The sequence below is a fragment of the Xanthomonas sp. 10-10 genome, assembly GCF_040182365.1.
Lineage (GTDB): Bacteria > Pseudomonadota > Gammaproteobacteria > Xanthomonadales > Xanthomonadaceae > Xanthomonas > Xanthomonas arboricola_F.
Genome location: NZ_CP144460.1, coordinates 3,049,506 through 3,106,801, shown reverse-complemented (window position 1 = coordinate 3,106,801; position 57,296 = coordinate 3,049,506). Strand labels below are relative to the sequence as shown.

At 64.8% G+C, this 57,296-nt stretch carries 50 protein-coding genes, 2 tRNA genes and 1 other RNA gene (2 of these 53 cut by a window edge); 36 read left to right on the top strand and 17 right to left on the bottom strand.

The window, feature by feature from the left end; translation table 11 throughout:
• Together VZ068_RS13060 and VZ068_RS13055 are read right to left on the bottom strand one after the other, a co-directional pair.
• Positions 1-1,201, bottom strand: the start of a protein-coding gene (locus VZ068_RS13060) for a TonB-dependent receptor (RefSeq protein WP_349655548.1). It extends 1,574 nt beyond the left edge of the window; 1,201 of the gene's 2,775 nt are visible here — the first part of the coding sequence; it begins with the start codon at positions 1,199-1,201; the stop codon falls past the left edge of the window.
• Between the two features lie 308 nt (positions 1,202-1,509).
• The gene (locus VZ068_RS13055; protein WP_349655547.1) at positions 1,510-3,591 is read right to left on the bottom strand and encodes a glycoside hydrolase family 97 protein; all 2,082 of its coding nucleotides are present in this window, start codon (positions 3,589-3,591) and stop codon (positions 1,510-1,512) included.
• A gap of 241 nt (positions 3,592-3,832) precedes the next feature.
• Here VZ068_RS13055 and VZ068_RS13050 point away from each other — a divergent pair, with 241 nt between their 5' ends.
• The 3 genes from VZ068_RS13050 to VZ068_RS13040 are packed head-to-tail and all read left to right on the top strand — an operon-like array spanning position 3,833 to position 9,167.
• Positions 3,833-6,019: a Six-hairpin glycosidase-like protein gene (locus VZ068_RS13050; RefSeq protein WP_349655546.1), complete on the top strand. Its 2,187-nt coding sequence runs from the start codon at positions 3,833-3,835 to the stop codon at positions 6,017-6,019.
• Entirely contained in the window at positions 6,016-7,494 is a 1,479-nt protein-coding gene (locus VZ068_RS13045) for an MFS transporter (RefSeq protein ID WP_349655545.1), read from the top strand. The genes VZ068_RS13050 and VZ068_RS13045 overlap by 4 nt, the downstream gene beginning before the upstream one ends.
• Positions 7,494-9,167: an alpha-amylase family glycosyl hydrolase gene (locus tag VZ068_RS13040; RefSeq protein ID WP_349655544.1), complete on the top strand. Its 1,674-nt coding sequence runs from the start codon at positions 7,494-7,496 to the stop codon at positions 9,165-9,167. Before VZ068_RS13045 ends, VZ068_RS13040 begins: the two co-directional genes overlap by 1 nt.
• Before the next feature lie 261 nt (positions 9,168-9,428).
• Here the strand turns inward: VZ068_RS13040 and VZ068_RS13035 are convergent, their stop codons facing one another.
• Positions 9,429-10,553, bottom strand: coding sequence for a LacI family DNA-binding transcriptional regulator (locus tag VZ068_RS13035; protein ID WP_349655543.1), 1,125 nt, complete (start codon positions 10,551-10,553; stop codon positions 9,429-9,431).
• A gap of 326 nt (positions 10,554-10,879) precedes the next feature.
• Between VZ068_RS13035 and thrS the strand changes: the two genes are divergently transcribed.
• The 29 genes from thrS (at position 10,880) to VZ068_RS12890 (ending at position 40,926) form a co-directional block, all read left to right on the top strand.
• The gene (gene thrS / locus VZ068_RS13030; RefSeq protein ID WP_349657710.1) at positions 10,880-12,784 is read left to right on the top strand and encodes a threonine--tRNA ligase; all 1,905 of its coding nucleotides are present in this window, start codon (positions 10,880-10,882) and stop codon (positions 12,782-12,784) included.
• 63 nt (positions 12,785-12,847) lie between these two features.
• Positions 12,848-13,375, top strand: a complete 528-nt coding sequence (infC, locus tag VZ068_RS13025) for a translation initiation factor IF-3 (protein WP_074052463.1) — start codon at positions 12,848-12,850, stop codon at positions 13,373-13,375.
• A 238-nt stretch (positions 13,376-13,613) separates the two neighbouring features.
• The gene (gene rpmI, locus VZ068_RS13020) at positions 13,614-13,811 is read left to right on the top strand and encodes a 50S ribosomal protein L35 (RefSeq protein WP_002811096.1); all 198 of its coding nucleotides are present in this window, start codon (positions 13,614-13,616) and stop codon (positions 13,809-13,811) included.
• A 10-nt stretch (positions 13,812-13,821) separates the two neighbouring features.
• The gene (rplT, locus tag VZ068_RS13015) at positions 13,822-14,181 is read left to right on the top strand and encodes a 50S ribosomal protein L20 (RefSeq protein ID WP_003484828.1); all 360 of its coding nucleotides are present in this window, start codon (positions 13,822-13,824) and stop codon (positions 14,179-14,181) included.
• A 262-nt stretch (positions 14,182-14,443) separates the two neighbouring features.
• The gene (gene pheS, locus VZ068_RS13010) at positions 14,444-15,439 is read left to right on the top strand and encodes a phenylalanine--tRNA ligase subunit alpha (protein WP_349655542.1); all 996 of its coding nucleotides are present in this window, start codon (positions 14,444-14,446) and stop codon (positions 15,437-15,439) included.
• 126 nt (positions 15,440-15,565) lie between these two features.
• Positions 15,566-17,944 carry a phenylalanine--tRNA ligase subunit beta gene (gene pheT, locus VZ068_RS13005; protein ID WP_349655541.1) on the top strand — a complete coding sequence of 793 codons (2,379 nt, stop codon included), beginning with the start codon at positions 15,566-15,568 and terminating at the stop codon, positions 17,942-17,944.
• Positions 17,945-17,965: 21 nt separating this feature from the next.
• Positions 17,966-18,265: an integration host factor subunit alpha gene (locus tag VZ068_RS13000; RefSeq protein ID WP_002811076.1), complete on the top strand. Its 300-nt coding sequence runs from the start codon at positions 17,966-17,968 to the stop codon at positions 18,263-18,265.
• A complete protein-coding gene (locus VZ068_RS12995; protein WP_005995911.1) occupies positions 18,246-18,602 on the top strand; it encodes a MerR family transcriptional regulator in 357 nt (118 codons plus the stop codon). The genes VZ068_RS13000 and VZ068_RS12995 overlap by 20 nt, the downstream gene beginning before the upstream one ends.
• 61 nt (positions 18,603-18,663) lie before the next feature.
• Positions 18,664-18,740, top strand: a tRNA-Pro gene (locus tag VZ068_RS12990).
• A 470-nt stretch (positions 18,741-19,210) separates the two neighbouring features.
• On the top strand, positions 19,211-19,909 hold the full coding sequence (locus VZ068_RS12985; protein WP_259150916.1) for a polysaccharide biosynthesis/export family protein: 699 nt from the start codon (positions 19,211-19,213) through the stop codon (positions 19,907-19,909).
• Positions 19,891-21,330 carry a GumC family protein gene (locus tag VZ068_RS12980; protein ID WP_349655540.1) on the top strand — a complete coding sequence of 480 codons (1,440 nt, stop codon included), beginning with the start codon at positions 19,891-19,893 and terminating at the stop codon, positions 21,328-21,330. The genes VZ068_RS12985 and VZ068_RS12980 overlap by 19 nt, the downstream gene beginning before the upstream one ends.
• 244 nt (positions 21,331-21,574) lie before the next feature.
• On the top strand, positions 21,575-23,029 hold the full coding sequence (locus tag VZ068_RS12975) for an undecaprenyl-phosphate glucose phosphotransferase (protein WP_259150914.1): 1,455 nt from the start codon (positions 21,575-21,577) through the stop codon (positions 23,027-23,029).
• 94 nt (positions 23,030-23,123) lie between these two features.
• Complete coding sequence (locus VZ068_RS12970; RefSeq protein WP_259160946.1) at positions 23,124-24,413, top strand: polysaccharide biosynthesis protein GumE; 1,290 nt, start codon at positions 23,124-23,126, stop codon at positions 24,411-24,413.
• Positions 24,410-25,498, top strand: coding sequence for an acyltransferase family protein (locus VZ068_RS12965; RefSeq protein WP_259160945.1), 1,089 nt, complete (start codon positions 24,410-24,412; stop codon positions 25,496-25,498). Before VZ068_RS12970 ends, VZ068_RS12965 begins: the two co-directional genes overlap by 4 nt.
• Entirely contained in the window at positions 25,476-26,600 is a 1,125-nt protein-coding gene (locus VZ068_RS12960) for an acyltransferase family protein (RefSeq protein ID WP_349655539.1), read from the top strand. The genes VZ068_RS12965 and VZ068_RS12960 overlap by 23 nt, the downstream gene beginning before the upstream one ends.
• A gap of 67 nt (positions 26,601-26,667) precedes the next feature.
• Positions 26,668-27,810: a glycosyltransferase family 4 protein gene (locus VZ068_RS12955; RefSeq protein ID WP_259150906.1), complete on the top strand. Its 1,143-nt coding sequence runs from the start codon at positions 26,668-26,670 to the stop codon at positions 27,808-27,810.
• The gene (locus tag VZ068_RS12950; RefSeq protein WP_349655538.1) at positions 27,807-28,856 is read left to right on the top strand and encodes a glycosyltransferase; all 1,050 of its coding nucleotides are present in this window, start codon (positions 27,807-27,809) and stop codon (positions 28,854-28,856) included. Before VZ068_RS12955 ends, VZ068_RS12950 begins: the two co-directional genes overlap by 4 nt.
• A complete protein-coding gene (locus VZ068_RS12945; protein ID WP_259150903.1) occupies positions 28,853-30,358 on the top strand; it encodes a lipopolysaccharide biosynthesis protein in 1,506 nt (501 codons plus the stop codon). The genes VZ068_RS12950 and VZ068_RS12945 overlap by 4 nt, the downstream gene beginning before the upstream one ends.
• A 64-nt stretch (positions 30,359-30,422) precedes the next feature.
• Complete coding sequence (locus VZ068_RS12940; RefSeq protein WP_259160938.1) at positions 30,423-31,628, top strand: glycosyltransferase family 1 protein; 1,206 nt, start codon at positions 30,423-30,425, stop codon at positions 31,626-31,628.
• Positions 31,629-31,669: 41 nt separating this feature from the next.
• A complete protein-coding gene (locus VZ068_RS12935; protein ID WP_259150900.1) occupies positions 31,670-32,464 on the top strand; it encodes a polysaccharide pyruvyl transferase family protein in 795 nt (264 codons plus the stop codon).
• 4 nt (positions 32,465-32,468) lie between these two features.
• Entirely contained in the window at positions 32,469-33,263 is a 795-nt protein-coding gene (locus tag VZ068_RS12930; protein ID WP_349655537.1) for a WecB/TagA/CpsF family glycosyltransferase, read from the top strand.
• Positions 33,264-33,299: 36 nt separating this feature from the next.
• The gene (locus VZ068_RS12925; protein ID WP_349655536.1) at positions 33,300-33,761 is read left to right on the top strand and encodes a cupin domain-containing protein; all 462 of its coding nucleotides are present in this window, start codon (positions 33,300-33,302) and stop codon (positions 33,759-33,761) included.
• Between the two features lie 95 nt (positions 33,762-33,856).
• Positions 33,857-34,873 (top strand): TraB/GumN family protein, encoded by a 1,017-nt coding sequence (locus VZ068_RS12920; RefSeq protein ID WP_349655535.1) that lies wholly within the window; start codon positions 33,857-33,859, stop codon positions 34,871-34,873.
• Between the two features lie 219 nt (positions 34,874-35,092).
• On the top strand, positions 35,093-36,124 hold the full coding sequence (locus tag VZ068_RS12915; protein WP_349657709.1) for a 3-oxoacyl-[acyl-carrier-protein] synthase III C-terminal domain-containing protein: 1,032 nt from the start codon (positions 35,093-35,095) through the stop codon (positions 36,122-36,124).
• Positions 36,124-36,972, top strand: a complete 849-nt coding sequence (locus VZ068_RS12910; protein WP_349655534.1) for an MBL fold metallo-hydrolase — start codon at positions 36,124-36,126, stop codon at positions 36,970-36,972. Before VZ068_RS12915 ends, VZ068_RS12910 begins: the two co-directional genes overlap by 1 nt.
• Complete coding sequence (locus VZ068_RS12905; RefSeq protein ID WP_349655533.1) at positions 36,969-37,928, top strand: NAD(P)-dependent oxidoreductase; 960 nt, start codon at positions 36,969-36,971, stop codon at positions 37,926-37,928. Before VZ068_RS12910 ends, VZ068_RS12905 begins: the two co-directional genes overlap by 4 nt.
• Positions 37,919-39,073, top strand: coding sequence for a glycosyltransferase (locus tag VZ068_RS12900; RefSeq protein ID WP_349655532.1), 1,155 nt, complete (start codon positions 37,919-37,921; stop codon positions 39,071-39,073). The genes VZ068_RS12905 and VZ068_RS12900 overlap by 10 nt, the downstream gene beginning before the upstream one ends.
• Positions 39,051-39,662 (top strand): hypothetical protein, encoded by a 612-nt coding sequence (locus VZ068_RS12895; RefSeq protein ID WP_349655531.1) that lies wholly within the window; start codon positions 39,051-39,053, stop codon positions 39,660-39,662. Before VZ068_RS12900 ends, VZ068_RS12895 begins: the two co-directional genes overlap by 23 nt.
• Entirely contained in the window at positions 39,652-40,926 is a 1,275-nt protein-coding gene (locus VZ068_RS12890; RefSeq protein ID WP_349655530.1) for a glycosyltransferase, read from the top strand. The genes VZ068_RS12895 and VZ068_RS12890 overlap by 11 nt, the downstream gene beginning before the upstream one ends.
• Before the next feature lie 375 nt (positions 40,927-41,301).
• Here the strand turns inward: VZ068_RS12890 and dxs are convergent, their stop codons facing one another.
• The 5 genes from dxs to VZ068_RS12865 all read right to left on the bottom strand — a co-directional run bounded on the left by dxs (position 41,302) and on the right by VZ068_RS12865 (position 47,862).
• Positions 41,302-43,218 carry a 1-deoxy-D-xylulose-5-phosphate synthase gene (dxs, locus tag VZ068_RS12885; protein WP_349657708.1) on the bottom strand — a complete coding sequence of 639 codons (1,917 nt, stop codon included), beginning with the start codon at positions 43,216-43,218 and terminating at the stop codon, positions 41,302-41,304.
• Positions 43,219-43,698: 480 nt separating this feature from the next.
• The gene (locus VZ068_RS12880) at positions 43,699-44,355 is read right to left on the bottom strand and encodes an HNH endonuclease (RefSeq protein WP_349655529.1); all 657 of its coding nucleotides are present in this window, start codon (positions 44,353-44,355) and stop codon (positions 43,699-43,701) included.
• A gap of 556 nt (positions 44,356-44,911) precedes the next feature.
• Positions 44,912-46,705, bottom strand: a complete 1,794-nt coding sequence (locus VZ068_RS12875; protein WP_349655528.1) for an acyl-CoA dehydrogenase C-terminal domain-containing protein — start codon at positions 46,703-46,705, stop codon at positions 44,912-44,914.
• 38 nt (positions 46,706-46,743) lie between these two features.
• Positions 46,744-47,217 carry an LEA type 2 family protein gene (locus tag VZ068_RS12870; RefSeq protein ID WP_259150874.1) on the bottom strand — a complete coding sequence of 158 codons (474 nt, stop codon included), beginning with the start codon at positions 47,215-47,217 and terminating at the stop codon, positions 46,744-46,746.
• 108 nt (positions 47,218-47,325) lie between these two features.
• Entirely contained in the window at positions 47,326-47,862 is a 537-nt protein-coding gene (locus VZ068_RS12865; protein WP_259150872.1) for a lipocalin family protein, read from the bottom strand.
• 180 nt (positions 47,863-48,042) lie between these two features.
• On the opposite strand from VZ068_RS12865, the gene VZ068_RS12860 reads away from it, so the two are divergent.
• Both VZ068_RS12860 and VZ068_RS12855 read left to right on the top strand, forming a co-directional pair.
• Positions 48,043-48,118, top strand: a tRNA-Phe gene (locus VZ068_RS12860).
• A gap of 270 nt (positions 48,119-48,388) precedes the next feature.
• Positions 48,389-48,664, top strand: a complete 276-nt coding sequence (locus VZ068_RS12855; RefSeq protein ID WP_259150871.1) for a hypothetical protein — start codon at positions 48,389-48,391, stop codon at positions 48,662-48,664.
• 611 nt (positions 48,665-49,275) lie between these two features.
• On the opposite strand, the gene VZ068_RS12850 is transcribed toward VZ068_RS12855, so the two are convergent.
• Positions 49,276-50,739: a S41 family peptidase gene (locus tag VZ068_RS12850; RefSeq protein WP_349655527.1), complete on the bottom strand. Its 1,464-nt coding sequence runs from the start codon at positions 50,737-50,739 to the stop codon at positions 49,276-49,278.
• 378 nt (positions 50,740-51,117) lie between these two features.
• Here VZ068_RS12850 and VZ068_RS12845 point away from each other — a divergent pair, with 378 nt between their 5' ends.
• Entirely contained in the window at positions 51,118-51,711 is a 594-nt protein-coding gene (locus VZ068_RS12845; RefSeq protein WP_349657707.1) for a hypothetical protein, read from the top strand.
• Between the two features lie 27 nt (positions 51,712-51,738).
• Here the strand turns inward: VZ068_RS12845 and VZ068_RS12840 are convergent, their stop codons facing one another.
• Positions 51,739-52,398 carry a methyltransferase domain-containing protein gene (locus VZ068_RS12840; protein ID WP_259160921.1) on the bottom strand — a complete coding sequence of 220 codons (660 nt, stop codon included), beginning with the start codon at positions 52,396-52,398 and terminating at the stop codon, positions 51,739-51,741.
• 325 nt (positions 52,399-52,723) lie between these two features.
• Between VZ068_RS12840 and VZ068_RS12835 the strand changes: the two genes are divergently transcribed.
• Positions 52,724-54,349, top strand: coding sequence for a hybrid sensor histidine kinase/response regulator (locus tag VZ068_RS12835; RefSeq protein WP_259150861.1), 1,626 nt, complete (start codon positions 52,724-52,726; stop codon positions 54,347-54,349).
• 237 nt (positions 54,350-54,586) lie between these two features.
• Here VZ068_RS12835 and VZ068_RS12830 read toward each other — a convergent pair whose 3' ends face one another.
• The 7 genes from VZ068_RS12830 to mutY all read right to left on the bottom strand — a co-directional run.
• Positions 54,587-55,009: a DUF6691 family protein gene (locus tag VZ068_RS12830; protein WP_349655526.1), complete on the bottom strand. Its 423-nt coding sequence runs from the start codon at positions 55,007-55,009 to the stop codon at positions 54,587-54,589.
• Positions 55,006-55,446: a YeeE/YedE thiosulfate transporter family protein gene (locus tag VZ068_RS12825; RefSeq protein WP_349655525.1), complete on the bottom strand. Its 441-nt coding sequence runs from the start codon at positions 55,444-55,446 to the stop codon at positions 55,006-55,008. The genes VZ068_RS12830 and VZ068_RS12825 overlap by 4 nt, the downstream gene beginning before the upstream one ends.
• A gap of 1 nt (position 55,447) precedes the next feature.
• A complete protein-coding gene (locus VZ068_RS12820; RefSeq protein ID WP_349655524.1) occupies positions 55,448-55,804 on the bottom strand; it encodes a metalloregulator ArsR/SmtB family transcription factor in 357 nt (118 codons plus the stop codon).
• A gap of 207 nt (positions 55,805-56,011) precedes the next feature.
• A non-coding RNA gene (locus VZ068_RS12815) (sX9 sRNA) lies at positions 56,012-56,085 on the bottom strand.
• A 102-nt stretch (positions 56,086-56,187) separates the two neighbouring features.
• The gene (locus tag VZ068_RS12810) at positions 56,188-56,463 is read right to left on the bottom strand and encodes a DUF3658 domain-containing protein (protein WP_259150856.1); all 276 of its coding nucleotides are present in this window, start codon (positions 56,461-56,463) and stop codon (positions 56,188-56,190) included.
• 120 nt (positions 56,464-56,583) lie between these two features.
• Positions 56,584-56,862 (bottom strand): oxidative damage protection protein, encoded by a 279-nt coding sequence (locus tag VZ068_RS12805; RefSeq protein ID WP_046962459.1) that lies wholly within the window; start codon positions 56,860-56,862, stop codon positions 56,584-56,586.
• A 21-nt stretch (positions 56,863-56,883) separates the two neighbouring features.
• Positions 56,884-57,296, bottom strand: partial view of an A/G-specific adenine glycosylase gene (gene mutY, locus VZ068_RS12800; protein WP_349655523.1) — the final stretch only. 661 nt of this gene lie beyond the right edge of the window; only the last 413 of its 1,074 coding nucleotides appear in the window; its start codon lies beyond the right edge, outside the window; it ends in the stop codon at positions 56,884-56,886.

Here is a 57,296-nt window from a genome sequence, read left to right as displayed (position 1 = left end):
GGTTCAGTTCGTCGCGCGTGGCCTTGGAGTAGTTCAGGTCGCCAACGATCTTGACCGCACCGGCAGTGATTTCGTTGTTCCAGCCAAATGCTTCGATCTTGTCTTCGCGCTTGTTGTACATGCCGCGCACCAGCGGATAGACGCCGCTGGCGGTGCCGCCGATGAAGCTGCCGTTGTCGTTGACGCGCACATCGGTGATGTTCAGGCCCGGCGTATAGCCGCCGTTGTAGTTGCTCAGGTTGAGCTCGAACTGGTTGGCCGTGTCGATCTGCTCGGCCTCGGTATGGAAGGCATCGAGCGTGCTGGTCCAGGCATTGGACGGGCGATACTGCAGCGTGGCCATGACGCCATCGCGCTTCTGGTTGCCGGTGCGTCGCAGCGCCTTGATACCGTCGGAGAAATACACGCCATCGGCGACGCCGGGGCGCTGGCGCTGTGCGTTGACCGGCTGCCAGGGTTCGTACAAACCCACCTGGTTCTCCTGGATCGGCATGTCGGTGTGGGCGTAGCCGATGGTCAGGCCGATGGTGCGGTCGGCGAACTGGTCGATGTAGCTGACATTGAAGCGGTTGCCGTAGGGGTCGACATTGGCGGCCTTGCCCAGCGAATTGCGCTGGTAACGGCCGCCGATGGCGATCACCCGCTCGTTGTAGCTGAGCGGGCGTGCGGTCTGCATGTCGACGGTGCCGGACAGGCCCTGGCCGACCAGGCCGGCGTCCGGGGTCTTGTAGACGGTGACGCCGCTGACCAGCTCGGACGGATACTGGTCGAATTCCACGCTGCGGTTATCGCCGGTGCTGACCACTTCGCGGCCATTGAGCAGGGTGGTGGAAAAGTCCGGCGACAGGCCGCGTACGCTGATCACCTGCGCGCGACCGGCCACCCGCTGCGCGGCCAGGCCAGGCAGGCGCGCAAGCGATTCGGCGATGCTGACGTCGGGCAGGCGGCCGATGTCTTCGGCCGAAATGGCTTCCACGATCGAGGTGGAATCACGCTTGACCGAGATGGCGCCTTCGATCGCGCGGCGCAGGCCGGTGACCTGGACCTTGTCCAACTCGGTGACTCCGCCGGCTGCTTGCTCGGACGCGGGTTGTTCGGTGCCGGTGGCTTGTGCAGGCGTTGCCGATTGCGCGGCAGCCAGCGTCGGTGCCATGGCAACGGCCAGGGCGATACTCAGCGCGGAGCGCTTGTGCTTCAACATTTTCCCCTCCCAGGTACATGTTGTTCTTTGATTTTTTGATCCGGCAGACGCCTGGATGTCATGCGGCGCACGCCCGGACGGACGTCACGACTGCAACGTATGGTAGACACCGCACCCGCATGCAAACGGCTGCTGCATACGTATTCAACCCGCACAACGGCAATGAAATCGATTCCACATGGCATATCCCGCGCACGAAACGGTCGCTGCCGGGGGCCCATCGTGCGATACGGGATCTACAGCAGTCGGGCGCCGCAGCGACGTGCAATCAATGGCGATGGATGCGGGGCAACGTTGCGAGGCATCACTCAACGGTTGCCATCCATCGGTACGAAGCGGATCGCTTGGCCTCCACCGGGGGCCAGGCGTAACTCCATGGTGTCGGTACTGCCGACCTGGCGCTCTTCGCGCACGAAGGCGAACGGGTTGCTCACGTAATCGGCGCCGTCGCCATCGCGATAGATCTGCGCGGTATAGCGCACGCCGGGTTCGAGAAAGCCCAGCGGCACCTGCAGCAGGCGACCGTATTCGTCGGTAATGCTGCCCAGGAACCATTCGCGGCTATGCCGATCCTTGCGCGCGATGGTCACGTAGTCGCCCACTTCGCCATTCAATGCGCGGGTCTGGTCCCAGTCCACTGCGACGTCTTCGATGAAGCGGAATGCGTCGCGATGCTGCAGATAATGCTCGGGCAGGTCGGCGGCCATCTGGATCGGGCTATACAGCGTCACATACAGCGCCAGTTGCCGCGCCAACGTGCTGGGGATGGCCTGGCCGTTGCGGCCCTTCAGGCTGACGATACCCGGCGTGTAATCCATCGGCCCGGCGAGCAGGCGCGTAAATACCAGGTTGACCTCGTGTTCCGGCGGATTGGGCGGCTGCCCCCAGGCGTTGTATTCCATGCCGCGCGCGCCTTCGCGCGAGATCCAGTTGGGATAGGTGCGGCGCAAGCCGGTGTCCTTGATCGGTTCATGTGCGTTGACGGCGATATGCCGCTCGGCGGCCTCGCGCACCACGCGCAGATGATGGCGCGCCATCCACTGGCCGTCGTGCCACTCGCGCAGCGGGGCGCCGCCTGCAGGGTTGCGTCGCTCCACCTGGCCGTCGTCGCAGACATAGCCGGTCTTGACTGAGTCCACGCCGAAGCGTGCGTACAGGTCCATCGCCTCGGCGATCTGGTCCTCGTAATGGTCCACTGCGCACCCCGTTTCATGATGGCCGATCAGATGCACGCCTTTGCCCGCGGCGTACGTGCTCAACGCGGGAAGGTCGAAGTCCGGCGTGGATCTTGCGAAATCGAAGCTACCTCCGTTGCCGAACCATTCGCCGTCCCAGCCCGGGTTCCAGCCTTCGACCAACACACCACGAAATCCGTGTGCGGCGGCAAAGTCGATGTAGCGCCGGGTCGTGGCGGTGGTGGCGGCGTGCTTGGGCCCGGTGGCCCAGGTCTGTTGGTTGAGATGCATCGACCACCACACACCGACGTACTTGGACGGCTTGACCCAGTCCACCTTGCCCAGCGCATTGGGCTCGTTGAGGTTGAGGATCAGGTTCGATTCCACCAGGCCGGTGGCCTGATCGGCGATCTGTAGCGTGCGCCACGGCGTATCGAACGGCAGGGTGCGGCGCACCTTCCAGCCTTCGGCTGCGGGCGATAACTGTGCGCGCAGGCGCTGGTCGTCGGTGCGACGCAGCCACATTCCCGCGTAGTCCACCAACGCCGCTTCGTGCAGTGCGAGATGCAGCCCGCTGTCGGTACGTAGCGTGAGCGGCGTGTGGGCCAGGGTGAGTTGATTCAGTGGCGTGCGGTTGTAGAGATACTCGTAATGGATCGGTTCGCCCGCCGGAATCCACCATGCATCGGCGTGTTGAGCAATGGCGAATTCGGTGAGTTCGTCGTCGACGATCGCTTCGCGCAGGCCGGCTTGTTCGGGAAAGTGATAGCGCAGGCCCAGCCCATCGTCGTAGACGCGAAAGACGACCTCGAAGCTACGCTGCGCACCGTCACGCTCGCCCAGGCGAACACGCAATTCGTTGTAGTGGTTGCGGACCAGGCGGGTTTCGCCCCAGGGTTGCTCCCAGGTGTCGTCATGACTCTGGCGTGTCTGCGACAGCACCACCAGTCCGCGGTCCAGGCGTCCGTCGCGCAGATTGAAACCCAGCCGTGAACGCTGCAGCACCGGCTGGCCCAGGCGTTGCACGCGGTAGTACGGCGTGCCGCCATCCAGCTCCAGGCTCACCTGCAGGATCTTGCCGGGCGAGGCGACATCGATCGTGGTGACCTCGGCATGCAGCATTGGCGCCACGCTCGCGATGCAGGCGAGCAACAGCAGGCGCGCGATCCAGCGCGCGCCCAGCGTCGAGCGTGCTCGACATGAAGACAGCGGCATATCCCCTCCCAAGGCGACCGATGCAGAAGCGGCGACTATGCAGCGCTACGCCGTGCAAGCGCCGTGCTGCATGCCCGTTGCTGCCATGAATACGTATGCAGTGGTGCGCCGGGGCAGGGTGCGCGTCTACCATGGCGTACGGCACCTGGGAGGGTCCGCGACCGTGGCACGCCCGTGCCGCGCACCACAACGCGTGCAACGAGGGAGGAAGGCTGACGGCGCGAGCCGTCTCGCCGCTTCGATGCTGAAGATGATCTGCATGGCTGCAACGTTCGGCGTTGCGGCAAGCTCGGCGGTATTGGCCGATGAGTTGGAATTTCAGGGGCGCCGCGCACAGGCGCAGGCGCTGGACGATGGCGGTTTCGTGTTGCGATGGCCGCAGGGCGAGCGCCGCATCGCGGCGCAGCCGATGCGCACGCACACCGCCAGCCCGATGTTCGACGCCTTGTTCGCGTTGGCCCAGCAGGAGTTGGCCGACGACCGTGTCGATGCGATCCGCGATCCGGCCTTCAACGCTGGCAAGCCGGTGCCATGCAAGTGCTTCGAGACCGGCGAACGCTGGCCGTATGTGTGGACCCGCGATGTCAGTTTTGCCGCCGATCTTGCGCTGGCGCGGCTGGAGCCGGAGCGCACACGCAATGCACTGCGCTTCAAGCTGTCGGCCGCACGCGACGGACGCACGCCTGGCGTGTTCGTTGCGCAGGATACCGGCTCCGGTGGCAGCTGGCCGATCAGCAGCGACCGGGTGGTGTGGTTTCTGGCCGCGCGCGGATTGCTGGACGACAAGGACTTTGCGCAAGACGTCTGGCAGGCGCTGCAGGCCACCCTTGCGCAGGATCGCGATGCGGTGTTCGATGCGCAGATCGGCCTCTACCGTGGAGAAACCTCGTTTCTGGACTGGCGCGAGCAAACCTATCCGGGGTGGACGCGCGAGAACGTGGGCTTCATCGCCGACTCGTTTGCGCTATCGACCAATGTGTTGCATTACCAGGCGCTGCGTCTGGCCGAGCAGCTGGCACGCCAGCATGGCGACGCACGCGCTGCCGATTACGCGCAGTGGGCCGATGCCTTGCGTCGGGCCATCGATGCACGCTTCTGGGATGCAGACAGCAGCCAGTATGTGAGTTATCTCGGCACCGCGGCGCATCCGGTGCGCTACGCCAAGGTCGATCTGCTGGGTGTGTCGCTGGGCGTGCTGGCCGATGTGTTCCCCGCAGAGCGGGCACGCACGGCGCTGCGCAATTATCCGGTGGTTGCCGGTGGCAGCCCGGTGGTGTGGCCGCAGGAGGCGGCGCAACCGATTTATCACAATCGCGCCATCTGGCCATTCGTCAGCGCCTACGCCTTGCGTGCAGCGCGTGCGCTGGACGATGCGCCACGCATCGCAGTTGAGCTGCAATCGCTGATGCGCGGCAGTGCGCTGGCTGGCTCCAACATGGAAAACTACGAGATGCAAAGCCTGGCCGTGCATGTGGAAGATGGCGCACGCAGCGGCCCGGTGGTGAATTCGCCGCGTCAGCTGTGGTCGGTTGCGGGTTATCTCTCCGCAGTGCTGGAAGGCGTGTTCGGTGTCTCTGCCGATGGCAGCGTCACCCCGAAATTGCCGGGTAGTCTGCTGCCGCTGCTGTTCGGCGAGCGCCAGCAGATCGTGCTGGAGCAGGGCGCACGGCGCTATGTCTTGCTGCGCCCCGTCAACGAAGAAGGCGACTTGCTGGTGGCCGGCCGCGTTACCCGGCAGGGCCAGACAACGCAGGTGCAGTTGGTCGGTCGCAAGGCCGATCTGGCCGCACTGCCGCAGCCGGTGCAGGTGTTTGCACCGCAAACGCCTGCGCTGCCGGTTGCGCTACGGCAGGGCGGTGGTCATCGCATCGCCATTCCCGCAGGCACGACGCTGTACATGGATGGCCGTGCGTTGGATGCAAGTGAACACTGGGATCTTGCCGGTGACGGCGTGTTGCATGTGCTCAGCCTGACCCGACGTGCGGCAGGCATCGAATCGCTGCACGGTCCTTCGTTGACGCTCGGGCCGGCGCAGGAACTGCGCGGTCACCAAGCCTGGAAATGGAAGCCGTCGCGTAGCGGCCCGCATCGGGTGTCGCTGCGCTATCGCAACGACAATGGCCCGATCAATACCGGTGTCACCGCGGCGGTAAAACGGCTGGTGCTGGAATGCCCGGGCAAACCCGCGCAATCGCACGTCATCGTGATGCCGCATAGCGTGGGCGAGCAGGTGTCCACGCAGGCGACGTTCGATGTGGTGGCCGGGCAGGCCTGCGCGTTTCGGCTAGACGATGGCTTCAACATGAGCGCACTGGCGCACTTTGCGCAGTACAACGGCGGCCGTGGCGGTCGCGACGGGGTGGTCAACACGGCACAGATCAGCGCGTTGATCGTCGGGCCGGCAGCCATCGGGGAGATCGCACTATGACCGCCAAACCACGCCTGAGCTTCTGGCAGATCTGGAACATGTGCTTCGGCTTTCTCGGCATCCAGTTCGGGTTTGCGCTGCAGAACGCCAATGCCAGCCGCATTTTCCAGACCCTCGGCGCGCAAGTCGACGATGTACCGGGGCTATGGATTGCCGCGCCGCTCACCGGGCTGGTCGTGCAGCCCATCATCGGGTATCTATCCGATCGTACCTGGACGCCCTGGGGCCGGAGGCGCCCGTATTTCATGGTGGGCGCGGTGTTCACTACGCTGGCGCTGCTGGTGATGCCCAACGCGCCCTTGCTGTGGATTGCCGCCGGCACGCTGTGGGTACTGGATGCATCGATCAATATCTCGATGGAGCCATTCCGCGCGCTGGTGGGCGACCAGCTGCCACCCGCGCAGCGCCCTACCGGCTATGCGATGCAGAGCTTCTTCATCGGTGTCGGCGCGATCGTGGCGAGCTTTCTGCCGTGGTTGCTCACGCGCTGGGGCGTTGCCAACGCCGCACCGCCGGGGCAACTGCCCGACAGCGTGCGCTACGCGTTCTACCTGGGCGCGGCGGTGTTGTTCCTCTCGATCGCATGGACAGTGCTGCGCACGCGCGAGTACAGCCCGGCGCAGCTGTCCAGCTTCGACGACGCGCACCCGCCTGCTGCAACGCACGCAGGCAGCGGTGCGCTGCCGTCGCGGGCATCAAGCGCGGCGTGGTGCGTTGCTGGCGTATTGCTGGCTTCGGCCATCGCCTGGCAGCACGGCGATCGCATGCTGTACGTGCTGGCCGGCCTGTGCATCGCCTATGGTGCGCTGCTCGCGTTGACGCGGCTGCTGCCGGGCGCCAGCATGCTGGTCGTCATCGTGCAGGACTTGCGCAGCATGCCGACGACCATGCGACGCCTGGCCTGGGTGCAGTTTTTTTCGTGGTTTGCGCTGTTTGCGATGTGGATCTACACCACGGCAGCGGTCACACAGGTGCACTTCGGCGCCGCCGATACGGTCTCGGCGGCCTATAACGATGGCGCGAACTGGGTAGGTGTGCTGTTCGGCGCCTACAACGGGTTTGCAGCGCTGGCAGCGTTGGTCATTCCCGTGTTGGTGCGTGCAGTCGGCCTGCGCTGGAGCCACCTGTGCAATCTGTGGCTGGGCGCTGCGGGCCTGCTGTCGATGTTGGTGATTCGTGACCCGCAGTGGTTGCTGCTGTCCATGCTGGGCGTCGGTTTTGCCTGGGCATCGATTCTCTCGCTGCCTTACGCCTTGCTGTCCGACAGCGTGCCCGCCGCCAAGATGGGCGTGTACATGGGCATCTTCAATTTCTTTATCGTGATTCCGCAGTTGGTCGCTGCCAGTGCGCTGGGCTTTGTGCTGCGCGTCTGGTTGGGCGGCCAGCCGATCTATGCATTGGCCATCGGCGGGCTCAGCCTGTTGGTCGCGGGCGTATGCGCGGTGCGGGTCCCCGTCGCCTCGGGAGGGCAGTGATGCGTAGTGCGATCTATGTGGCGTTGACGATGTATGCGGGCGTGGCATGCGCCGCACCTGCCTCCAGGGAGTATTACGGCACCCTGGAGCCGTTCGCCGCCGATGCGGTGTACTTCGTGGTCACCGACCGTTTCGTCAACGGCGACCTGGGCAACGATCAGCGCGAGCAGGGTGGTGCGCATCGCACCTTCGATGTGCCCACGCCGTGCGCCGATGGCAGCGACGACAACATCGGCTACGTTGGTGGCGATTTCAAAGGCATCGTCGATCACGCCGACTACATTCGCGACCTGGGGTTCGGCGCAGTGTGGATCACGCCGATCGTCGACAACCCGGACCAGGCATTTACCGGCGGCAAGCCGATCACCTGCGGCAGCACGCTCAGCGACCACGGCAAGACCGGCTATCACGGTTACTGGGGCGTGAACTTCTACAAGCTCGACGAGCATCTTCCTAGCCCGGGCCTGGATTTTGCCGGCTTCACTCGCGCCATGCATGCCAACCAGCTGAAGGTGGTGCTGGATATCGTCGGCAATCATGGCTCGCCGGCTTACACCATGCCGGTGGCGCAGCCAGGTTTCGGCAAGCTCTACGATGCGCGCGGTCGCCTGGTTGCCGACCATCAGAATCTGCCGCCCGCGCAACTGGACCCGCAGCACAACCCATTGCATGCCTTCTACAACACAGGGGGTGGTCTGGCGGAATTGTCCGACCTCAACGAGAACAATCCGGCGGTGCTGGATTACCTGGCCGGTGCCTATCTGCAATGGATGGAGCTGGGGGCCGATGCGTTCCGTATCGACACCATCGGCTGGATGCCGGACCGCTTCTGGCATGCCTTCGTTGCGCGCATCCGCGAAAAACGCCCGGGATTTTTCATGTTCGGCGAAGCGTTCGATTACGACGCCGACAAGATTGCCGGCCACACCTGGGCACGCAACGCCGGCGTGAGCGTGCTGGATTTTCCGTTGAAGCAGCAGCTGTCGGACGTCTTCGGCCACGCGCAGGCGGGCTTCGAACAGCTCGCCGGGCCGTTGTTTCTGCGTCAGGGGCCTTACGCCAACCCGTACGAGCTGATGAGCTTTTACGACAACCACGACATGGCGCGGCTGGACGCCAGCGACACCGGTTTTATCGATGCGCACAACTGGTTGTTCACCGCGCGCGGTATCCCGGTGATCTATTACGGCTCGGAAATCGGCTTCATGCGTGGACGCGCCGAGCATGCGGGCAACCGTAATTACTTCGGCGTGGAGCGCATCAAGGCCGCACCGCAAAGCCCGATCTTCGGCCGGCTGCAACAGATCGCCCGCCTGCGCCGCGACACTCCGGCACTGCAGCGCGGCGTGCAGGTGGATGTGCTGCTGCGCGGAAACCAGGCGGCGTTCTTTCGCGTCTACCAGCACGCGGGTACCAGCCAGACCGCGCTTGTGCTACTGAACAAGGGGGATGCGGCGGCGGAAATCGAAGTGACGCGCTTTCTGCAGCCTGGTACCTGGCGCGACGCGATGAGCGGCGAGCAGGTGCCGGTGCAGGGGCGCTTGCGGCTTCCGGTGCCCGCGCACGGCGTGCGCGTACTGCTGTCGGATGCGCCGATCACCGATCCCGCATTGCGCAAGCGACTCGACGCACAGATGGCCGATCAAGCCGCGCGCGACGCCCGCAACAGGTAGGAGCGCACCTGGGCTTGCCGGGAACGCCCCGTCGCGCCCGGGTGCGCTCCTACGAAGCATTCAATGGCCGCGACGAGATTTGCAGCCCGCCACGCATGCATTGGCGTATCTTCTTTGGATACGCCGATCACCGAGCGAGCTGCGCGCTCCTACAACGGGTTCGGCGGATCGCGATCGATCCTGCAGCCAGCCATGCATGCTTTAACGATTCCCGATTCCCGATTCCCGATTCCCGATTCCCGATTCCCGAATCCCGAATCCTCAGCGCCCAGCAACTCCGCTGGCTCCCTGTCCGCACATCGCGTCACCGGACTCCGTTGCCGGCGACGGCGTCCAACCCAGCGGCGGCTGCAGCCCGTTGCTGCGCGAGGAATCGCGCAATGCCAGGCGCACCGGGATCGTGCGGCTCTGCGCCGCTTCGCCACGGATCAGCGCGACCAGGCTTTCCACCAACAGCGTGCCGGCCTGCTTGGTGTCCTGCTGCACGGTGGACAAGGCAGGCGCAACCGATGCCGCCAATGCAATATCGTCAAAACCGCTGATCGCCACGTCCTGCGGCACACGCAGGCCGCGTTCGCGCAGGGCACGCATCGCACCGATCGCGATCAGGTCGCTGGCCGCGCAGACCGCGTCGAATGCCTTGCCGCTGTCCAGCAGCGCCAGGCATGCCGCATGCCCGGACGACTCGGTGGTGATCGCATCGAACTGCAGCCCGGCATCGGCGACCAGATCCTGCTGCGCCAGTGCCGCGACATGGCCCCGGTAGCGTTCTTCGAATTCGGGATAGTGGTTGGACGCGTGGCCCAGAAACGCGATCCGTCGACACCCCTGCGCCAACAGGTGCTCGGTGATGTCCAGCCCGCCCTGATAATTGTCGCTGCCGATCGAAATGCCCGGCTGGCCCGGCAGCGCCGCGCCCCAGCGGACGAAATGCGTGCCTTGCTCGACCAGCAGCTGCAACCGCTGGCGCGATTGCTGGTAGTCGCCATAGCCCAGCAAGATGATGCCGTCGGCCTTGTTGCTGTCCTCGTAATCGGCCTGCCAGTCCTTGGACAGCTGCTGGAACGATACCAGCAGGTCGTAGCCCTGCAGCGCGCAGGCGCGGGTGATCGAGCCCAGCATCGAGTGGAAGAACGGGTTGATCAGCGAATCGTCGGCGGTGGGGTCTTCGAAGAACAGCAGCGCCAGCGTGCCGGCGTTGCGCAGCCGCAGCGAGGAGGCGTTCTTGTCGACCTTGTAGTTCAGTTCGCGCGCGATGCGCAGGATGCGCTTGCGCGTTTCCTCGTTGACCATCGGGCTGCCGCGCAACGCGCGCGAGACGGTCGGCTGCGATACACCGGCCAGATAGGCGATATCCAGCGAGGTGGCTTTACCCTTGATGGTCATGGTCGGCAACGGCAGGACAAGTGGCCGGCATCATGCCACGCGCCCGGCGGCGCCGTGCCGCCCTGCACAGTGGCCGCCTGATTGGTTTACCATTCATGCCCAAGACCCCTTGCGAGAAGGTGGCCCGCGCTTCGCGCCGGCCCAGCGTGCGACATGAGCACTACCACCGCCCACCGTTGACCCGGACCGGCCCCTGCGCAGCTAGCGCCCGCGTGCCGTTGTCTTCCGCAGCACTTCTCGTTCTTCTCTTTCCGAGCCTGTCCAGCAGTGGGCAGATCTCCCATGGCAGCGGACCGCTGCAGCCAGCCCAGACCCCATTCTTGCCCATGATCAATATCACGCTCCCCGACGGCAGCCGCCGCGAATTCGAATCCCCCGTCTCGGTGATGCAGGTCGCCCAGTCGATCGGCGCCGGCCTGGCCAAGGCCACCATCGCCGGCCAGGTCGATGGCCAGCTGGTCGACGCCAGCGACGTCATCGACCACGATGCCAGCCTGCGCATCATCACCGCCAAGGACGCCGAAGGCGTGGAGATCATCCGCCACTCCTGCGCGCATCTGGTCGGGCATGCGGTCAAGCAGCTGTACCCGGAGGTCAAGATGGTGATCGGCCCGGTCATCGCCGAAGGCTTCTACTACGACATCTACAGCGAGCGCCCATTCACGCCGGACGACATGGCCGCGATCGAGCAGCGCATGCAGGAACTGATCGCGCAGGATTACGACGTGATCAAGAAGGTCACCCCGCGCGCCGAGGTGATCGAGGTGTTCGCCCAGCGCGGCGAGGAGTACAAGCTGCGCCTGATCGAGGACATGTCCGAGGACATCACCGCGATGGGCCTGTACTACCACCAGGAATACGTGGACATGTGCCGCGGCCCGCACGTGCCCAACACGCGCTTCCTCAAGGCCTTCAAGCTGACCCGCATTTCCGGCGCCTACTGGCGCGGCGATGCCAAGAACGAGCAGCTGCAGCGCATCTACGGCACCGCCTGGGCCGACAAGAAGCAGCTGGACGCCTACATCCTGCGCATGGAAGAGGCCGACAAGCGCGACCATCGCCGCATCGGCAAGCAGCAGGACCTGTTCCATCTGCAGGAAGAGGCGCCCGGCCTGGTGTTCTGGCATCCCAAGGGCTGGTCGCTGTGGCAGGTGGTCGAGCAGTACATGCGCAAGGTCTACCGCGACAGCGGCTACGGCGAGGTGCGCTGCCCGCAGATCCTGGACGTGTCGCTGTGGCAGAAGTCCGGCCACTGGGACAACTACCAGGACGCGATGTTCTTCACCGAGTCGGAGAAGCGCACCTACGCGGTCAAGCCGATGAACTGCCCCGGCCATGTGCAGGTGTTCAACCAGGGCCTGCACAGCTACCGCGACCTGCCGATCCGCTACGGCGAGTTCGGCGCCTGCCACCGCAACGAGCCCTCCGGCGCGCTGCACGGCATCCTGCGCGTACGCGGCTTCACCCAGGACGACGGGCATGTGTTCTGCCTGGAATCGCAGATCGAAGCCGAAGTCACCGCCTTCCACCAGCAGGCACTGGCGGTGTACACCGCGTTCGGCTTCGAGGACATCGAGATCAAGATCGCGCTGCGCCCGGAAAAGCGCCTGGGCGACGATGTGACCTGGGACAAGGCCGAAGCCGCGCTGCGCAGCGCGCTGGGCGTGTGCGGGGTGGAGTGGCAGGAGCTGCCGGGCGAGGGCGCCTTCTACGGCCCCAAGATCGAGTACCACCTCAAGGACGCCATCGGCCGCACCTGGCAGCTGGGGACGATGCAGGTCGATTTCATGATGCCCGGCCGCCTCGGCGCCGAGTACGTGGACGAGCACAGCCAGAAGAAGCATCCGGTGATGCTGCACCGGGCCATCGTCGGTTCGATGGAGCGGTTCATCGGTATTTTGATCGAGCACCATGCCGGCGCCTTCCCGTCCTGGCTCGCCCCGGTCCAGGTCGTTGTCGCCAACATCACCGACGCTCAGGCTGAATATGTGGACTCGGTTCGGAAAACCCTTGCAAATCAAGGCTTCCGTGTCAACGCCGATTTGCGTAATGAGAAGATCGGTTATAAGATTCGCGAGCATACGCTGCAACGCGTGCCTTACCTGCTCGTGGTCGGTGACCGCGAGAAGGAAAATGGCGCGGTCGCTGTGCGGACGCGTTCGGGGGAGGACCTCGGGACCATGTCGGTCTCCGCCTTCATCGAACGCCTGCAGGCAGAGCAGGCAGCGTGAGCCAACCCCGGCCGGTCTGGATGATCCGGATGCGCCGGTTCGATTCCCCTGGGAGATTGCAATATCAGTACCCCTGACAACAAACAGAACCGCAAGAACCAAGAAATCCGTGTGCCGCGCGTCCGCGTGATCGGCAGTGACGGTGAGATGGTCGGCGTGTTGTCGCGCGACGAAGCGCTCGCCAAGGCCGAGGAAGAAGGCCTGGATCTGGTCGAAATCCAGCCGCAGGCCGATCCGCCGGTCTGCAAGATCATGGATTTCGGCAAGTTCAAGTTCGAGCAGCAGAAAAAGGCCAACGAGGCCAAGAAGAAGACCAAGCAGGTCGAGATCAAGGAACTCAAGTTTCGTCCGGTCACGGACGAGGGCGACTACCAGATCAAGCTGCGCAACATGCGCCGCTTCCTGGAAGAGGGCGACAAGGTCAAGGTCAACATCCGCTTCCGTGGCCGCGAAATGAGCCACCAGGAGCTGGGGCGCGAGATGGCGGCACGCATCGAGGCCGACCTGGGCGAAGACATCGTCATCGAGTCCCGTCCGCGCCTGGAAGGGCGGCAGATGGTCATGATGATCGCGCCCAAGAAAAAGATCTGATTCCACCGCGACCGGCCCTGGTAGGGTCGGTCCGACTGGCGACAGCAGCGATTTGCAAGAAGTCCCGGCAACGGGTAGACTGCGCGGCCCGGTTTTGCCGGGGCGCCGCGCAAGCGGTACAGGACCTGTCCGGATCGTGTTCGATCAAGGACTTACAAGCAGGCAAGGGCAAGGATGGAAAGTGTGGTCGCAAGACTGCCGCCCGTGTCAGTGACAAAACACCATCAAGGACATTGCAATGCCCAAGATCAAGACCAACCGGGCGGCGGCCAAGCGTTTCCGCAAGACCGCCTCCGGCAAGTACAAGTGCGGCCACGCTAACCGTAGCCACATCCTCACGAAGAAAGCGACCAAGCGGAAGCGCAACCTGCGGCAGACGAATCACGTCCGTGCCGAGGACGCTGGCCGTCTTGACCGTATGCTTCCCTACCTCTGAGGACTGACCCATGGCACGAGTAAAGCGTGGCGTACAGGCGCGTCGCCGCCACAAGAAAATTCTGACCCTGGCAAAGGGTTACTACAACGCTCGCCGCAAGGTGTTCCGCGTTGCCAAGCAGGCGGTCATCAAGGCGCAGCAGTACGCCTATATTGGTCGTAAGCAGAAGAAGCGTAATTTCCGTTCGCTGTGGATCACCCGCATCAACGCGGCTGCCCGCATCAACGGCTTGAGCTACAGCCGTTTCATGAACGGCCTGCTCAAGGCTGGCATCACCCTGGACCGTAAGGTGCTGGCTGATATCGCCGTGCACGACGCCGCCGGCTTTGCCGCGCTGGCCGAGAAGGCAAAGGGCGCGCTGGCGGCGTAAATGCAGGTCCCTCTGCAAGAGCCTGCACATCCATGTGCGGACTTTTGAAAGGGTAGTTTCTTGTCGGGGTTTGCGCATTCGTGTGCAGGCCTCCGGCGAGGGCAAGCAGATATGCAGGGGGAAGGGCGCAAGTCCTTCCCCTTTTGCGTTTTTAGATGGCCGGCATCGTTGAGTTGATGCCTGGCAGGACGCGATTTGAGTAGCAATGCATTCCGGTGCATCCGGAAACACCGTTCGGCTGAGCAGTTGAGGCGCGAGTGCAATGAGTGAGATTCAATCCCTGACCGAGCGCGCGCTGGCCGATGTCGCCGCCGCGCAGACGCCGGACCAACTGGAAGCCCTGCGGGTCGCCTTGCTGGGCAAGAGCGGCAGCGTCACTGCCCAGCTCAAGCAGCTCGGTACGTTGCCACCCGACCAGCGCAAGGCCGCCGGCGAGGCGATCAACCAGACCCGCGATACGCTGACCGCAGCGTTGTCGGAGCGCAAGGCGACCCTGGAAACCGCAGCGCTGGACGCGCGCCTTGCCTGTGAGCGCATCGACGTCACCCTGCCAGGCCGCCGCAGCGAACGTGGCGGTCTGCATCCTGTCACGCGCACGCTCGAGCGCATCGTCGAAATCTTCGCGCGGCTGGGGTATGAGTTGTCCGATGGCCCGGAAATCGAGGACGACTGGCACAACTTCGAGGCGCTGAACTTCCCACCTCACCATCCGGCGCGTGCGATGCACGACACGTTCTATTTCGGTGACGGGCGCCTGCTGCGTACGCATACGTCCGGTGTGCAGGTGCGTTACATGGATGCGCACACACCGCCGCTGCGCATGATCGCAGCCGGCAAGGTGTATCGCTCCGATTCGGACCAGACCCACTCGCCGATGTTCCATCAGGTCGAGGGGTTGCTGGTGGACGAGCATTCGACCTTCGCCGATCTCAAGGGCACCTTGTCCGAGTTCGTGCGTGCGTTCTTCGAGCGCGATTTCGAGATGCGTTTTCGTCCCAGCTATTTCCCGTTCGTCGAGCCGGGTGCGGAAGTGGACATCGCCTGGCAGCAGCCGGACGGCAGCACGCGTTGGCTGGAAGTGCTTGGCTGCGGCATGGTGCACCCTAACGTGTTGCGCAGCGTCGGCATCGACCCGGAGCGCTACACCGGCTTTGCCTTCGGCCTGGGCGTGGAGCGCTTTGCGATGCTGCGCTATGGCGTCAACGACCTGCGCGCGTTCTTCGAAAACGACGTGCGTTTTCTCCGGCAGTTCGCCTGACGGCGGGGAATCGGGAATTGGGAATGGGGAATCGCAGCGGCCACGCGCTCTGCAGGTCCCGTTCCGAAGGCCCGGCATCCCTGCTTGTGCAATTCCCCATTCTCCATTCCCGATTCCCGGCTCCTCATGAAATTCTCTGAAAATTGGCTGCGTAGCCACGTTCCGATCCAGGCCTCGCGCGAGGAACTTGCCGCCACGCTGACGGCGATCGGCCTGGAAGTCGAAGACGTCACGCCGTTGGGCGAGGCACTTGGTCAGGTGGTGGTGGCGCGCATCGTCGACGCCGTGCGACACCCGGAAGCCGATCGCCTGCAGGTCTGCAGTGTCGATGCCGGGCAGGGCGAGTTGCTGCAGATCGTGTGTGGCGCGCCCAATGCGCGTGCCGGTCTGGTGGCGCCGCTGGCGCTGGTTGGCGCGCAGATCGGCGAACTGACCATCACCGCGGCCAAGCTGCGCGGGGTCGCGTCCAACGGCATGTTGTGCTCGGCCAAGGAGCTGGGCCTGGATGGCGATGCGTCCGGGCTGTTCGAGTTGCCGGACGATGCGCCGGTGGGGCAGGCCCTGGCGGACTACCTGGGCTTGCCGGATGCCAGCATCGAAATCAAGCTCACCCCCAATCGTGCCGATTGTTTCAGCGTGCGTGGCATCGCCTTCGACGTGGCCGCAGCGTGCGCCAGCGAAGTGGTGGCACTCGATGCCGGGGCCGTCGCGTCGGCGTCCACACGCACGCTCGCGGTGGAGTTGAATGCCGGCAAGGAAGCGCCGCGCTACTGCGGGCGGGTGGTCGAGGGCATCGACCCGGCCGCGAAAACGCCTGTGTGGCTGGCCGAGCGGCTGCGCCGCAGCGGCGTGCGCCCGGTGTCGTTGCTGGTGGATATTACCCAGTACGTGATGCTGGAGCTGGGCCAGCCGATGCATGCCTTCGATCTGGATACCTTGCAGGGCCCGATCGGGGTGCGCCGTTCGCGCGGTGGCGAGCAGCTGGCGCTGCTGGATGGGCGGCAGGTCACGCTGGACGATAGCTTCCTGACCATCACCGATGCCGACCGCCCGGTGGCATTGGCCGGTCTGATGGGTGGGCTGGACACGCGCGTCACCGAGACCACGCGCAACGTGTTCCTGGAGTCGGCGTACTTCGATCCGGCCGCGATCATGGGCCGTGGCCGCAAGCTCGGGCTGCATACCGATGCCGGTCATCGCTTCGAGCGTGGCGTGGACCCGGCGCTGGCGCCGCAGGCGATTGAAGTCGCGACGCGGCTGGTGCTGGAACTGGCCGGTGGCACGCCGGGCCCGGTCGTGCATGCGCAACTGCCGCAGCATCTGCCGCAGCCTGCAAACATTCTGCTGCGGCGTGCGCGGATCGCGCGCGTGCTGGGCATCCGGATCGATGACGCCGAGGTCGTGCGCATCCTGGGCGCGCTCGGCATGCAGCTGGAGGCGGTTGCCGAAGGCTGGCAGGTGATGGCGCCGAGCCGTCGCTTCGATATCGCCATCGAAGAAGACCTGATCGAAGAGTTGGCGCGTATCCACGGCTACGACCGCGTGCCGACCACGCTGCCGGGCGGGGCAAGCCGGATTGCGATGCCGAGCGAGACCCAGCTCGACGAGCTCAGCGTGCGCCGCCAGCTGGTGGCGCGCGAGCTGCAGGAAACCATCAACTACGCCTTTGTCGATGCCACCTTGCTGGAGCGCTGGCAGCTGACCGACGGCCTGGTGCCGCTGGCCAATCCGCTCAGTGCCGAGCTGGCCATCATGCGCCCGCGCCTGTTGCCTGGCCTGGTCGCCACATTGGGCCGCAACGCTGCCCGTCAGGCAGGCCGAGTGCGGCTGTTCGAGCTGGGCAAGGTGTTTGCCGCCGCCGCGCAGGCAGGCGCTGCCCCTCGGGAATCCCAGCATGTCGCTGCCGCGGTCTGTGGCGATGCGCTGGCGTTGCAATGGGGCGAGCCCGCGCGCAAGGTGGACTTTCACGATGTGAAAGGCGACCTGATGGCACTGGCAGCAGCCAGCGGCGCGGCGCTGGAGTTCCAGCCTTCCAGTCAGCCATTCGGGCATCCAGGCCGGTCGGCCGATATCTGTCGCGATGGCGTGTGCATCGGCTGGATCGGCCAGGTGCATCCGCGGCTGACCAAGGCGCTGGAGATCGACGTCGATGTGATCGCGTTTGAACTGCAGCTGGAGCCGCTGGTGCGACGGGCGCTGCCGCGTGCCGGCGAGCTGTCGCGGTACCCGTCGGTGCGTCGCGATCTGGCCTTCCTGGTGCCGGAGGCGGTCAGTTGGGCGGCGCTGTCGGCCAGCGTGCAGACCACGGTTGGCCCGTTGCTGCGCGAGGTGCAGCTGTTCGACCGCTATGTCGGGCAGGGGGTCGAGCCAGGTTTCAAGAGTCTTGCTATGGGCTTGATTTTGCAGGATAACTCGCGCACTCTCACCGACCGGGACGTGGATGCGGTCGTTACCGATGTGGTGGCCGTGATCGAGCGCGAGCACCGCGCCCGGATCCGGAGTTGAGGCGGTAACCAGGGGATTGGCATGGCATTGACGAAAGCGGAGATGGCCGAGCGTCTGTTCGACGAGGTCGGCCTGAACAAGCGTGAGGCGAAGGAATTTGTCGACGCGTTTTTCGATGTGCTGCGCGATGCGCTGGAGCAGGGGCGTCAGGTCAAGCTGTCGGGGTTCGGCAACTTCGATTTGCGGCGCAAGAACCAACGGCCCGGTCGCAATCCCAAGACCGGCGAGGAAATTCCGATCTCGGCCCGGACGGTGGTGACCTTCCGTCCTGGCCAGAAGCTCAAGGAGCGGGTGGAGGCTTATGCTGGATCCGGGCAGTAATCGCGAACTACCGCCGATTCCGGCCAAGCGCTATTTCACCATCGGTGAGGTCAGCGAACTGTGCGACGTCAAGCCGCATGTGCTGCGGTACTGGGAAACTGAGTTTCCGAGCCTGGAGCCGGTCAAGCGGCGCGGCAACCGCCGTTACTACCAGCGCCACGATGTGCTGATGGTTCGGCAGATCCGCGGCCTGCTTTACGAGCAGGGCTATACCATCGGCGGGGCGCGTCTGCGGTTGGAGGGCGATGGCGCCAAAAGCGAGTCGGCGCTGAGCAATCAGATCATCAAGCAGGTGCGCATGGAATTGGAAGAAGTGCTGCAACTGCTGCGCCGCTAGGAAAACGCTTCACAAAGCCGCTATAATCGCAGGCCGTCCTCGCGACGGGATGCATCATCTTCGGGGTATAGCGCAGCCTGGTAGCGCACTAGTCTGGGGGACTAGTGGTCGTCGGTTCGAATCCGGCTACCCCGACCAAACATCAAGCCCATGTCGGTTCGACATGGGCTTTTTTGTTGCGCCGCACCATTGCACTTTTGTGTCCTGGCAGCGTTCGCTCGATATGCAGATCGGCATATCGCAGTGCAGCATGAACCGAAGGCTAGCGGTCAGTTTTTTCGGTTCAGTTCGCTATGGACGAAGGTCACACAACGATGCTAAGTATCCGGAAACACTCCAAATCATTAGCAACGGATTAGAACGTGGATCACGGTTTGTTAACGCGGTAACGACGAACTTGAATCAATAGGCCAACGCCGTCAAAAAAATGGCGTGCCGCGTCTTGCGATGCGATCGTTCTGTGCCATAGTGCAGTGCAACACGTCATACCCGTCGTGATCCCGGTGTTCCGGGATGAACCCTCTGTCGTACGTTCGTGCTGGCGTGTTTGGCCGGTTGAATGCTGCGCGAGCTCCTGTCCCACCCAACCGAGGCAGCCAGCCACACGCATGAAGAAACTGATCGGACGATTTTGCCAAGGCCTCAGCCTGGCGTTGATCTGCTCGATGACACTGGGTGCCTGCAGCACCGGGAAGGACATGGCGAGGTCATTGCCGCTTCCCGATCCGCTGGCAATGTCCGCGGTGCAGCCCGAGTATCGACTCTCCCCAGGCGACCTGTTGCTGGTGAAGGTGTTTCAGGTCGACGATCTGGAACGGCAGGTCCGCATCGATCAGAACGGTCACATCTCGCTGCCGTTGATCGGCGACGTCAACGCCGCCGGCATGGGTGTCGGCGAGCTGGAAAAGATGGTTGCCGATCGCTACCGCAGCGGCTACCTGCAGAATCCGCAGGTGTCGGTGTTTGTGCAGGAATCCAATGGCCGTCGGGTGACCGTGACCGGCGCCGTCACCGAGCCCGGCATCTACCCGGTGATCGGTGCCAATCTGACGCTGCAACAGGCCGTGGCACAGGCCAAGGGCGTCAGCACCGTGGCAAGCCGCGGCAACGTCATCGTGTTCCGCATGGTCAACGGGCAGAAGATGATCGCCCGCTTCGACCTGACCGAGATCGAGAAGGGCACCAATCCGGACCCTGAGATCTATGGCGGCGATATCGTCGTGGTGTATCGCTCGGATGCGCGCGTCTGGTTGCGCACCATGCTGGAACTGACCCCCTTAGTGATGGTGTGGCGCGCTTACCGATGAGTATGAATTCCGACAATCGTTCCTCGCCGTCGCAGCGTCACGGGCATCTCGAACTGGCCGACGTCAGCTTGCTCGACTACTGGCGTGCCCTGGTGTCGCAACGCTGGCTGATCATCATGATCACCATCGCCGCCGTGCTGCTGGCGCTGGTGATCACCTTTCTGATGCCGGAAAAGTATCGCGCCACCAGCACGCTGCAGATCGAGCGCGATTCGCTCAATGTGGTGAACGTCGACAACCTGATGCCGGTCGAGTCGCCGCAGGATCGCGACTTCTACCAGACTCAGTACCAGTTGCTGCAGAGCCGCTCGCTGGCACGTGCGGTGATTCGTGAAGCCAAGCTCGATCAGGAGCCGGCGTTCAAGCAGCAGGTCGAAGAAGCGCTGGAAAAGGCGGCGGCCAAGAATCCGGAAGCAGGCAAGTCGGTGGATTCGCGCCAGGCGATCATCGAGCGCAGCCTGACCGACACCTTGCTGGCAGGCCTGGTCGTCGAGCCGATCCTCAATTCGCGCCTGGTCTACGTCAACTACGACTCGCCGGACCCGGTACTTGCGGCCAAGATCGCCAACACCTATCCGAAGGTGTTCATCGTGAGCACGCAGGAGCGCCGCATGAAGGCGTCTTCGTTCGCGACCAAGTTCCTCGCGGAGCGCCTGGAGCAGTTGCGCGACAAGGTGGAAGATTCGGAAAAGACGCTGGTTGCGTACTCGACCGATGAGCAGATCGTATCGGTGGGCGACGACAAGCCGTCGTTGCCGGCGCAGAACCTGACCGACCTCAACGCGATGCTGGCGTCGGCACAGGATTCACGCATCAAGGCCGAGGCCGCCTGGCGTCAGGCCGCTAGCGGCGATGCCATGTCGTTGCCGCAGGTGCTGAGCAGCCCGCTGATCCAGACCTTGCGCGGCGAGCAGGTGCGTTTGACCAGCGAATATCAGCAGAAGCTGTCGACCTTCAAGCCGGATTACCCGGAAATGCAGCGCCTGAAGGCGCAGATCGAAGAGTCGCGCCGCCAGATCAATGGTGAGGTGGTCAACGTCCGCCAGTCGCTCAAGGCGACCTACGACGCGTCGGTGCATCAGGAGCAGTTGCTCAACGAACGCATCGCCGGTCTGCGTACCAACGAACTGGACCTGCAGAGCCGCAGCATCCGCTACAACATGCTCAAGCGCGACGTCGACACCAACCGCCAGCTCTACGATGCGCTCCTGCAGCGCTACAAGGAAATCGGTGTGGCGAGCAATGTCGGCGCCAACAACGTGACCATCGTCGACACTGCAGATGTGCCTACGTCGAAGACTTCGCCGAAACTCAAATTGAACCTCGCTTTGGGCTTCATCTTTGGCGTATTCCTTGGGTTGGCTGTGGCGCTTGTGCGTTACTTCCTGCGGGGCACTGGGCCGGAAACACGATTGAACTGACATCGTGATGTTGCAAAACAGTGGTTAATTAAAGTGACAACCGATTCAGCGTAGAAAAAGTGGGATCCCGTATGTTTCGGGCTCCCTCGTTTTGAAAGTTTGTCTCTGTTGAAACAAAGGGCTGTCGTGCGATCTGGGGTCGGTAGGTATTACCGCGGTGATCGTTCGACGGAGATGATTGAAAGCTCGCGTGCGATTCGTATGTTTCCCCGCATGCGCCGTATCGAGTTTGGAGGACATCCCCATGCTTTTGGCAGACTTGAGTAGCGCGACCTACACGACATCCTCGCCGCGATTGTTGTCCAAGTACTCGGCGGCCGCCGACCTGGTCCTGCGTGTGTTCGACCTGACCATGGTAGTCGTATCGGGCCTGATCGCCTACCGCATCGTGTTCGGCTCCTGGGTGCCTGCTGCGCCGTATCGGGTCGCGATCGCCACGACGCTGTTGTATTCGGTGATCTGCTTCGCGCTGTTCCCGCTGTATCGCAGCTGGCGCGGTCGCGGACTGTTGAGCGAGTTGATGGTGCTGGGTGGTGCCTTCGGCGGCGTGTTTGCGCTGTTTGCGGTGCATGCGCTGATCGTGCAGGTGGGCGAGCAGGTCTCGCGCGGCTGGATCGGCCTGTGGTTCGTCGGCGGGCTGGCTTCGCTGGTGGCGGCGCGTACCTTGCTGCGCGGCTTCCTGAACCACCTGCGTGCGCAGGGCGTGGACGTCCAGCGCGTGGTGGTGGTCGGCCTGCGTCATCCGGTGATGAAGATCAATCACTACCTGAGCCGCAATCCGTGGGTCGGCATGAATCTGGTCGGCTACTTCCGCACGCCTTACGACATCGCCGTGACCGAACAGCGCCAGTCGCTGCCATGCCTGGGCGAGCCGGAAGCGCTGATCGACTACCTGAAGGAGAACCAGGTCGAGCAGGTGTGGATTTCGCTGCCGCTGGGCGAGCGCGATCACATCAAGCAGCTGCTGCAGCGTCTGGATCGTTACCCGATCAACGTGAAGCTGGTGCCCGATCTGTTCGACTTCGGCTTGTTGAACCAGTCCGGTGAGCAGATCGGCAATACGCCGGTGATCAACCTGCGCCAGGGCGGGGTCGACCGCGACAACTACTTCGTGGTTGCCAAGGCGCTGCAGGACAAGATCCTGGCCGTGATCGCGCTGATGGGCCTGTGGCCGCTGATGGCTGCGATCGCCGTCGGCGTCAAGATGAGCTCGCCGGGCCCGGTGTTCTTCCGCCAGCGCCGTCACGGCTTGGGCGGTCGCGAGTTCTACATGTTCAAGTTCCGCTCGATGCGCGTGCATGACGATCATGGCACCACCATCCAGCAAGCGACCAAGAACGACACCCGCATCACCCGTTTCGGTGCGTTCCTGCGTCGCAGCAGCCTGGACGAGTTGCCGCAGATCTTCAACGTGCTGGGTGGCAGCATGTCGATCGTGGGCCCGCGCCCGCACGCGGCGCAGCACAACACGCACTATGAAAAGCTGATCAACCATTACATGCAGCGCCACTACGTCAAGCCGGGCATCACAGGCTGGGCGCAGGTCAATGGATTCCGTGGCGAAACCCCGGAGCTGCGGACGATGAAGAAGCGTATTCAGTACGACCTGGATTACATCCGTCGCTGGTCGCTGTGGCTGGATATCCGCATCATCGTGCTGACGGCGGTGCGCGTGCTCGGACAGAAGACCGCGTACTGATGATGGCGGGGAGCGTGCGACCTGGCGCGTCAGGCGTCGCGGGCGGCTGCATCGCAGCCGCCCTTCTCAGGCAGGCATGTGCATGCTGATTCGAATGAGCGAGGAAACCCGCGTTCGCTGGCATAACCTGCTGATCGAACTGACGCTGCTGGTCGGCGTGGGCTACAACCTGGTGTTGGCACTGATCAATGCGAACGTGTTCACCGTGCGTCCGGTGATCACCTACGCAGTGGAGTTCATCGTCTACGCGGCCTGCTTCGTCCTGGGCCTCGGTTCGCTGAGCCGCAAGCGCATTGCCCTGATCGTGAGCGGGCTCGGGTTGATCGTCTTGCTGATGTTCGTGCGGTTCCTGGTGAACTGGCAGATCGATCCGAAATTCTTCCGCGATGCCCTGGTGGTGTTCGCGTTCGTGGTGCTGGGCTCTGCCTATACCGGCTCGGTGCCCAAGTTGTTCATCCGCATGACCATCATCGTCTCGCTGGTTGCCGCCTTCGAGCTGGCAATGCCAAGTGCGTATGGCGATCTGGTCAATCCCAAGAGCTTTTTCGTCAATGCGCGTGGCATGAGCGCCGAAGGGTTCTGGAACGAAGACAGCAACCTGTTCGTCAGCGCCACGCGTCCGGGCGAGCGCAACTTCCTGCCCGGTTCCAATCTCCCGCGTGCCTCCTCGATGTTCATCGAGCCGGTGACGATGGGCAACTACATCTGTTTCTTCACCGCCATCCTGCTGGTGTTCTGGCGTTGGATGCGGCCGGCGGCGCTGGTGCTGTCGGTGGGCTTGATCGGGTTCATGATCGTCGCCTCGGATGGACGATTGGCGGCCGGCACCTGCGTGCTGATGGTGTTGCTGACGCCGCTATTGAAACGGCTGGATCAGCGATTGGCGTTCCTGGTGTTCTTGCTGGTGATCATGAGTGCTTGGCTGCTGGTGTGGATCACCGGGATCACGGCATACCAGGACACCACCATGGGCCGGATATTCTTCACGGTTTACTCGATGAACAACCTGTCGTTCGAGTCGTGGCTGGGGCTGGATTTTGCGCAGGCCTACCGTTACTTCGATAGCGGCATTTCGTATTTCATCGCATCGCAGTCGATCGTCGGGGTGCTGGCGTTCCTGTTGTCGTATTCCTTCCTGTTGCTGATGCCGAGCAAGGAAGGCCAACTGTTCAAGAACCTGGCCATCTTCGCGTTTGCGCTGAGCTTGCTGGTGTCCAACGGTTACTTCTCGATCAAGACCTCGGCGCTGTGGTGGTTTGTGTGCGGCTGCCTGTGGCATATGCGTCCGACCTGGTCTGCGTCGGCGCTCTCCACTACTTCGATCAAGGATGATCCAACGGCTGATGGCGCGCAGTTGCCATTGCCTGCGGGAGCGGGGCGATGAACTCGGCGGCGACGGTGTCGTCGTCGGTTGCGACTGATGCAGGCGTGCGGATCGCGGCCGGTGGGCGCGCACGCGATCCACGGATCGATGCGGCCAAGGCGATCGCGATCTTGCTGGTGGTGTTCTGCCATGCCAAGGGCGTGCCGCATGGCATGACCTTGTTTGCATACAGCTTCCACGTGCCGCTGTTTTTCCTGGTGTCGGGTTGGTTGGCAGCCGGCTATGCGTCGCGTACCACCAGCATGACGCAGACCATCACCAAACAGGCGCGCAGCCTGCTGCTGCCGTATGTCACGTTCTATCTGCTGGGCTACGCGTACTGGCTGTTGACCCGCAATATCGGCGAGAAGGCCGCGCGCTGGGGAAGTCATCCGTGGTGGGAGCCGATCGTCTCGCTGTTCACCGGAATCGGTCCGGACCTGTATGTGCAGCCGCCGCTGTGGTTTTTGCCGGTGATGCTGGTAACCGTGGTGAGCTATGTGGTGCTGCGGCGCGTACTGCCCCCGTTGGCGATTGCGGCTGTATCGCTGGTGCTGGCGTGGTTCTGGATGAACTGGTTCCCGGCGCAGGGAGTGCGGTTTTTTTTCGGTCTCGATGTGCTACCGGTGTCGTTGTGCTTCTACGCGCTCGGTGCCTTGTTGATCTACGTGTCGCCGCGTCTGCCGACCTCGTTGCCGGTCAGTGCGCTGGTGACCTTGGCATTGGCGGTTGCGGTTGCGTGGTTGGCGCAACGCAACGGGCGTGTCGACGTCAACATGCTCGGCTTCGGGCGCGATCATGCGGTATTCCTGCTCAGTGCGGTGCTGGGGTCGTTGATGGTGATCTGCGCGGCGCGGCTGGTGCAGAGTTGGGCGTGGGTGCAGTGGATCGGCCGCAACACCTTGCTGATCCTGTGCACGCATATGCTGGTGTTCTTCGTTCTGTCCGGCGTTGCGGCAGTAGCCGGTGGATTCGGTGCAGGGCGGCCGGGCCTGGGTTGGGCGCTTTTCGTGACGGTCTTTGCGCTGGTCGCCTGCGTGCCCATGCGCTGGGTGTTGATGCGTTTTGCCCCCTGGGCCCTGGGTGCGCGCACGGTGGCGGCATGACCGGCGCCGCGGCATGACGACTGCTCCTTCTTTCCCGCGCGGCGAGCACGACACGAGCGTGGCAACCCCCGGTCGGGCGCCGGCGCTGGCCCGCGATTGGCAGATCGATGCGGCCAAGGCGTTGGCCATCGTGCTGGTGGTGCTGGGGCACGCAAGCGGCATGCCGCCGGCCTACAAGCTGTTTGCCTACAGTTTCCATGTCCCGTTGTTTTTTGTGCTCTCCGGCTGGGTCGGCGAACGTTTCGGGCGTCGCGGGTTGAATGTGTCGACGGTGAAAAAGCTGGCGCGGACGCTGTTGATCCCGTATCTGGCGTTTTTCCTGGTGGCCTATGGGCTCTGGCTCCTGACGGCGGTGCTCAACCATGCGTTCGGGCAGCCCGGCGCGCGCGCGTGGTGGGACCCGTTTCTCGGCGTGTTCTGGGCCAACGGCACGCGCCTCTACGTGTTGCCGGCATTGTGGTTTTTACCGGCCTTGTTTGTCACAACGCTGGCCTACATTGCACTGCGTGCGCGTTTGAGCACGACGGTGGTAGCGGCGCTCAGCTTGCCGATCGCATTGGCATGGGCGGGATGGTTTCCCTCGTTGCAGTTGCGCTTGCCGCTTGCGTTGGACGTGTTGCCGATCGCCTTGTTCTTCATCGCGGTGGGTGGCTGGCTGTCGCGCTTTGCCGATACGCTACGCGCGCTCGGGGCATGGGTGTGGGCACTGGGGCTGCCCGTCGTCGCAACGGCCTGGTGGCTGCTGGCCTCAGTGAACGGGCAGGTCGACGTGAATAACCTGCTGTTCGGGCAATCGGCCGCGTTGTTCCTGCTGGTGAGTCTGCTGGGGACTGCGATAACGCTGTGCGTCGCGTACTTCGTCCGGGACTGGCAGTGGGTGCAATGGATCGGCACAAACACCTTGCTGATCTTGTGTACGCATACGCTGGTGTTCCTGGTGGTCACCAGCGTGGTTGCACGCACCGGGGTGATCGATCCCGGCCTTGTCGGAACCCCGATGTGGGCGATGGGGCTCAGCGCAGTTGCGATCGCCTGCGCGGTGCCGATGCGCGCTGTGCTGGTACGTAGCGCGCCATGGATGTTGGGGTTGAAGAGTCAATGACGCAGTTCAAGAATCATCAGCTGTCGCGGCACCTGCGTGCGCGCGGCTGGTACAGGAGATTGGCGTAATGAAAGTGGTGCATGTCGTCCGCCAATTCCATCCCTCGATCGGAGGCATGGAAGAGGTCGTCCTCAACGTTGCCCGCCAGCATCAGGCCACTAGCGCCGATACGGTGGAAGTGGTGACGCTGGATCGGGTGTTCACCGATCCGGATGCGCAGCTTGCGCCGCAGGAGACCCATCAAGGTCTGCCGATCCGGCGGATCGGCTATCGCGGTTCGTCGCGCTATCCGTTTGCGCCGTCGGTGCTGGGCGCGATTGGTTCGGCAGATGTGGTGCATCTGCACGGGATCGATTTTTTCTACGATTATCTGGCGTTGACCAAGCCGCTGCACGGCAAGCCGATGGTGGTGTCCACGCACGGTGGGTTCTTCCACACCGCGTATGCGTCGCGCATGAAACAGCTGTGGTTCCAGACCCTCACGCGCACCTCTGCATTGGCGTATGCGCGGGTGATCGCAACCAGCGAAAACGATGGCGACCTGTTTGCCAAGGTGGTATCGCCGGCCCGCTTGCGGGTGATCGAAAACGGCGTGGACGTGCAGAAATATGCGGGGCAGGGCGCGGCCGCGCCGGGGCGGACGATGCTTTACTTCGGACGCTGGTCGGTCAACAAGGGGCTGATCGAGACGCTGGAGCTGCTGAAGGCGATGCTCGCGCGCGATCCGCAGTGGCAGCTGATCATCGCCGGCCGCGAATACGATTTGAACGAGGCCGACTTGCGCAAGGCGATCGCCGAGCGCGGCTTGCAGGACAAGGTGCAGCTGAGCATGTCGCCGTCGCAGGAACAGCTGCGCGCGTTGATGCAGCAGGCGCAGTTCTTCGTCTGTCTGTCGCGCCATGAAGGGTTTGGCATTGCTGCGGTGGAGGCGATGAGTGCGGGCCTGATTCCGATCCTCAGCGATATCCCGCCGTTCGTGCGGCTGGCCAGCGAGTCGGGGCAGGGGGTGATCGTCAACCGCGACAGGATCGAGGCGGCGGCCGACCAGGTGCAGGCGCTCGCACTGACGGCCGATGGCGACTTCGCAGCGCGTCGTGCGGCATCGATGGCCTATGTGAGCCGCTACGACTGGAAGCATGTGGTGGGTCGCTACATCGACGAGTACCACAGTGCACTTGGCACGCCGCGCCCGCAGGAGACGCTGCGATGAGCGCGCTTGCATCCGCACAGACGACACGCGCGGCCGCAAGGCCGCAGGTCACGGTGTTGTTTTCCACCGAAAAGCCCAACGCCAGCACCAACCCGTACCTGACCCAGCTCTACGACGCGCTGCCCGACGCGGTGCACCCGCGCTTCTTCTCGATGCGCGCTGCCTTGCTGTCGCGCTACGACGTGCTGCATCTGCACTGGCCCGAATACCTGCTGCGCCATCCCAGCGCCGTGGGCACGCTGGCCAAGCAGTTTTGCGCGGCGTTGCTGCTGTTGAAGTTGCAGCTCACCGGCACGCCGGTGGTGCGCACCTTGCACAACCTGGCCCCGCACGAAGATCGCGGTTGGCGCGAGCGCAGCCTGTTGCGCTGGGTCGATCGCCTGACGCGTCGCTGGATCCGCATCAACGCCACCACGCCGGCGCGCCCGCCGTTTACCGACACCATCCTGCACGGCCACTACCGCGACTGGTTCGCGACGATGCCCCAAGGCAGCACGGTACCGGGGCGGCTGTTGCATTTCGGGCTGATCCGTCCGTACAAGGGCGTGGAAACGCTGCTGGAGGTCATGCGCGAGGTGGGCGACCCACGCTTGAGCCTGCGCATCGTCGGTAACCCGGCCACGCCGCAGATGCGCACGCTGGTAGAAGAGGCCAGCGCGCAGGATCCGCGCATCAGCGCATTGCTCGCCTATGTCGAAGAGCCGGTGCTGGCGCGCGAGGTCAGCCAAGCCGAGCTGGTGGTGTTGCCATACCGGCAGATGCACAACTCCGGCACGCTGCTGCTGGCGTTGTCGTTGGCGCGCCCGGTGCTGGCGCCGTGGAGCGAATCCAACGCGGCGATTGCCGAAGAAGTGGGGCCAGGCTGGGTGTTTCTCTACCAAGGCGAGTTCGACGCGGCGCTGTTGACCGGCATGCTGGATACGGTGCGCTGCGCACCGCGCGGGCCGGCGCCGGATCTGTCGCAACGCGATTGGCCGCGCATCGGGCAGCTGCACTACCGCGCCTACCTCGACGCGCTGGGCAAGGATGGGGACGCTGCACTGTGACCGCCCAGCCCCCCACGACGTCCTCTCCGACACCGCCTCCGCAGCGCAGCCTCGGCTCGCGCGCTGCCGGCGGGGCCGCGGTGACCATGCTCGGCCAGTCGGCCAAGATGGTCGTGCAGTTCGGCGGCATCATCCTGCTGGCGCGGCTGCTGACGCCATACGACTACGGCCTGATGGCGATGGTCACCGCGATTGTCGGTGCCGCCGAGATCCTGCGCGATTTCGGGCTGTCTGCCGCTGCCGTGCAGGCCAAGCACGTCAGCCGCGAACAACGCGACAACCTGTTCTGGATCAATAGCGGTATCGGCCTGGCGTTGTCGGTGGTGGTGTTCGCATCGGCGCATCTGATCGCCAACTTCTACAAAGAGCCGGCACTGGTCACGATCTCGCAAGCGCTTGCGGTGACGTTCCTGATCAACGGCATGACCACCCAATACCGCGCGCATCTGAGCCGTGGGCTGCGCTTTGGGCAGGTGGCACTGAGCGATGTGGGCTCGCAGGTGTTGGGGCTGGGTGCGGCCGTGGCCGCCGCGCTGCTGGGCTGGGGCTATTGGGCGCTGGTGGTGCAACAAGTGGTGCAGGCGGTGGTCAACCTGGTGATCGCGGGCAGCTGCGCACGCTGGCTGCCCGGCGGCTATCAACGTTCCGCACCGATGCGTGATTTCATGAGTTTCGGCTGGAACCTGATGGCGGCGCAGTTGCTGGGATATGCCAGCCGCAATGTGGGGCAGGTGATCATCGGCTGGCGCGCCGGGCCCGATGCGCTGGGTCTGTACAACCGCGCATTCCAGCTGCTGATGATGCCGTTGAACCAGATCAATGCACCGGCGACCAGCGTGGCGTTGCCGGTGCTGTCGCAGTTGCAGGACGATCGCGAGCGTTTCAGTGCGTTTCTGCTGCGCGGGCAGACGGTGATGGTGCATCTGATCGTGGCGCTGTTCTCGTTCGCCTGTGCGGTGGCGATGCCGTTGATCGTTCTGGTACTGGGCGAACAGTGGCGCGAGGCAGTGCCCTTGTTCCAGGTGCTCGCGTTGGGCGGTATTTTCCAGACTGCGTCCTACGCCACGTATTGGGTGTTCCTGGCGCGCGGTTTGATGCGCGAGCAATTGCTGTTCTCGCTGGTCAGCCGCATCGTGCTGATCGCCTGCATCTTCGTCGGTTCGCGCTGGGGGGCGATGGGGGTGGCCATCGGTTATTCGTTCGGCCTGCTGGTGACCTGGCCGATGTCGCTGGTCTGGGTCGGCAAGATTTCCGATACGCCGGTGGGCATGCTGTTCACCAATGCAGTACGCGCGATGGTGGCTTACGGCGTCGCCGGCGCCTGCGCGTATTACGCCTCGATCAGCGTCGGCGGCCCGCTATGGCAGCAATTGGCCGCAGGTGCAGCGGCGATGGCTGCAGTCTGCCTGCTGATGCTGGGTATCTGGCCGTCGTTCCGTCGCGACGTGATCTCCATCGTCAACATCCGCAAGTTGTTGAGTCAGGCCAAGGCGCGTCGATGAGATCGACATCGTCTTCGCCTGCATTCGGGCATGCTTTCTCTCACTCATTCATAGGACACGGCCCATGAGCGACACACCCGCCGCCGCTGCTTCCGGCATTCGCCGGCCTTGCTATCTGGTCTTGTCCGCACACGATTACCGCACCCCGCGCCGCGCCAACATCCACTTCATCACCGATCAGCTTGCGCTGCGCGGGACGACGCGATTTTTCTCGCTGCGTTACAGCCGGTTGTCGCGGATGAAGGGCGATATGCGGCTGCCGCTGGACGACACCGCCAACACCGTGGTGTCGCACAAGGGCGTGGAATGCTATCTCTGGCGCACCACCGTGCATCCGTTCAATACGCGTCGGACGTGGCTGCAGTCTGTCGAAGACGCGATGTTCCGCTGGTATGCCGCACATCCCCCCAGGCAACTGCTGGACTGGATGCGCGAGGCGGATGTCATCGTGTTCGAAAGCGGCATTGCCGTGGCCTTCATCGAACTGGCCAAGCGCACCAATCCCACCGCCAAGCTGGTGTATCGCGCCTCCGATGGATTGAGCACGATCAATGTTGCGTCCTATATCGAACGCGAGTTCGACCGGGTTGCGCCCACCCTGGACGTCATCGCGCTGGTGTCGCCGGCCATGGCCGAAGAGATCGCAAGCCGCGATAACGTCTATCACGTCGGGCATGGCGTGGATCACAACCTGGATCAGCTGGGCGATCCGTCGCCGTATGGCGAAGGAATCCATGCGGTGGCGGTGGGGTCGATGCTGTTCGATCCGGACTTCTTCGTCGTTGCCAGCAAGGCGTTTCCGCAGGTCACGTTTCATGTGATCGGGTCGGGCATGGGGCGCCACCCGGGCTACGGCGACAATGTCGTGGTCTATGGTGAAATGAAGCACGTCGAGACGATCGGCTATATCAAGCACGCGCGGTTCGGCATCGCGCCGTATGCGTCGGAACAAGTGCCGGTGTATCTGGCCGATAGCTCGATGAAGCTGTTGCAGTACGACTTTTTCGGGTTGCCTGCGGTGTGTCCGAATGCAGTGGTCGGGCCGTACCAGCAGTCGCGCTTTGGTTATACGCCCGGCAATGCCGATTCGATCGTCGCTGCAATCGGGCAGGCGCTGGACGCGCCGCATGTGCGTTACCGCCAGTGTCTGAACTGGTCCGACACCACCGACCGTGTACTGGATCCAGCCGCGTATCCGGAAACCCGTTTGTATCCGCAGCACACCGGCGCAGCCGCGCGTGCTTCCTCGGAGGCCGCGCTCTCGCATTGATGCAGCGCACCTCGCCCGTTCAAGACAGGAGACCTCCCTTTATGGCCAACGCTTTGCTGCAGAAGTGGATAGAACACGCAGAACGTCGCGCATTGTTCTGGTGGCAGCCGAAGAACGCTGGCGTCAACATGGGGGATCACCTGTCCAAGGTGATCGTGTCCTGTGTGCTTTCCCTGCAGGACAAGACGCTGATCGAGAAGCGCGATCTCAGCAAAAAGCTGATCGCGATCGGTTCGGTGCTGCACTTTGCCAAGGATGGCGACACCGTCTGGGGCAGCGGCATCAACGGCAAGATTCCGGCCGAGCGCAATACCTTCAGCACGCTCGACGTGCGAGCGGTGCGCGGGCCCAAGACCCGTCAATTTCTGCTGGACCGCGGCATCGCGGTGCCGGAAGTCTATGGCGACCCGGGTCTGCTGACCCCGATGTTTTTCCCTGCCGAGGCATTGGGCACGGCTGAAAAGCGTCCGTTCGCCATCGTTCCGCATTTCAACGAACCGGTCGAGAAGTACAGCGCCTACGCAGACCATCTGGTGTTTCCCAACGTCAAGCCGGCAACCTTCATGAGCCAGCTGCTGGGTGCCGAACTGGTGGTCAGCAGTTCGCTGCACGGCCTCATCCTTGCCGAGGCGTACGGCATCCCGGCGGTGTATCTGGACTGGGGCAATGGCGAAGACCGTTTCAAGTACGACGATTACTACCACGGGACCGGGCGCATGCAGTGGCATGCGGGCAACAACGTCGAAGAATGTCTGGCACTGGGTGGCAACGGCGCATTCGATCTGGAAAAGCTGCAGGCCGGTCTGCTGGCTGCATTCCCCTACGACCTTTGGTGATTCGATGATGCAGGGCCAGCACTTGGACAGCGAAACAGCGACCGTCTCCGCTGTCGACACACCGCCGGGCGTGGTGATTCCGCTGGGCGGGTTCCCGGTGTTGTCCACCACCCAGGAAGCCTTCGCGCTGGATCTGTTCCACGCACTGGCAGCGCAACAGCCGCGTCGGGTGTTCTTCGCCAACACCAACTTCGTGGTGCAGTGTCAGCCGTTGCGGATGCGCATGCGCGAACCCAGCGTGCGCATCGTCAACGACGGCATCGGGATGGATCTGGCGGCGCGGCTGATTCATGGCCGCCGCTTTGCCGGCAATCTCAACGGCACCGATCTGATTCCGTATCTGTGCCGCCACAGCGCGCAACCGCTCAAGTTCTTCCTGCTTGGCGGACGGCCCGGCGTGGGCAAGACCGCCGCTGCCACCTTGACCGGCACGTTGGGGCAGCAGGTGGTGGGCATGTGCGACGGCTACGGCGAGTTTGCCGCCGCCGGCGATGGCCTGGCCGAGCGCATCAACCGCTCCGGCGCCGATGTGCTGCTGGTGGCGTTCGGCAACCCCTTGCAGGAGCGCTGGATTCTGGACCACAGCCACGCGCTGCGTGTCCCATTGGTGTTCGGCGTCGGTGCGCTGCTCGACTTCCTGTCCGGCACGGCGCGGCGCGCGCCGGACTGGGTGCGCCGCCTGCACATGGAGTGGATGTACCGGTTGCTCAACGAGCCGCGTCGCCTGCTCAAGCGCTATAGCTGGGACTTGCTGGTGTTCTTCCGCACCTGTCTGCGCGCAGGCAAGCATCTGCCTTGATGCATCGCGGCGGCCTCGGGGCTTAGCATGTCATGCATGCATCCGACCGCCGCTGCCCTGATCCGCTCGCTCGACCTGGCCCCGCACCCGGAAGGCGGGCATTTCCGCCGCGTCTACGCCTCCGCCCGTCAGGTGATCGACAATGGACGCGTCCGGCCGGCGCTGACGGCCATCCGTTTTCTGCTGGCTGCAGGCGAATGCAGCGCCTGGCATCGCGTCGATGCCGAGGAAACCTGGCAGTGGCAGCAGGGCGACGCCCTGGAGTTGCTGCTCTACGACGAAGCCAGCGGACAACTGCAGCGGCTGATCCTGGACGCGGCCGAACGCGGCGAGCCGATGCACGTGGTTCCCGCAGGACAGTGGCAGGCGGCACGCTCGCTGGGCGACTTCACCTTGGTGGGATGCACGGTCTCGCCGGGCTTCGTCTGGGAAGGGTTTGCGCTCCTCGATGCTGCTTCGCCGTTGGCCGCGCATCTGGCCACGTTGGCCCCGCGCTGATGCCAGTCATGCGCTCCTGCCCCAGCGCAACGCTTCCCTAACGCGGCGGGTGCCGGCTTCACGTAATGTCCGCCTCACACAGGGGGCGATGCACGATGCGACACAGGGCAGTGGGGTGGGGCGTGGGGTTGATGTTGGTGTCGCTGCTGGCGGCGGCCAATGAAACGGCGCCGCCGATGACGGCGCCGGTACCACCGCCGGTAGTGGATCTGGAAGCGATGGTGGTACGCGGCGTGCAGCCCGGGCCCGGCCTGTGGAAGGTCCGCAAGGGCGAGCATGTCTTGTGGATCCTGGGCACGCAGTCGCCGTTGCCCAAGCGCCTGCAATGGCAGGCGAGTGAAGTGGAAACCATCATCGGCCAGTCCCAACAGGTACTGATGGCGCCGACCGTACAGCTCGATGTCGATATGGGGTTCTTCGGCAGGCTGACCTTGTTGCCGTCGGCGATGAAGGCGATGAAGAACGCCGACGGCCGCGAACTGCGCGAGCTGCTGCCGCCCGATCTCTACGCACGCTGGAGCGTGGCCAAGGCCCGCTACATCGGCAACGATCGCGGCGTGGAGCGCAAGCGCCCGATGCTGGCCGCTGGCGAGTTGTACCAGGCGGCGCTGAAACGGTCGGGCCTGGCCCGCTCGCCGGTGATCTGGTCGGTGGTGGAACGCGCCGCCAAGCGCGCAGGCATCAAGCCGACGCCGACCGCGCTGGACTACAAGATCACCGACCCGCGGCAGGCGCTCAAGGAGTTTCGCGCCGGCGGCATGGACGACATTGCCTGCTTTCGCAGCATCCTGGTGACGGTGGAGCGCGATCTCCCCACCATGGTCGAACGCGCCAATGCCTGGTCGGTGGGCGACATCGAGGCGTTGCGCCAGTTGCCGCGCGAAGATCCGCAGGCGGCGTGCATGAGTGCGATGGCCAGTTCCGAAGCGGCCAGAAAGCGCGGTATCGACGATCTGGAGCGGCGCATGCGCGACCATTGGCTCGGCATCGCCACCACTGCGCTGCAACGCAATCGCAACACCTTCGCGGTGCTGCCGATCAGTCGCTTGACCGCGTCCGACGGCTATCTGGCGCGCTTGCAGGCGCTCGGCTATGAGGTGGAGGCGCCTTGATCGCCTGACGCATGGGGCGGCACGCGTCCCAGCCACGTCTGCACGCGCCAGTGGCTGCCGCGGTCGCTCGCGATTTGGATTGTGCAGTGCTTGCAGCCGTTTGAAGCGGTGCTTGCCGCGCCCGGTCGCCGGAGCCATGTCGCGCGCCGCACGGAGGACACTGCGGTCGAGCAGGGCGACGGTCCGTGCGGGGGTTAGGCCGGCCGTTCCTGCCAAGGTATCCTGCGCGCCTTCTTTGCCGAGAGCTCCGTGTTGAACGCATTGCCGCTGCGCATCCTGGGCACCGGACGCCATGTCCCGGCGCGCGAAGTCACCTCCGGCGAGCTGGACGCGCGCTGGCAGTTGCCGGCCGGCACCACGGCCGCACGCCTGGGTGTTGTCACCCGCTACTACGTGGGCGAGGGCGAAACCGCATCGTCGATGGGAGCGGCCGCGGCGCGCCAGGCACTGGACAACGCCGGCATCGACGGCAGCCAGATCGACTGCCTGATCTCGGCCTGTGCGGTCATGGAGCAACCGATTCCCTGCCAGGCGGTGCTGATCCAGCGCGCATTGGGGTTGGGCGATTCCGGCATTCCCGCATTCGATGTCAATGCCACCTGCCTGAGCTTCCTGGTGGCGCTGGACATGGCCGCCAATGCGCTGGCGCTGGGCCGCTATCGGCGCGTGTTGATCGTCTCCAGCGAAGTGGCCTCGGCCGGGCTGGACGATGCCGTACCAGCCACCGCCGGTTTGTTCGGCGATGGTGCCGCGGCCGTGGTGGTCGGGCGCAGCAGCGCCGATGACGGCTCAGCATTGCTGTCCAGTCGCCTGTCCAGCTACGGCAACGGCGCGGACGTGTGCCGCATTCGCGGCGGCGGTACCCGCGCAGCGCATGACCAGCACGGCGCAGCCGATGCGTCGCGCGCGTTCTGGATGGATGGGCGCAGCGCCTATCGCTTTGCGGCGCGCCATCTGCCGGTGTTCTGGGAACAACTGCTGCACGATGCCGGCCTCACCGCGGCGCAGCTGCGCTACCTTGTGCCGCATCAGGCTTCCGGCGGCGGCCTGGATCATGTGGTGCAGGCGCTGGGGCTACGCAGCGATCAGGTTGTGCGCATCCTGCACGCCACCGGCAACCAGGTGGCCGCTTCGCTCCCGCATGCCTTGCATCACGCCTGCGTCGATGGGCAACTGCGCCGCGGCGAGGTGTTCGCGCTTCTCGGTACCGGCGCCGGTCTGGCGATCGGCGGCATGGTGTTGCGCTACTGATGCGCGTGCGCGTTTCTCTCGAGCTGTTGCGGGTTGGCCACTGCCGCCATTGCGAGCGCATGGTGCGTGCAGACGGCCATTGGCATGCGGTGGAATTTCCCGCGTTGAGCGTGTTGATCCGGCACCCGCAGCGGGGAGCGATGCTCTACGACACCGGCTACGCCACGCATTTTTTCCAGGCCACCGATCCCTGGCCGGAGCGGCTGTATCGCTGGACCACCCCGGTGACCCTGCCTGCGCATGAAACCCTGCGCGCGCAGCTGGCACGTCGCGACGTGCAGCTGGACGAGATCGGCTGGTGCCTGATTTCGCATTTCCATGCCGACCATGTGGGCGGCCTGCGCGACCTGCCGAACGCGCGCTTCAGCTGTCTGCGTGCGGACTACGCGCAACTGCGCAATTGCTCGCGCCTGGGGGGATTGCGCCGTGCCTTGCTGCCGCAACTGCTTCCGGCGGATTTCGATCGACGCCTGTACTTTGCCGAGCAGGCGCCGCAGCGCGAGCTGAGCGGCGCCTGGAAGGGCCTGGGCACGGCGTACGACCTGTTCGAAGATGGCAGCGTGCTCGCCGTACCGCTGCCCGGCCACGTCCCCGGGCAAATGGGCGTGTGGTTACGCGACCAGCATGACCGCGAGGTGCTGCTCTGCGCAGATGCGGTGTGGTCGTCGGCCACCTGGGCGACGCTGCAGTGGCCGGCGTGGCCCACCCGCTTGCTGATGCACGATTGGAGCGCGTTCCGTCGCACCGTGCAGCAGTTGCACGGGTTGTCGCAGGCGCATCCGGAGCTGGCGATCCTGCCCTCGCACTGCCAACCCAGTCTTGACCGTTACCAACCGGAGTGGCGATGAGCCTGCGTATTCTCGTGACCGGCGCATCCGGTTTTGTCGGCGGCGCGTTCCTGCGCCGGTTCCAGGGGCAAGCCGGCGTGGAGATGCACGGCATCGGGCGGCGTGCCAGCGAATTGCCCAACTATCACCGCATCGATCTGAGCCAGCCGTTTTCGCTGGATTGGCGCCCGGATGTGGTCATCCACGCGGCGGCCTTGGCATCCCCGTGGGGGAGCCGTGCGCAGTTCCAGCTGCACAACGTGCAGGCCACCGCCAATGTCGTCGATTTCTGTCTGCGCAACGGCTGCCCTCGCTTGCTGTATGTGTCTTCCAGCTCGGTGTTCTACCGCGAGGCGCATCAATACGATCTGGATGAAGACAGTCCCATCGGACCGGACTTCGTCAACATGTACGCACGCACCAAATACCTCGGCGAGACCTTGCTGGAGGGCTATCCAGGTCAGGCATCGGTGCTGCGCCCGCGCGCGGTGTTCGGGCCGGGCGATACGGTGTTGTTCCCGCGCGTGATCGCCGCTGCGCGCAAGGGGGCGTTGCCGCGCTTTGTCGGCCAGACCCGGCCGGTGATCGGCGATCTGATCTATATCGACACGCTCTGCGATTACCTCTACCGCGCGGCCACCGCACCGCAGCTGCAGCGCGCCTACAACCTCACCAATGCGCAGCCGGTGGATCTGCAGCAGTTGGTGCTGGATGTGCTGGCGCGCCTGCAGCTGCCGTTGCCGCACCGACAGGTGCGCATCGCCACCGCGCTGCGCATGGCCAGCGTGGTGGAGGGTCTTTATCGTGTGCTGCGGTTGCGCGGCGAGCCGCCGATCACGCGGTTTGGCGTCGGTGCGTTTGCCTACTCCAAGACCTTCAACCCGCAACGCACGCTTGCCGATCTTGGGGCGCCCAGCGTCGGCGTGGAAGAGGGCATCGAGGCCTTCGTGCGCTGGCAGGCGGCGCAGTGGACGTAGCCCTGCTGGCTTTGGCGGCGCTGTACCTGAGCCTGCTGCTGTGCAAGTCGGCGGCTGTGCTGTGGGTCATGCGTGAGGCACGCGCGCGGCCAGCACGCGCTCTTGCCGGTAACCCGGCCGAGGTGGCGATCCTGCAGCCGATCCTTGGTGGTGACGCGCATTTGCACGGCGTGCTGGCGGCCAATCTGCAGGCGCTGCCGTCCGCGCAGTTCTGGTGGCTGCTGGATGCGGACGATGCGGCGGGGAACGCGGTCGCAGACATGCTGGTGATGCAGCATCCGCAGGTGCCCATCACGCGGGTGCTGGTGCCCGCGGCGCCGGCCAACATCAATCCCAAGGCGTGGAAGCTCGAATACGCCCTGGCCCAGGTGCAGGCGCCGATCTGTCTGATCCTGGATGACGATGCGCAGCTGAGCGAGCCGGCGCTGTTGCAGTTGTTGCAGGATCTGAGCCACGCCGACGTGGTGACCGCATTGCCTTATTACTGCGACAGCGACACTTTCGCTGGCCGCCTGCTGTCGCAGTTCGTCAACAACAATGCGGCGCTCACCTATCTGGGCTGGCTGCCGTTCGCGGCGCCGTTGACCATCAATGGCATGTGCTACGCCGCGCGCACGGCGCAACTGCGTACCTGGGGCGGCTTTGCCGCATTGCTGGAGCAACTGACCGACGATCTGGCGGTTGCCACGCTGGTCCGCGAACGCGGCGGGCGCCTGTGGCAATCCACGGCGCCGGTGGTGATGCGCACCGCAATGCCGGATCTGCGCAGCTATGCCCGTCAGATGCACCGCTGGATGCTGTTCGCCTTGATTCTGCTGCGCCGTCAGCGCAGCGGTATTGCCGGTGCCATCTCGGTGCTGCAGGGGTTGCCGCCGGTGTTGCTGGTGGCCCTGTTGCTCGGCATCTGCGTGCAGCCCGGAGGCTGGTCCATCGCGTGCGGGGCGACGATCTTGCTGCTGCGCGCGCTGCTGCTGTGTGTGGTGCAGTGGCGCAGCACCGGTGCGGTACACCACCGGCCGGTGCTGTCGGTCCTGACCGAATGCCTGCAGCCGCTGCACCTGCTGCACGCGGCCTGCGTACGCAGTATCGCCTGGCGCACGCGGCGTTACCACGTTTTGGCGGATGGTCGCTTCCGTGCGCAGTGACGCGCCGGCAGTGCAGATCGCCTTTCTCACCGGGCAGAGCGATCCGGCAAGCTGTGCACTGAGCGCGCAGCAACGCGATTTTCTGCAGCAGCTGCACGGCGATGGCCGGCAGTTGATTGCATGCAATTACCCATACCGTAGCGACCTGGCGCCGCACCGTCGCGTTGCGCTGTGGCGCGCCAGTGTTTCCAACGCACGCCAGTACCTGACTGCGCGTATTGCGCGCGTGCCGCACAGCGATCGCATGAGAGTGCAGGCCTTGCTTGCACAAGCGCCGATGACGGTGCTGCTGGCCGGCAGTTGCGGGCTGCAGGTGCTCACCGCGCTGCAGCTGCCGCAGAACCTGCGCGCGCGTCTGGCCGTGTTCGCCTACGGCCCTGTGTGCCGTGAGCCGGCCACGGTCGCGCATCTGCATAGCGTGCAGGGGCGCAGCGACTGGATTTCGCGTGCGCTGTTTCGCGGGCCGGTGCAGCTGGCGCCGGCGTGCGGGCATATGGATTATCTGACCACTGCGGACGTACTGTCCGAGTGCCAGGCGTTCGTCGCCGCGATCCAGCAGACGCTACGGGGCAGGGTGCATGCGCATTGATCTGGTCGCCCCGCCGTACAGCGGGCATCTGCATCCGATTCTGGCCATCGCCCGGCAGCTCGCGCCGCATCACGATGTGCACGTGATCAGCACGCCAGCTGCGCAGGCGCGTATCCAGGCATGTGGATTGCGTGGTGCAGGCGTCCTGGACGCGCAAGCCGACCGCGTGTTGCTGGAGATCGCCAACCCGCCGCACGCAGTGGGCCATCACCCGCTGCGTCTACGCCGACAGCTGCACGATGCGCTCGGCCTGATGGGACGCGTGGGCACCGCACTGCAGGAGCGCTGGAACGCACGACGGCCGGATCTGGTGATCGCCGATTTCACCCTGCCCAGCGCCGGGCTCACGGCACAGGCGATGGGGATCGCGTGGTGGACCAGCATGCCGTCGCCCTGCGTGATCGAAACCGCCGACGGCCCACCCGCTTATTTCGGTGGGTTGCTGCCTGCAACCCGCGCCCACCAGCGTGCCTGGCATGCGCTGGCGCGGCGGCTCACACGCGGCTTCAAGCGCAGCCTGCATGCCTGCTATCGGCGCCAAATGCGGGCCTGCGGCTTGCCGGCGCTATACCGCAGCGATCACAGCGAGGCGGTGTATTCGCCGCAGTGCATTCTGGCGTTGGGGTTGCCTTCTTTCGAATTCGCGCAGCGCTGGCCGGCGGCACTGCGCTTTGTCGGGCCGCAGCTGTGCACGCCGCCTTCCACGGTGGCAGCACCCGAATTCGTTCCAGGCCATCGGCATGTGCTGGTCACGCTGGGCACGCATCTGCAATGGGTCAAGCAGCGCATGGATGGCGTGCTACGCGCGCTGGCGCCGCAATTTCCCGAGGTGATCTTTCATTTCAGCGATGGCGATACGACTGCGCCGTACCAGCCAGGGCAGGGCAATTATCGGCGCCTGCCCTATGTGGATTACGCGCAGCATCTGCATCGTTACGCGCTGGTCGTGCATCACGGCGGTGCCGGCATCCTGTATGCCTGCCTGGCGGCTGGACTGCCGTCGATCGTGTACCCGCTGGATTACGATCAATTCGATCACGCGGCGCGTCTGCATGCCGCAGGTGCTGCACGCTGGCTGCGTGAGCTGAGTGCGTTGCCGGACGTGATGCGCGAAGCGCTGGCTGCGGGAGCATCTTCGGATGTGCTGCGTCTGCAGGCGGAGTTGCAGCACATCGCCGCACAAGCCCGCATCGTGGGGCTGGTGGAGACCTTCGCGCAGACGGGGACTGTGCCGAGCGTCGGCGACCTGCCAGCGCGGTCGTAAGGCATCGCGTGCGTTGATTTGCGGCTGCAATGCGCAACGGCGCAGCTGCTGAGTAGCGATCTGCCTGCAAGGCATGGCACTTGGTGCTGTCGCTGATTGACCGGGTCGGGTAGGCCTGCGGGCAGCCTTGCGCCTGCACGGCGGGCCAGCGCATACCCGTCACCGCGCAGGCATGCCATCGAGATCGCCTGGCGCACACAGGACACAGCGCAGGCAGGGCCGATCGCGCGCACGGCGTGGCGAGTCAGGCGCAGCGAGCAGTCGTCATTGAATCAAGACGCCGCGCGAGCGCGTCGCGCGTCTGGATCGTCTGAAATCCCGCTGACCCAGCGTGTCCATCGACCGGCGAACCCGGTCGCGTGGATGGCGCCGCGCTTAACCAGCAGCGGCGTTGCGTGGTGCGGTGGTGCCGGCCATCAGTTGCGGCCAACGCTGGAGCACGGCGGCGCGGATGCCTGCCTGGTCGATGCCGGCTTCGGCCAGCAGGTCTTCGCGGCTGGCGTGGTGCTGAAAGCTGTCCGGCAGGCCCAGGTGCAGCATGGGCATGGTGATGGCTTCGGCATTGAGCAGTTCGGCCACGCCCGAGCCGGCGCCACCGGCAACGACGTTGTCTTCGATAGTGACGAAGCCTTCGTGGCTTTTGGCCAGTTCCAGCAGCATGGCCTTGTCCAGCGGTTTGACGAAGCGCATGTTGACGACGGTCAGCCCGAGCTCGCGGCCGACCGCTTCTGCGGCGTCCACGCTTGCGCCGAAACCCAGCAGTGCGATGCGCGTGCCGCCGTGTCGCAACTGCGCCTTGCCGATCGGCAGCGTGGTCAGCGTGGTGTCCAGCGCAGCGCCGGGGCCGGTGCCGCGCGGATAGCGCACCGCAGCCGGACCTTGATAATGCACGCCGGTGCTCAGCATCTGACGGCATTCGGCTTCGTCGGCCGGTGCCATCACCACCATGTGCGGGACGCAGCGCAGGAAGCTCAGATCCAGGTTGCCGGCGTGGGTGGCGCCATCGGGGCCGACCACGCCACCGCGGTCGATCGCGAACAGCACGTCGAGCTTCTGCACCGCCACGTCGTGCACCAGCTGGTCGTAGCCGCGTTGCAGGAAGGTGGAATAGATCGCCACCACGGGCTTGGCGCCCTGGGTCGCCATGCCGGCTGCCAACGTCACCGCGTGCTGCTCGGCGATCGCCACATCGAAGTAGCGCTGCGGGTATTCCTTGCTGAAACGCACCAGGCCCGAGCCTTCGCGCATGGCCGGGGTGATCACCAGCAGCCTGGGCTCGGCGGCGGCCATGTCGCAGACCCAGTCGCTGAAGACATCGGTGTAGGTCGGCTTCTTGGCGCCGGTCTTGGCCACCAGGCCCTTGCTGGGGTCGAACGGGCCGACGGCGTGATAACCGATCTGGTCGCCTTCGGCCAGCTCGTAGCCCTTGCCCTTGGTGGTGATGACGTGCAGCAGCTGCGGACCCCTGAGGGTCTTCAGCGTCTTGAGCGCGCCGACCAGGCCGGGCAGGTCATGGCCGTCGATCGGGCCGGTGTAGTGAAAGCCCATTTCCTCGAACAGCGTGGACGGCACGAACATGCCTTTCCAGTGTTCTTCCCAGCGCCGCACGAAGCGCGCGGTGGGGTTGTTCTTCTTGTCGCCGAGGATCTTCTTGCCGCCCTCGCGAATGGCGTTGAGGGTGCGGCTGCCGCTGGCGCGGCCCAGCATCTTGGTCAGCCCGCCGACCGCTTCGGAGATCGACATGCGGTTGTCGTTGAGGATCACCAGCAGGTTCGGCTCCGGGTCCATGCCGCCGGCGTGGTTGAGCGCCTCGTAGACCATGCCCGCAGTCATCGCGCCATCGCCGATCACCGCGACCACCTTGCGGTCGTCGCCGTTGCGCTGCGCGGCGATCGCCATGCCGAGTGCGGCCGAGATCGAGGTAGACGAATGGCCCACGCCGAAGGTGTCGTAGATGCTTTCTTCGCGCTTGGGAAACGGCGCCACGCCGTCTTTCTGCTTGACCGTGTGGATCTGGTCGCGCCGACCGGTGAGGATCTTGTGCGGATAGGTCTGATGGCCGACGTCCCACACCAGCTGATCGACCGGGGTCTGATACAGGTAGTGCAGGGCGACGGTGAGTTCGATCACGCCCAGGCCGGCTGCGAAGTGCCCGCCGCTCTTGCCGACCGATTCGATGAGATAGGCACGCAGCTCCTCGGCGATTGCCGCAAGCTCGGCTTCGTCGAAGCTGCGCAGGTCGTCGGGGGTCTGGATGCGGGACAGACGCGGGTAGCGGGTGGAGTCGATCATCATCGTGTCAATGTTCTGAAGCCATATTGTCCTCCCCATGCGAAGGCCCGGCAAGCAAACCGGTTCAGCTGTCAGCGGGTGGTGATGGTCGGACGTGCCGTCGCTGCTGGCCTGCGCGGGCGTTACCGGGGGCTGCGGCAATCTGCCGCACCCTGTAGACGGCATGACCGCGCATTGGGCACGGCGCAGGCGGCACATCGTGGGGAGTGCCGATGCCGTCGTTGGCATCACTCGCGGGTTGGGCGCTCAGGCGGGCGTGGATGGTATAGGTCGAAGCGGCGGCTTCTGCTCTGTGCCGTAATCGGCGAAGACGCCGCAGGTGGAATGCAAGGCAAGCCGGGTCAGGCGAGTCATCGACTGGTGACCACATCGGTTGCAGGCGCGCAAGGCGCTCGCCCGATCATGCAGCCATCAGCTGCAGGGGACTGCCGTTGCGCGAGTCGTTCGCTGCGTCGTTGTGCGTGCGCGCACCAGGCAGCCTCACAGCGACAACTTCGAACGCTTGGGCAACTGTGCGCGCAGGAAGGCCATCTGATCGGACAGGATGTTGCGGTTGGACAGGATCAGGTGCTCGATCCAGCTCGGCCGGTAGGGCACCGCCAGCAACGGCATATGCGCCTGCTGCGGCGTGCGGTTGGCCTTGCGCGAGTTGCACTGGAAGCAGGCGGTGACCACGTTCTCCCAGCTGTCGCGCCCGCCCTTGGAGACCGGCATGACATGGTCGCGGGTCAGGTGCGGGCGGCTGAAGTGCTGGCCGCAATACATGCACAGCTGCGAATCGCGTGCGAACAACGCCGTGTTGCTGAGGGTTGGGGTGGGGTCCAGCGCCCGCGAGCGGGCGTGGCCGCGTGCGGCGATGATCGGGTGCAGTTCCAGTGTGCTGCGCTCGCCGGTGAGCCGCGAAATGCCGCCGTGGATCTGCATGCAGGGCTCGCCCAGCGTCCAGGACACCGCATCGCGCGCGTAGAGGCAGGCGGCATCCTGCCAGTTGATCCAGTCCAGCACGCGGCCGTGCGCATCGAGAGACAGCAGGCGCAAGGTGGGAAGTTGCTGGATCGTAGCGACAGCGCTGCCCGCGACCGGGGCAGGGATGCCTCCGGGGACGATCACATCACCTACGTGCGTGTCTGTCTCCATCGGGAAAACAGCTTATACCCGATCGTTGACAGTTTGTGTATCGCAGCGAACGGCTTTGGCGCGTGTCTTGCAATCAATGGGTCAGCAAGGCCTGGCTCGGCCGCGATGCCGCCGTGCTGCGTGAGCAGTCTGCGGGCGCGTTAAAGGCCTTGTTTACCCGTAGCGGTGCGCCGGGGCGCGAGGTCTTGCTGGTCGGTACCGCCTCGTCGCGGCCAGGTCCGCTCCTACGAAAGCGGAAGAATCCCGCGATGTATATCCGTAGGAGCGCACCGGGGCGCGAGGTCTTGCTGGTCGGTAAAGCCTCGTCGCGGCCAGGTCCGCTCCTACGAAAGCGGAAGAATCCCGCGATGTTTATCCGTAGGAGCGCACCCGGGCGCGACGCCTTGCTGATCGGTACCGCCTCGTCGCGGCCAGGTCCGCTCCTACGAAAGCGGAAGAATCCCGCGATGTATATCCGTAGGAGCGCACCTGGGCGCGAGGTCTTGCCGGTCGGTACCGCCCCGTCGCGGCCAGGGCCGCTGCTACGGCAGCGGCAGCCCGCGATGATGGCGCTTGCTCAGGCGTCGCCGAACAGCTCCGCTTCCAGCGTCATCAACGGCGCCGCGCCGCTGCGGATGGTGGCGGCGTGGGTCAAGGTGCGCGGCAGGATGCGGGCGAAGTAGAAACGTGCGGTTTCGCGTTTGGCGCGCTTGAAGTCCTCGCTGTGCGTGGATGCATCCGCCGCCGCAACGCTGCGCGCCCACCAGTACGCCAGCACCACGTAGCCGGAATAGAACAGATAGTCGTAGCTGGCGGCGCCCAGTTCGTCCGGATTGCGTGCGGCGCGGTCCAGCACATCGCGGGTCAACATGGCCCATTCGCTGCACTTGTCGCGCAAGGGCTTGATGAACTCGGCCAGCGCGACGTTGCCTTCCTGTGCATTGGCGAAGGTTTCCACATCGGCCAGGAACAGCTTGAGTCCGGCGGCCTGGCTGGCGGCGGTCTTGCGGCCGATCAGGTCCAGCGCCTGGATGCCGGTGGTGCCTTCGTAGATGGTGGTGATGCGCGCGTCGCGGGCCAGCTGCTCCATGCCGTATTCGCGGATATAGCCGTGGCCGCCGAAGCACTGCAGCGCGTGGTAGGTGTTTTCGATCGACCATTCGGTCTGGCAGGCCTTGGAGATCGGGGTGAGGAAGCTCACCAGGGTCTCGGCATCGGCGCGTTCCTGCTCGCTGGCGCCGCGGTGCGCCACGTCGACCAGGCTGGCCGCGTGCAGCGCCAGCAGGCGGCTGCCTTCGGTCAGCGACTTGATGGTCAGCAGCATGCGGCGCACGTCCGGGTGCACGATGATCGGGTCGGCCGGCTTGTCGGGGAATTTGGCGCCGCTGAGCGCGCGCGATTGCAGGCGCTCGCGGGTGTAGCGCAGGGCGTTCTGATACGCCCGCTCGGACAGGCCGATGCCCTGCAGGCCCACGCTCAGGCGCGCGGTATTCATCATGGTAAACATCGCCTGCAGGCCTTTGTGCGGCTTGCCGACCAGGTAGCCCTGCGCGCCTTCGAAGTTCATCACGCAGGTCACCGAGCCCTTGATGCCCATCTTGTGCTCGATCGAGCCGCAATGCAGCGCGTTGCGCTCGCCCATGTTGCCGTCGCGATCCACCTTGAACTTGGGGGTGACGAACAGCGAGATGCCCTTGGCGCCGGCCGGTGCGTCCGGCAACTTGGCCAGTACCAGATGCACGATGTTGTCGGTGAGGTCGTGCTCGCCGGCGGTGATGAAGATCTTGGTGCCGGTGATGGCGTAGCTGCCGTCGGCATTGGGCTCGGCGCGGGTCTTGAGCAGGCCCAGGTCGGTGCCGCAATGCGGCTCGGTCAGGCACATGGTGCCGGTCCAGCGGCCGTCGGTCAGCGGCTTGAGGAACGCTTCCTGCTGCCAGGCCTCGCCGTGCTGGCGCAGCGCTTCGCTGGCGCCGTGCGAGAGCAGCGGGAAGTTGCCCCACGCCAGGTTGGCCGAGTTGATCATTTCGCTCAGCGGCACGCCCAGGGTGTGCGGCATGCCCTGGCCGCCGAACTCCGGCTCGGCGGTCAGGCCGTTCCAGCCGCCTGCCACGAACTGGTCGTAGGCCGCACGAAACCCCGGCGGGGTGGTCACCGCGTGGGTGCTCTTGTCGAAGGCGCAGCCGATCTCATCGCCCACGCTGTTGAGCGGTGCCAGTACCTGGGTGGTGAAGCGGCCGGCTTCTTCAAGCACGGCGTCGATGATGTCGGCGCTGGCGTCGCCGTAGCCGAGCCGGGCGAACAAGGCTTCGGCGCCGAGCACATCGTGCAGGGCGAAGCGGAAATCGGTCAGCGGGGCGGTGTAGCTGCTCATGCGGGATCCTTGCAAAGAGGGTGCAGGAGGCGTGCGCGTCAGCGCAGCACGCCGTTGAGGCCGGGGGCGGGGCTGAGCGTGTTGCGCGATTGCACCGCGAACTCGCGTTGTTTCTTGTCCTGCGGGGTGGCCCACACCGTACCCTTGAGCGAGTACGGCAGCGAGCGGCCGCCGGCAAGCACGTCGGCGACGGTGATGCGGCCCAGGGAGGTCGGCTGCAGGGTGACGGTCACCACGTCGGCGGTTTCCGGGCCGATCGACATCCCCACCGCCTGGTCGAGCTTGCCGGCCAGCTCTTCGCCGGCAGAGATCTCCAGCGCCACGCGCTCGAACTGCATCGGGATGCTGCTGTAGTTCTGCAGGCGCAAGTCCACCGACCAGGAGCCGTCGGCACGCACGGTGAGCTGCTGGATGCTGGCCGCCGGCTCGGACACGCGGCGGACCGCGCCACCGCAGGCGCTCAGCAGCAGGCCGCAGGCCAGCGACACGATCAGGAGGCGATAGGCACGCATGTAAGTGGTCCTTGGCGGGTGTAAGGCGGCGCCAAGAATACTACGCAGTACGGACGCTGCCTTGCCGTCGGCGCGGACGCTGCGCTGCCGGTCAGCCGATGCCCGGACTCACGGCAAGGGCGCTGCCACGATCAGTGGCGACAGGTCATAGCCCATCTGCGTGGCCTGCGCCTTGAGCTGATCGAGCTGCGCGCGCGGCATCTGTGGCGAGCGCGACAGGATCCACAGGTATTTACGATCCGGCTCGCCGACCACCGCCCACTGATAGTCCGGGTCGAGGGCGATCACCCAATAGTCTGCCCAGACCAGGGGCAACCAACTCAACCATTCCGGCGCAAAGCGCACCTGCAATTGCCCGGCGTGGCCGGCGACCGGTTTTGCCACCCCGTCGGCCTGAGCCAGGCTGCCATCGGCAGTGCGGCAGCCATTGCGCACGCCGATCAGGCCGTCGTCGCGCAAGGTGTAGCTGGCGGTGATGTCGCTGCGGCACTTCTTCTGGAACGACACCGGCAGATGCGCGATTTCGTGCCATTGCCCGGCATAGCGCGAGATATCCAGCTGCGTCACCGCACGCACCGGTTGCCGCGCAAACGCAGCAGCCGGCAGCAGGACGAGGAGCGACAACAGCAGGCGAGGCAGGCGCATGGCGATCTCCGGACGATGCGCGCAGGCTAGGCCATCGCTCCCGCCGCGCGGCGTGAACCGGCGCAGGAAACGCAGGTCCTGACGCCATGCTGCAACAAAGTTCGTCACAACGCTTGCCCAAACTGCGCCTGCTCGCTATGATGCGCGTCCTCGCAACGCTGGCAGCAGTGTTGGGTTAGTGGCCGAGTAGCTCAGTTGGTAGAGCAGGGGATTGAAAATCCCCGTGTCGGCGGTTCGATTCCGTCCTCGGCCACCATTTCTTCAGTCTCGCAGCGCAAGTGGGTTGTTCCTTCGCGCTGTTGATGACGGTAACACCTCCCTTCGATTTGATTGATTGTGTACTGGTTGCCAGCACTGGCAGCTGGCTGCGCCGGTTGTTGGCTGTTTCGACGCCAGACGATGCGAATACCGGTAGGGGTTTCTTGTGCTTTTTGACGCGTCGTGCAGCGACAGGCGCGGTGGATGCGCAGGGCGGTTGGCGCCTGTTTCCACGTCATCTTCAACTCTGCATGGCGATACTTTGCGCATGACGCACAAGACACTTCGACGCACATTGATCCACGGGTATTGCGGCGAGTTCCGCGTGGAGACGATGGAAAGCCAGGCGCCCGGGCAGACGCGCTGGTTGTCGACCGCATTCGTCTATCACCGCGATCGCGCGGCACCGATCGCCACCATCGAAGGGGCGGGCGAGGGCGACTATCGCGGCGATGCGCGCGAACAGGCATTGCGGGTGGGGTCCTGTCTGGCGGATTTTCTCGACCCGAAGGAGTACCGCGCCTGCGAACTGGATGGGCAGTAGCGCATTTTCGGGCAGTACGTCGATATACCCCAGCCGTCGCTGCAGTTCGTCGCTTGGCGTTCCGCCAGAGCAGCACCACGCAAAGCAGTTGCGTTTCCCGTTCTTTTTGCAGGATGCGGTGGCTGTCGTAGCCGACGCGCCAGGCGCGAGCATGAGTTGCGCGCGGCCGTCAGCCTTGGCAATGCGGTGTTGCCCAGGTAATGCCGGTCGCGCAGATACGGGCCTGGGTCGGATGCGCCGGGTTCCGCCAGCGCCATCGCACCGGCAGTAGTCACCGCCGCTCGAAATGTTGAAGCGCCGCGCGCAGGCGTTGTCCGTGCTGGCGACGGAATGCATTCTGGTTTGCGTCACGCAGTGGTTGATTGACTGGTCTGCGCGCTTTTGCATGGCTGGGTTGCAACATGCCCGCTTGCCTGTACGCGATCGCAACCTCGCCAGGACGACCGCGCCAAGAACGCAGGCAGCAAGGCCCTGGCGGTCGCTGGGCAGTTGTAGCCGCGCGATTGCCTTGAGATAGCCTGTGGAGTGGCTGCATCCGTCGAACGATGCAACGCTGCATGGTCGCGATCAGCGCGTATGTACGCACAGACCTGCGTTGGAGCGGCGGAGAATCACTTGGTCAATCCGGCGGCGACCAGGCCGCGCAGCAAGAGGCCATGACCGCCATCGTTCAAGTCAGCCGCATCGATCGCAAGCGGCACATCAGGCACGACGCCGATGGACTGGGTAGCGAACGGGTGCGTTCGGCTCGGGCGAAAACCGTCTGCCGCCACGCGATCAACGAGCGTCGCTTCGTCCATCTCGCCAACGCGCAGGTCTTCCGTCGGATCGAAAATATAAAAATTTTCGCTGACAAGCGCGCGATATCCGGAATCGCCCAACGCGACACCCTGGCTTTCCGAATCCCGGCCGCCTCCGGCACCGATGGTGCGCTCGCCCATGATCGTGGCGCCGCTGGCCCAGAGATAGGTGGCCAGCAATTCACCGGCCGATCGGGTACCTGCATCCACCAGCACGATGAGCGGCTTGTGCGAAGCGACGCTGCCGCAGCTGGCATCGTCCTGCAGCGCTTCCAGGCGCACGCTTCCCGGCGTTCCCGACGCGCGCATCTCGTAAGTCTTCACCGGCTTGCGTCCGGTGAGCGCCCAGGAAAATCCGCGCACTTCGCGTGCGAACCCGCCCATGTTTCCGCGCAAGTCGATCAGCATGACATCCGAGCGTGCGGCAATGGCATCGTAGCGACCGATCAGCTCCCGGGTTACCGCACAAAACCCGGCCAACATGGGGGCGTCCGGGTCGTTGGTCTGCGGCGCTGCGGTCTCACTGGCTTCCGCAGCCTGAGTGAACGTGGCGTTGTACTGCGGCGCAAACGCGCCCAGGCGAATGCTTCCCACCCTGGTGTTGCCGATTTGCGCAACCTCCGGCAGATCGGGCACGTCGACCGCCGATGCCAGCGTGCGCGCAAGCTCCTGGGTCATGGGCTGATAGTGCAGCGCAACCTGGCGCGGCGCCTGCGCAAACCTCTGCACGCGCAGTGCTACCGTCTTGCCGGCACCGGCCACCTGATGCGCCGCTGGGGTGCCGAGTGCGAGCGACAGGGCAGCTTCGGCTTGCCGCGCGCGCGCGTTGCCGCCGAACGTCAGGTCGGCCGCACTTTTCAGCCATGCCGCCGTGGGTATTCCGTTGATCTGCAGAACCTTGTCGCCTTGCGCGAGGCCGGTGATGCGCGCATCGAGGATGCGCCACACGATCATGTGACCATCGCTTGAGGTTCTGAACAGAACGCCCAAGGTCTCAGTCTTGCCGGCCTTGGCCCCGGCGAGCGCGACGTGCTGATCCGCAAGGCCGACAAGGCGCCGCGAAACATCGCTTGCTGTGGTTTCGGGCGCAAGTCTGGCGCCTGCCGCCCATGCGTCAGCGCTGCCAAGCGCGTCTTCCGGATGCGTGGCGCGGTAGCGCTCGACATAGCTCAACGAGGGATAGTGGGTACGCAGATACGCGCCGAGCTCTTCGGCCGACGCTGTGGCGCAAAGGCAGCATGTGGCCAGTACGAGACAGGCGAAGAATCGTTTCATGGAGTTCCAAAAAGTGCGGTGCAGGGCTGTTGCCCGGTCGGGCGATGCGAGCTTGGCGCGCCTGCAGCGCGGCTTTGCCTGCGTCGATGATAAGGCGCTGTTGCGTAGTGATGGGGTGCTATACGGCACGGTGACCTCTGGCGCACGATGTCGAAGGCTTCCAATGAGCGGGTCTTACAAGACGCGACTGAACGCTGTCGTGCAGTGGTGGTCGCCGTCGGTCGTTGGGAGGGTGGGCGTTACTGTCGGCTCCTGAGCGGTGTCCAGGTAGGCATCGTCATCGAGCGTGTGGTCGAACCGCAGGCATCGCGCGACTGCAAGCATGGCCGGCTATGCTTGCGCGCTCGACGCAGACCAGATGAGGGAACGGCCGTGACAATGCGATGCTGGTGGTGGACGGCGGCAATGGCAATGGCGTTGCCAGCTGGCGCCGCCACGCTGCCTGCAGGTGCTGCCAAAGTATTGCCTGCCGGGCAGTCGGTGATGCGTGTTGCCAGCGCAGATCTCACTGGCGACGGCCGGCAGGATTATGTGGTCGCGTTGCGTGCATCCGCAGAACAGACGCTGCGTGCGGATGGCCGCGCGGCGCCGGCGCGGACCTTGCTGGTTCTGGTTGCGACCGCAGACGGTGGCGTTGTCGAAGCTGCACGCAATACGCGGGTGATCTTCAAGGCCGACGAGGGCGGCCAGTGCGATCCGTTTCTGGATGACGAACAAGGCCTGGTGGCCAAGGGCGCCTACTTCACCGTGCAAAATGGAGTGGCCTGCGGCCAGCACTGGACCGACTACATCACCTTCCGCTACGACCGCACGCGCCGTGCATTCCTGTTCCACAAGCGCGTGATCGAGGCCTGGGAACTGAATACCGACGACACACCCGACGCCGATGCGCTGCGCCTGAGCGAGCACAAGGAAATCAAGGCCGATCCGCGCAAGCCGGTGCTGTTGTCCGACTACACGCCTGCGCCCTGAGGCACGGTGCCCTCGGCCGCCTGCCGGTCACCAGTTGTCCATCTTGCGGCGATAGACGAACAGGCGCGGGGCCTTGGCCACCTGTGCCGAGGCCTGGCGTTCGCCGGCGATCAGCGAGAACCCGATATCGGCCAGCATGCGCGAAAGCGCGTTGGCGTTGCCGCGGCCAGGGTCGCTCACCACGATCTCGCACGAGGGCCTGGCCAGCCCCGGGATCAGCTTGGCCAGCATGGTGGCGTGGCGGGTTTCGTAGAGCACGTCGCTGGCGATGATCATGTCGAACTGGCCCATGTTCGAGGCGCCCGCGTCCCAGTCGAGTCGGCGGTACGGCACCGAATCCAGCGCGTTCAGCGCGGCGTTGTACGCCAGAAACACCTCTGCCAGCGGGTGGTGATCGCTGGCCACCACGTCGGCGCCGCGTTTGCGCAAGACCAGGCTCGCCAAACCCAGGCCGCAGCCGAGCTCGAGAATGCGCCGGCCTTCCACCGGCCGCGTCGCCATCGCTTCGGCCAGCAACCGGCCTGCCGGCCACACCTGGCCGAACAGGCTCCACTGCGCCGAGGAAATGCCGGCGTCGGCGGCTGCGTCGTCGGGGTCGGCAAATTGCTGCTTGTCCGTCAACGCGCGGATGACGTAGGTCTGCTGCCCGAAGGTCAGCTCGTGGATCTGGGTCTGATAGCCCGGCATGGTGGCGTCGCCTGGTCGCCTGGCGCGCACGCCGGCGTGGGGGAAGGCGCGCGCGACGCATCCGACACGGCGGGACGACGGCGCAGGAGCTGCGAACTGCATGGGCATGCTACGGCAAAGCAGCGTGGGCGCACGCACGTGCCTGGCGGCACCGACGTGCTGCGTTAAGCAGCTGCGTTGCCCGCAATGCGCCGCTACGCGGGAGAGCTGCATTTGGTTGCATGGGCGCGCGCAGCCGTACTGGAAAGGCTCATCGATGTGAGGGATTAGCTCACCGGACCCAACTAAACTGTCATCACGGGAATGGCCCCGCGGAGAACATCACTTGAACGATACCCGTCACGGAGAGCTACGGGCGCCTCATATCAGCGAATCTCGCAGCCTGCCTGTGGAGAAGCATCGCTCGGATATCTTTTTTGCCGCGGTGGAAACCACGCGGATGCCGATGACGGTCACCGACCCGCACCTGCCCGATAACCCGATCGTGTTCGCCAACCGTGCGTTCCTGGAAATGACCGGGTATTCGGCCGATGAGATCATCGGCAACAACTGCCGTTTTCTGCAGGGCCCGGATACCGATCCGGCCAGCGTGCAGGACGTGCGCGAGTCCATTGAACAACGCCGCGAATTTGCCACCGAGGTGCTGAATTACCGCAAGGATGGTTCGTCGTTCTGGAACGCGCTGTTCGTCTCGCCGGTGTTCGACGAGCAAGGCAACCTGGTTTACTTCTTCGGTTCGCAGCTGGACGTAAGCCGTCGCCGCGATGCCGAGGACGCCCTGCGTCAGGCGCAGAAGATGGAAGCGCTGGGGCAGTTGACCGGCGGCATCGCGCACGATTTCAACAATCTGCTGCAGGTGATGTCCGGTCATCTGGAAGTGATCCAGATGATGGTCACCGGCGATGCCGCCAAAAACGCCGAGCGCATCGCCTTCAGCGCCGAACATGCCGCAACCGCTGCGGCAAAGGCGGCCACCCTGACGCAGCAATTGCTGGCGTTTTCGCGCAAGCAGAAATTGCGGGGCCGGGTGGTCAATCTCAATGGCCTGGTGTCGGGCATGAACAACATGGCCGAGCGCGCGCTCGGGGGCGGCATCAGCCTGCGGCAGTCGCTGGAAGAGGGGCTGTGGAACTGTCAGATCGACACCACCCAGGCCGAAGTGGCGCTGTTGAACGTGCTGATCAATGCACGCGATGCGATGGCGCAGTCCGAGCGCAAGGAAGTGACGGTGCAGACCCAGAATGTGGAAATCACCAGCCACGATCTGGCCATGCATCACCAGCTGGCGCCGGGCCGCTATGTGAGCATTGCCGTCAGCGACACCGGTTCGGGCATGCCGCCGGAGGTCGCCAGCCGCGTCATGGAGCCGTTCTTTACCACCAAGGACGAGGGGCAGGGCACGGGACTGGGGCTGTCGATGGTGTACGGCTTCGTCAAACAGTCCGGCGGCACCGTGCGCATCTACAGCGAAATGGGCGAAGGCACCACGGTGCGGCTGTATTTCCCGGCATCCAGCGAGTTCGAAAACGACCTGCAGGCCGTCAAGAGCCGTGCCATCGACAAGGGCGGCAACGAAACCATCCTGGTGGTGGAAGACAAACAGGACGTGGCGGTGGTGGCCAGGATGTTCCTGGAAAACGCCGGTTACCACATCCTCTCCGCAGCCAGTGGGCGCGAAGCGATCGAGTTGCTCGAGCAGCACCCGGACGTGGATGCGTTGTTCACCGATCTGATCATGCCCGGCGGCATGAACGGCGTAGTGCTCGCGCGCGAAGCGCGCCGCCTGCTGCCCAGGATCAAGGTGTTGCTCACCACCGGTTATGCCGATGCCAGCATCCAGCGCACCGACGTGGGCGGGGCGGAATTCGATGTGGTCAACAAGCCCTACACGCAGAAGGAATTGCTCAAGCGCATCCGCATGTTGCTGGATGGGCCGACCGGCGTGGGCTGAGGACGTCCTCGTATCCGGTGACGCTACCGCGCTGCGGCAGCGTCGCCGATGCGGTCGGGGTGGCCGATTGGCTGCTGCAAGACCGCAGTGATCGCGCAGCGTTACCGTGGAAACCCGCGAACATCGGTAAACCTGCGTTGGAGGGTGTGCGAATGCACGCAAGGCCTGGCCGTGGTTTGCACTGCCGATGACCGGCGATGCAGTTGCAGCGGTTAGCGGTGCGATCTGCGAGGCGGATCAGGTTCGGCGCGCCGTCGATACAGCAGGTGCAGCCCGCATGCCGATCAACATCGCCGACACAAACACCAGACTGGACGGCTGCAGTGCAGCCGCGCCCAGCAGTGCCGGCGCCGGGCACAGCCCCACCAATCCCCAGCCGATGCCGAACAGCGCGCTGCCCCATAGCAGTGGGCCGTCGATCTGCCGGTGGCTGGGCAACTGCAGCGATGCACCACGCAGTGTTCGACCATGTCGCCGCGCCCACCAGAACGCAGGCGCCGCGACGCCGATGGCGCCGAGCATGACCAACGCAAGCGACGGGTCCCAGCGGCCGGCGACATTGAGAAAACCCAGGACTTTGTCCGGATCGGCCATGCCTGAGAGCAACAGGCCGATCCCGAAGATCAGCCCGGCGATCGCGCTGCTGAGAACCCGATTCACCAGACGCCCCGCAACGTGGCGAGCAGGGCATGGGTGGCGATCGCCGCGCCCATGAACACGGCGGTGGCGATCAGCGAGCGCCGTGCGCCACGCGCGATGCCGCACACCCCATGCCCGCTGGTACAGCCACCGCCCACGCGCGCACCGAATCCCACCAGCAAGCCTGCGCCGATCAACCACCACCATGTCGCTTGCGACTGCATGGAAGGCAGCGGCCGCACGACGGCCCACAGCGGCACGGCACCGAGCAACCCGAGCACGAACGCGCCCCGCCAATTGCGTTCATCGCGGCCCTGGCGCTGCAGCAAGCCGCCGACGATGCCACTGACGCCGGCAATGCGTCCTTCAAACACCAGTAGCCACGCGGCGGCAAGGCCAATCAGGCCGCCCCCGGCCACTGCGCTCAAGGGGGTGAAATTGCTCCAGTCGACGACCATGTCAGTCTGGCTCCGCTGTGCCGCAGACGCTGGCATACAGGGCCTGCATCACCGCAAGCACGTCGGCGCTGGCGAGTTGGTAATAGATGTATTTGCCCGCGCGACGGGTACTGACCAGGCCTTCGTCGCGCAGAACGCCCAGTTGCTGCGACAGCGTGGGCTGCGCGATGGCCGTGGCTGCCTGCAGTTCGCCGACATTGCGCTCGCCCTGGGCCAGCTGGCAGAGCAACAGCAGGCGATCCTCGTTGGCCATGGCCTTGAGCAAGCCACAGGCGCGCCCGGCCGACGCGCGCAGGCGCTGCATGCTGGCAGGATCGGCGCGAAAACGTGGCAGTGCAGGCGTGGCATGGGTCAGCATGCCATTCAATCTACTTAAAAATATAATGTGTAGCAATAGAATGTGAGGGGCGGAGGATGTGGCCGGCCGCGTACCGGAATCTCGACCCCCGAGCTGCCACATCAACAGGGTTCGGCCATGCACGCAGGCGCTTGATCGCCGCTCGGTACGCGCGCAGCGCAGCGGGCGAATGAGCTGTGCCGCAACTCGGGCTTGGGGACCTGACGCGGCTTACAAGGCGTGGCGAGCAGTCGTCAGGTGAGTGTGGGCGGTGCGTAGAACGCCGGGTGCGTGCCGCACCGCGCGCAGGTCGCGCCGTCTGGCGGTGAGTGCAGTCCTGTTGTCAGCAGCGCTTGGGCGCTGGAAGCCGCGCGCTGCATGACACAGTTGTCAAGGCGGGTGCTTCAGCGTGCGTGTGGCGCAGGCGTGGCAAGGCGCACTTCGCCGTGTCGCCAGTCGGTCATATCGCCCGCAGCCTCGAGCCGACCGTCGCGAACAAGGCCGGCAATGCGCTGCGCAACCTGGTCGGCCGCGTCCGCGACGTCGGCCAGATTCAACCGCTCGTCGGTGAGGGCTTTCGCAATGACCATCGCGACCTTTTGCCACTGCGCGTCGACAGCCCCGGTGATAAACGCATCGATTGGGCGCGGCTCAATGCCGGATGGGCCAGTGCTCGTCATCGTGAATCACCACTTCCTATTCCCGGGGGATGGCCACAGGATGCGTGATCCCGCGTTGTGGCGATCGACTCGCTGCCTCGCTGCCGATCCCTACCCGCAACATCCCAGTCCGCGCGCCAACTATTCCTCGCCGAGCGGCGCCACATAGCCCTCGGGCTTATCGGCATTGCGCTCGAACAGGAACTTCTGCAGTTCGGCTTCGAGAAAGGCGCGATGCTTGGGGTCGCGCGGCGATAGCCGGTTTTCGTTGATCAGCATGGTCTGGTGCGCAAGCCATGCCTGCCACGCGCTCTTGCCGATCTGCGCGAAGATGCGCTGGCCGAGTTCGCCGGGATACGGCACAAAATCCAGGCCGTCGGTATCGCATTGCTGGTACTGGCAGAACACGGTGCGGGACATGCGAATTCCTTTGAGGCGTGCTTAAAGCGTGTCGAGCAATTTGCGGATCGGCGCCGGCAAGCCCAGCGAGCCGAGATCGGCGCGGGCGACCCACCGCAGATCGTCATTGTCGCGCACCGCCGCACGCAGTGCGACCTTGCGCAGGCGCAACGGCTGCAGATGCAGGCGGTAATGGCTGAAGGTGTGCACGAGCGGCGCCATCTCGTTGGCGCGCTCGTAGTCGCCATCGAGATGCGTGGCGAACCAGGCGCGCATGCCGCTGTCGGTGTCGGCCTGCGGCAGCGTCCACAGCGAGGCCCAGATGCCGGTGGGTGGGCGGCGCTGCAGCAGGATCTGGCCTTGCGCGTTTTCCAGCAGCAGGGCGGTTGCTTCGCGCTCGGGCAGGACCTTGCCCGGTTTGGGCGTGGGCAGCGCCTCCACCAGGCCCTCGCGGC

Excerpts from the sequence above, each read along its gene's own strand:
- VZ068_RS13055 (WP_349655547.1), bottom strand. The coding sequence starts at position 3,591 with ATGCCGCTGTCTTCATGTCGAGCACGCTCGACGCTGGGCGCGCGCTGG.
- VZ068_RS13050 (WP_349655546.1), top strand. The coding sequence starts at position 3,833 with ATGCTGAAGATGATCTGCATGGCTGCAACGTTCGGCGTTGCGGCAAGC.
- VZ068_RS13045 (WP_349655545.1), top strand. The coding sequence starts at position 6,016 with ATGACCGCCAAACCACGCCTGAGCTTCTGGCAGATCTGGAACATGTGC.
- VZ068_RS13040 (WP_349655544.1), top strand. The coding sequence starts at position 7,494 with ATGCGTAGTGCGATCTATGTGGCGTTGACGATGTATGCGGGCGTGGCA.
- VZ068_RS13035 (WP_349655543.1), bottom strand. The coding sequence starts at position 10,553 with ATGACCATCAAGGGTAAAGCCACCTCGCTGGATATCGCCTATCTGGCC.
- thrS (WP_349657710.1), top strand. The coding sequence starts at position 10,880 with ATGATCAATATCACGCTCCCCGACGGCAGCCGCCGCGAATTCGAATCC.
- rpmI (WP_002811096.1), top strand. The coding sequence starts at position 13,614 with ATGCCCAAGATCAAGACCAACCGGGCGGCGGCCAAGCGTTTCCGCAAG.
- rplT (WP_003484828.1), top strand. The coding sequence starts at position 13,822 with ATGGCACGAGTAAAGCGTGGCGTACAGGCGCGTCGCCGCCACAAGAAA.
- pheS (WP_349655542.1), top strand. The coding sequence starts at position 14,444 with ATGAGTGAGATTCAATCCCTGACCGAGCGCGCGCTGGCCGATGTCGCC.
- pheT (WP_349655541.1), top strand. The coding sequence starts at position 15,566 with ATGAAATTCTCTGAAAATTGGCTGCGTAGCCACGTTCCGATCCAGGCC.
- VZ068_RS13000 (WP_002811076.1), top strand. The coding sequence starts at position 17,966 with ATGGCATTGACGAAAGCGGAGATGGCCGAGCGTCTGTTCGACGAGGTC.
- VZ068_RS12995 (WP_005995911.1), top strand. The coding sequence starts at position 18,246 with ATGCTGGATCCGGGCAGTAATCGCGAACTACCGCCGATTCCGGCCAAG.
- VZ068_RS12985 (WP_259150916.1), top strand. The coding sequence starts at position 19,211 with ATGAAGAAACTGATCGGACGATTTTGCCAAGGCCTCAGCCTGGCGTTG.
- VZ068_RS12975 (WP_259150914.1), top strand. The coding sequence starts at position 21,575 with ATGCTTTTGGCAGACTTGAGTAGCGCGACCTACACGACATCCTCGCCG.
- VZ068_RS12970 (WP_259160946.1), top strand. The coding sequence starts at position 23,124 with ATGAGCGAGGAAACCCGCGTTCGCTGGCATAACCTGCTGATCGAACTG.
- VZ068_RS12965 (WP_259160945.1), top strand. The coding sequence starts at position 24,410 with ATGAACTCGGCGGCGACGGTGTCGTCGTCGGTTGCGACTGATGCAGGC.
- VZ068_RS12955 (WP_259150906.1), top strand. The coding sequence starts at position 26,668 with ATGAAAGTGGTGCATGTCGTCCGCCAATTCCATCCCTCGATCGGAGGC.
- VZ068_RS12950 (WP_349655538.1), top strand. The coding sequence starts at position 27,807 with ATGAGCGCGCTTGCATCCGCACAGACGACACGCGCGGCCGCAAGGCCG.
- VZ068_RS12940 (WP_259160938.1), top strand. The coding sequence starts at position 30,423 with ATGAGCGACACACCCGCCGCCGCTGCTTCCGGCATTCGCCGGCCTTGC.
- VZ068_RS12935 (WP_259150900.1), top strand. The coding sequence starts at position 31,670 with ATGGCCAACGCTTTGCTGCAGAAGTGGATAGAACACGCAGAACGTCGC.
- VZ068_RS12930 (WP_349655537.1), top strand. The coding sequence starts at position 32,469 with ATGATGCAGGGCCAGCACTTGGACAGCGAAACAGCGACCGTCTCCGCT.
- VZ068_RS12925 (WP_349655536.1), top strand. The coding sequence starts at position 33,300 with ATGCATCCGACCGCCGCTGCCCTGATCCGCTCGCTCGACCTGGCCCCG.
- VZ068_RS12920 (WP_349655535.1), top strand. The coding sequence starts at position 33,857 with ATGCGACACAGGGCAGTGGGGTGGGGCGTGGGGTTGATGTTGGTGTCG.
- VZ068_RS12910 (WP_349655534.1), top strand. The coding sequence starts at position 36,124 with ATGCGCGTGCGCGTTTCTCTCGAGCTGTTGCGGGTTGGCCACTGCCGC.
- VZ068_RS12905 (WP_349655533.1), top strand. The coding sequence starts at position 36,969 with ATGAGCCTGCGTATTCTCGTGACCGGCGCATCCGGTTTTGTCGGCGGC.
- VZ068_RS12895 (WP_349655531.1), top strand. The coding sequence starts at position 39,051 with ATGGTCGCTTCCGTGCGCAGTGACGCGCCGGCAGTGCAGATCGCCTTT.
- VZ068_RS12890 (WP_349655530.1), top strand. The coding sequence starts at position 39,652 with ATGCGCATTGATCTGGTCGCCCCGCCGTACAGCGGGCATCTGCATCCG.
- dxs (WP_349657708.1), bottom strand. The coding sequence starts at position 43,218 with ATGATCGACTCCACCCGCTACCCGCGTCTGTCCCGCATCCAGACCCCC.
- VZ068_RS12880 (WP_349655529.1), bottom strand. The coding sequence starts at position 44,355 with ATGGAGACAGACACGCACGTAGGTGATGTGATCGTCCCCGGAGGCATC.
- VZ068_RS12875 (WP_349655528.1), bottom strand. The coding sequence starts at position 46,705 with ATGAGCAGCTACACCGCCCCGCTGACCGATTTCCGCTTCGCCCTGCAC.
- VZ068_RS12870 (WP_259150874.1), bottom strand. The coding sequence starts at position 47,217 with ATGCGTGCCTATCGCCTCCTGATCGTGTCGCTGGCCTGCGGCCTGCTG.
- VZ068_RS12865 (WP_259150872.1), bottom strand. The coding sequence starts at position 47,862 with ATGCGCCTGCCTCGCCTGCTGTTGTCGCTCCTCGTCCTGCTGCCGGCT.
- VZ068_RS12855 (WP_259150871.1), top strand. The coding sequence starts at position 48,389 with ATGACGCACAAGACACTTCGACGCACATTGATCCACGGGTATTGCGGC.
- VZ068_RS12850 (WP_349655527.1), bottom strand. The coding sequence starts at position 50,739 with ATGAAACGATTCTTCGCCTGTCTCGTACTGGCCACATGCTGCCTTTGC.
- VZ068_RS12845 (WP_349657707.1), top strand. The coding sequence starts at position 51,118 with ATGCGATGCTGGTGGTGGACGGCGGCAATGGCAATGGCGTTGCCAGCT.
- VZ068_RS12840 (WP_259160921.1), bottom strand. The coding sequence starts at position 52,398 with ATGCCGGGCTATCAGACCCAGATCCACGAGCTGACCTTCGGGCAGCAG.
- VZ068_RS12825 (WP_349655525.1), bottom strand. The coding sequence starts at position 55,446 with ATGGTCGTCGACTGGAGCAATTTCACCCCCTTGAGCGCAGTGGCCGGG.
- VZ068_RS12820 (WP_349655524.1), bottom strand. The coding sequence starts at position 55,804 with ATGCTGACCCATGCCACGCCTGCACTGCCACGTTTTCGCGCCGATCCT.
- VZ068_RS12810 (WP_259150856.1), bottom strand. The coding sequence starts at position 56,463 with ATGACGAGCACTGGCCCATCCGGCATTGAGCCGCGCCCAATCGATGCG.
- VZ068_RS12805 (WP_046962459.1), bottom strand. The coding sequence starts at position 56,862 with ATGTCCCGCACCGTGTTCTGCCAGTACCAGCAATGCGATACCGACGGC.